Origin of the sequence: uncultured Senegalimassilia sp. (genome assembly GCF_934630535.1) — a bacterium.
Taxonomy (GTDB): Bacteria; Actinomycetota; Coriobacteriia; order Coriobacteriales; family Eggerthellaceae; genus Senegalimassilia.
On the sequence record NZ_CAKTVU010000005.1, the window covers coordinates 57,672 to 115,342 of the forward strand.

Annotated in this window: 47 protein-coding genes (2 of these 47 cut by a window edge); 33 read left to right on the forward strand and 14 right to left on the reverse strand. The window is 61.4% G+C overall.

Annotated elements, in window-relative coordinates:
* Nucleotides 1-227: the beginning of a cytochrome c3 family protein gene (locus Q0D52_RS04675; protein WP_294380498.1), read on the reverse strand. Its footprint begins 460 nt before the window's first position; 227 of the gene's 687 nt are visible here — the first part of the coding sequence; its start codon is at nt 225-227; its stop codon lies off the left edge, out of view.
* Between the two features lie 142 nt (nt 228-369).
* Entirely contained in the window at nt 370-2,022 is a 1,653-nt protein-coding gene (locus tag Q0D52_RS04680; protein ID WP_294380500.1) for an FAD-binding protein, read from the reverse strand.
* Between the two features lie 319 nt (nt 2,023-2,341).
* On the opposite strand from Q0D52_RS04680, the gene Q0D52_RS04685 reads away from it, so the two are divergent.
* Nucleotides 2,342-3,874, forward strand: coding sequence for a helix-turn-helix transcriptional regulator (locus tag Q0D52_RS04685; protein ID WP_294380501.1), 1,533 nt, complete (start codon nt 2,342-2,344; stop codon nt 3,872-3,874).
* Between the two features lie 11 nt (nt 3,875-3,885).
* Here the strand turns inward: Q0D52_RS04685 and Q0D52_RS04690 are convergent, their stop codons facing one another.
* From Q0D52_RS04690 to Q0D52_RS04700, 3 genes are read right to left on the reverse strand one after another with little or no spacing between them, the layout of a single operon-like run.
* Nucleotides 3,886-4,068, reverse strand: a complete 183-nt coding sequence (locus tag Q0D52_RS04690; RefSeq protein WP_294380503.1) for a hypothetical protein — start codon at nt 4,066-4,068, stop codon at nt 3,886-3,888.
* Complete coding sequence (locus tag Q0D52_RS04695; RefSeq protein WP_366930327.1) at nt 4,065-4,703, reverse strand: response regulator transcription factor; 639 nt, start codon at nt 4,701-4,703, stop codon at nt 4,065-4,067. The genes Q0D52_RS04690 and Q0D52_RS04695 overlap by 4 nt, the downstream gene beginning before the upstream one ends.
* Nucleotides 4,700-5,950 carry an ATP-binding protein gene (locus tag Q0D52_RS04700; RefSeq protein WP_294380505.1) on the reverse strand — a complete coding sequence of 417 codons (1,251 nt, stop codon included), beginning with the start codon at nt 5,948-5,950 and terminating at the stop codon, nt 4,700-4,702. The genes Q0D52_RS04695 and Q0D52_RS04700 overlap by 4 nt, the downstream gene beginning before the upstream one ends.
* Before the next feature lie 222 nt (nt 5,951-6,172).
* Here Q0D52_RS04700 and Q0D52_RS04705 point away from each other — a divergent pair, with 222 nt between their 5' ends.
* Together Q0D52_RS04705 and Q0D52_RS04710 are read left to right on the forward strand one after the other, a co-directional pair.
* Nucleotides 6,173-7,510 (forward strand): ammonia-forming cytochrome c nitrite reductase subunit c552, encoded by a 1,338-nt coding sequence (locus Q0D52_RS04705; protein ID WP_294380507.1) that lies wholly within the window; start codon nt 6,173-6,175, stop codon nt 7,508-7,510.
* A 106-nt stretch (nt 7,511-7,616) separates the two neighbouring features.
* Nucleotides 7,617-8,312, forward strand: a complete 696-nt coding sequence (locus tag Q0D52_RS04710) for a cytochrome c3 family protein (protein ID WP_294380509.1) — start codon at nt 7,617-7,619, stop codon at nt 8,310-8,312.
* A gap of 190 nt (nt 8,313-8,502) precedes the next feature.
* On the opposite strand, the gene Q0D52_RS04715 is transcribed toward Q0D52_RS04710, so the two are convergent.
* Entirely contained in the window at nt 8,503-9,453 is a 951-nt protein-coding gene (locus Q0D52_RS04715) for a MarR family transcriptional regulator (protein ID WP_294380511.1), read from the reverse strand.
* A gap of 213 nt (nt 9,454-9,666) precedes the next feature.
* Between Q0D52_RS04715 and Q0D52_RS04720 the strand changes: the two genes are divergently transcribed.
* The 8 genes from Q0D52_RS04720 (at nt 9,667) to panF (ending at nt 17,863) form a co-directional block, all read left to right on the forward strand.
* Nucleotides 9,667-10,710 carry a deoxyguanosinetriphosphate triphosphohydrolase gene (locus Q0D52_RS04720; RefSeq protein WP_294362060.1) on the forward strand — a complete coding sequence of 348 codons (1,044 nt, stop codon included), beginning with the start codon at nt 9,667-9,669 and terminating at the stop codon, nt 10,708-10,710.
* Between the two features lie 104 nt (nt 10,711-10,814).
* Nucleotides 10,815-11,567 (forward strand): AzlC family ABC transporter permease, encoded by a 753-nt coding sequence (locus Q0D52_RS04725; RefSeq protein ID WP_294380514.1) that lies wholly within the window; start codon nt 10,815-10,817, stop codon nt 11,565-11,567.
* Nucleotides 11,564-11,905: an AzlD domain-containing protein gene (locus tag Q0D52_RS04730; RefSeq protein ID WP_294362062.1), complete on the forward strand. Its 342-nt coding sequence runs from the start codon at nt 11,564-11,566 to the stop codon at nt 11,903-11,905. Before Q0D52_RS04725 ends, Q0D52_RS04730 begins: the two co-directional genes overlap by 4 nt.
* A 213-nt stretch (nt 11,906-12,118) precedes the next feature.
* Nucleotides 12,119-12,634: a zinc ribbon domain-containing protein gene (locus Q0D52_RS04735; protein WP_294362063.1), complete on the forward strand. Its 516-nt coding sequence runs from the start codon at nt 12,119-12,121 to the stop codon at nt 12,632-12,634.
* Between the two features lie 264 nt (nt 12,635-12,898).
* On the forward strand, nt 12,899-14,791 hold the full coding sequence (gene thrS / locus Q0D52_RS04740; RefSeq protein ID WP_294380515.1) for a threonine--tRNA ligase: 1,893 nt from the start codon (nt 12,899-12,901) through the stop codon (nt 14,789-14,791).
* Nucleotides 14,792-14,910: 119 nt separating this feature from the next.
* Nucleotides 14,911-15,933 (forward strand): methyltransferase domain-containing protein, encoded by a 1,023-nt coding sequence (locus tag Q0D52_RS04745; RefSeq protein WP_294380517.1) that lies wholly within the window; start codon nt 14,911-14,913, stop codon nt 15,931-15,933.
* Nucleotides 15,934-16,063: 130 nt separating this feature from the next.
* Nucleotides 16,064-16,372: a YhdT family protein gene (locus tag Q0D52_RS04750; protein ID WP_294380519.1), complete on the forward strand. Its 309-nt coding sequence runs from the start codon at nt 16,064-16,066 to the stop codon at nt 16,370-16,372.
* Nucleotides 16,373-16,375: 3 nt separating this feature from the next.
* Nucleotides 16,376-17,863, forward strand: coding sequence for a sodium/pantothenate symporter (panF, locus tag Q0D52_RS04755; RefSeq protein ID WP_294380520.1), 1,488 nt, complete (start codon nt 16,376-16,378; stop codon nt 17,861-17,863).
* Nucleotides 17,864-18,110: 247 nt separating this feature from the next.
* Here panF and Q0D52_RS04760 read toward each other — a convergent pair whose 3' ends face one another.
* Complete coding sequence (locus Q0D52_RS04760; protein WP_294380522.1) at nt 18,111-19,757, reverse strand: cation:proton antiporter; 1,647 nt, start codon at nt 19,755-19,757, stop codon at nt 18,111-18,113.
* A gap of 36 nt (nt 19,758-19,793) precedes the next feature.
* Nucleotides 19,794-20,798: a patatin family protein gene (locus tag Q0D52_RS04765; RefSeq protein WP_294380524.1), complete on the reverse strand. Its 1,005-nt coding sequence runs from the start codon at nt 20,796-20,798 to the stop codon at nt 19,794-19,796.
* Between the two features lie 244 nt (nt 20,799-21,042).
* On the opposite strand from Q0D52_RS04765, the gene trxA reads away from it, so the two are divergent.
* From trxA to Q0D52_RS04790, 5 genes are all read left to right on the forward strand, one after another.
* On the forward strand, nt 21,043-21,354 hold the full coding sequence (trxA, locus tag Q0D52_RS04770) for a thioredoxin (protein WP_294164367.1): 312 nt from the start codon (nt 21,043-21,045) through the stop codon (nt 21,352-21,354).
* Between the two features lie 328 nt (nt 21,355-21,682).
* Entirely contained in the window at nt 21,683-22,990 is a 1,308-nt protein-coding gene (locus Q0D52_RS04775; RefSeq protein ID WP_294380525.1) for an MATE family efflux transporter, read from the forward strand.
* Between the two features lie 396 nt (nt 22,991-23,386).
* Nucleotides 23,387-24,370, forward strand: a complete 984-nt coding sequence (gene trxB / locus Q0D52_RS04780; RefSeq protein ID WP_294380528.1) for a thioredoxin-disulfide reductase — start codon at nt 23,387-23,389, stop codon at nt 24,368-24,370.
* A gap of 126 nt (nt 24,371-24,496) precedes the next feature.
* Complete coding sequence (prfA, locus tag Q0D52_RS04785) at nt 24,497-25,555, forward strand: peptide chain release factor 1 (protein ID WP_294380603.1); 1,059 nt, start codon at nt 24,497-24,499, stop codon at nt 25,553-25,555.
* A gap of 171 nt (nt 25,556-25,726) precedes the next feature.
* The gene (locus Q0D52_RS04790) at nt 25,727-26,809 is read left to right on the forward strand and encodes a HemK/PrmC family methyltransferase (RefSeq protein ID WP_294380530.1); all 1,083 of its coding nucleotides are present in this window, start codon (nt 25,727-25,729) and stop codon (nt 26,807-26,809) included.
* Nucleotides 26,810-27,008: 199 nt separating this feature from the next.
* Here Q0D52_RS04790 and Q0D52_RS04795 read toward each other — a convergent pair whose 3' ends face one another.
* On the reverse strand, nt 27,009-27,560 hold the full coding sequence (locus Q0D52_RS04795; RefSeq protein ID WP_294362073.1) for a gamma carbonic anhydrase family protein: 552 nt from the start codon (nt 27,558-27,560) through the stop codon (nt 27,009-27,011).
* A 476-nt stretch (nt 27,561-28,036) separates the two neighbouring features.
* Here Q0D52_RS04795 and ilvD point away from each other — a divergent pair, with 476 nt between their 5' ends.
* The 6 genes from ilvD (at nt 28,037) to Q0D52_RS04825 (ending at nt 37,183) form a co-directional block, all read left to right on the forward strand.
* Nucleotides 28,037-29,713 (forward strand): dihydroxy-acid dehydratase, encoded by a 1,677-nt coding sequence (gene ilvD, locus Q0D52_RS04800; protein ID WP_294380532.1) that lies wholly within the window; start codon nt 28,037-28,039, stop codon nt 29,711-29,713.
* Entirely contained in the window at nt 29,710-31,674 is a 1,965-nt protein-coding gene (gene ilvB, locus Q0D52_RS04805) for a biosynthetic-type acetolactate synthase large subunit (RefSeq protein ID WP_366930328.1), read from the forward strand. Before ilvD ends, ilvB begins: the two co-directional genes overlap by 4 nt.
* The gene (ilvN, locus tag Q0D52_RS04810) at nt 31,671-32,156 is read left to right on the forward strand and encodes an acetolactate synthase small subunit (RefSeq protein ID WP_294164358.1); all 486 of its coding nucleotides are present in this window, start codon (nt 31,671-31,673) and stop codon (nt 32,154-32,156) included. Before ilvB ends, ilvN begins: the two co-directional genes overlap by 4 nt.
* Nucleotides 32,157-32,332: 176 nt before the next feature.
* A complete protein-coding gene (gene ilvC, locus Q0D52_RS04815) occupies nt 32,333-33,340 on the forward strand; it encodes a ketol-acid reductoisomerase (RefSeq protein WP_294362075.1) in 1,008 nt (335 codons plus the stop codon).
* Nucleotides 33,341-33,712: 372 nt separating this feature from the next.
* Nucleotides 33,713-35,296 (forward strand): phosphoglycerate dehydrogenase, encoded by a 1,584-nt coding sequence (serA, locus tag Q0D52_RS04820; RefSeq protein WP_294362076.1) that lies wholly within the window; start codon nt 33,713-33,715, stop codon nt 35,294-35,296.
* Between the two features lie 354 nt (nt 35,297-35,650).
* Complete coding sequence (locus Q0D52_RS04825; RefSeq protein ID WP_294380534.1) at nt 35,651-37,183, forward strand: 2-isopropylmalate synthase; 1,533 nt, start codon at nt 35,651-35,653, stop codon at nt 37,181-37,183.
* A 284-nt stretch (nt 37,184-37,467) separates the two neighbouring features.
* On the opposite strand, the gene Q0D52_RS04830 is transcribed toward Q0D52_RS04825, so the two are convergent.
* A complete protein-coding gene (locus tag Q0D52_RS04830) occupies nt 37,468-38,121 on the reverse strand; it encodes a TetR/AcrR family transcriptional regulator C-terminal domain-containing protein (protein WP_118349819.1) in 654 nt (217 codons plus the stop codon).
* Nucleotides 38,122-38,546: 425 nt separating this feature from the next.
* Between Q0D52_RS04830 and Q0D52_RS04835 the strand changes: the two genes are divergently transcribed.
* Nucleotides 38,547-40,628, forward strand: a complete 2,082-nt coding sequence (locus Q0D52_RS04835; RefSeq protein WP_294362078.1) for an FAD-dependent oxidoreductase — start codon at nt 38,547-38,549, stop codon at nt 40,626-40,628.
* Nucleotides 40,629-40,796: 168 nt separating this feature from the next.
* On the forward strand, nt 40,797-41,981 hold the full coding sequence (locus tag Q0D52_RS04840) for an acyl-CoA dehydrogenase family protein (RefSeq protein WP_294362079.1): 1,185 nt from the start codon (nt 40,797-40,799) through the stop codon (nt 41,979-41,981).
* A gap of 344 nt (nt 41,982-42,325) precedes the next feature.
* On the opposite strand, the gene Q0D52_RS04845 is transcribed toward Q0D52_RS04840, so the two are convergent.
* On the reverse strand, nt 42,326-43,108 hold the full coding sequence (locus tag Q0D52_RS04845; protein ID WP_294380536.1) for a hypothetical protein: 783 nt from the start codon (nt 43,106-43,108) through the stop codon (nt 42,326-42,328).
* Between the two features lie 276 nt (nt 43,109-43,384).
* On the opposite strand from Q0D52_RS04845, the gene coaD reads away from it, so the two are divergent.
* From coaD to Q0D52_RS04880, 7 genes are all read left to right on the forward strand, one after another.
* Nucleotides 43,385-43,870 (forward strand): pantetheine-phosphate adenylyltransferase, encoded by a 486-nt coding sequence (gene coaD, locus Q0D52_RS04850; protein WP_294380539.1) that lies wholly within the window; start codon nt 43,385-43,387, stop codon nt 43,868-43,870.
* A gap of 183 nt (nt 43,871-44,053) precedes the next feature.
* Complete coding sequence (locus Q0D52_RS04855) at nt 44,054-44,812, forward strand: electron transfer flavoprotein subunit beta/FixA family protein (protein ID WP_294380542.1); 759 nt, start codon at nt 44,054-44,056, stop codon at nt 44,810-44,812.
* Nucleotides 44,813-44,872: 60 nt separating this feature from the next.
* The gene (locus Q0D52_RS04860; RefSeq protein ID WP_294380545.1) at nt 44,873-45,853 is read left to right on the forward strand and encodes an electron transfer flavoprotein subunit alpha/FixB family protein; all 981 of its coding nucleotides are present in this window, start codon (nt 44,873-44,875) and stop codon (nt 45,851-45,853) included.
* Between the two features lie 54 nt (nt 45,854-45,907).
* Nucleotides 45,908-47,971, forward strand: coding sequence for a heterodisulfide reductase-related iron-sulfur binding cluster (locus Q0D52_RS04865; RefSeq protein ID WP_294380547.1), 2,064 nt, complete (start codon nt 45,908-45,910; stop codon nt 47,969-47,971).
* 2 nt (nt 47,972-47,973) lie between these two features.
* Nucleotides 47,974-48,867: a hypothetical protein gene (locus Q0D52_RS04870; protein WP_294380549.1), complete on the forward strand. Its 894-nt coding sequence runs from the start codon at nt 47,974-47,976 to the stop codon at nt 48,865-48,867.
* A complete protein-coding gene (locus Q0D52_RS04875; RefSeq protein WP_294380551.1) occupies nt 48,867-49,670 on the forward strand; it encodes an MBL fold metallo-hydrolase in 804 nt (267 codons plus the stop codon). The genes Q0D52_RS04870 and Q0D52_RS04875 overlap by 1 nt, the downstream gene beginning before the upstream one ends.
* A 112-nt stretch (nt 49,671-49,782) precedes the next feature.
* Nucleotides 49,783-50,931, forward strand: a complete 1,149-nt coding sequence (locus Q0D52_RS04880; RefSeq protein WP_294380553.1) for an acyl-CoA dehydrogenase family protein — start codon at nt 49,783-49,785, stop codon at nt 50,929-50,931.
* A 115-nt stretch (nt 50,932-51,046) separates the two neighbouring features.
* On the opposite strand, the gene fadK is transcribed toward Q0D52_RS04880, so the two are convergent.
* Together fadK and Q0D52_RS04890 are read right to left on the reverse strand one after the other, a co-directional pair.
* Nucleotides 51,047-52,684 (reverse strand): medium-chain fatty-acid--CoA ligase, encoded by a 1,638-nt coding sequence (gene fadK, locus Q0D52_RS04885; RefSeq protein WP_294380556.1) that lies wholly within the window; start codon nt 52,682-52,684, stop codon nt 51,047-51,049.
* 151 nt (nt 52,685-52,835) lie between these two features.
* Nucleotides 52,836-54,032 (reverse strand): acyl-CoA dehydrogenase family protein, encoded by a 1,197-nt coding sequence (locus Q0D52_RS04890; protein WP_294362089.1) that lies wholly within the window; start codon nt 54,030-54,032, stop codon nt 52,836-52,838.
* Nucleotides 54,033-54,388: 356 nt separating this feature from the next.
* On the opposite strand from Q0D52_RS04890, the gene Q0D52_RS04895 reads away from it, so the two are divergent.
* Entirely contained in the window at nt 54,389-55,267 is an 879-nt protein-coding gene (locus Q0D52_RS04895) for an enoyl-CoA hydratase/isomerase family protein (RefSeq protein ID WP_118349832.1), read from the forward strand.
* A 149-nt stretch (nt 55,268-55,416) separates the two neighbouring features.
* Nucleotides 55,417-56,031, forward strand: a complete 615-nt coding sequence (locus tag Q0D52_RS04900; protein WP_294362091.1) for a flavodoxin family protein — start codon at nt 55,417-55,419, stop codon at nt 56,029-56,031.
* 487 nt (nt 56,032-56,518) lie between these two features.
* On the opposite strand, the gene Q0D52_RS04905 is transcribed toward Q0D52_RS04900, so the two are convergent.
* Nucleotides 56,519-57,671 carry the 3' portion of a CoA transferase gene (locus Q0D52_RS04905; RefSeq protein WP_294362092.1) on the reverse strand. It continues 158 nt past the right edge of the window, so the window shows 1,153 of its 1,311 coding nt (coding positions 159-1,311); its start codon lies beyond the right edge, outside the window; the stop codon is at nt 56,519-56,521.

A 57,671-nucleotide genomic window follows, 5' to 3' on the forward strand; every position in this document is an offset into this window, starting at 1 on the left:
GTCACGTCGTTGCCCCATTTGTCCGTCGCTTGCGTGTTAGGCTGCGCTTCGTACGTCGCCACGTACGTGCTCATGGGCGTATGGCACACGCCGCAAAAACCTGGCGTGTTGTGCCATGTCCAAAAACCGATGCCCGCTAGCACCACAACTGCAACGACGATGCCTGCGATCAGCGGTTTTTGGTTCTTCTTGCTGCGCACGTCTGCGCTGTTCGTCGGTGTCTCCATGGAGTGCTCCTTTTGTCTCGGTTCAATCAAGACGCTGAGCGCCCGGAGGGAGATGGGGGCGCTCAGCTAAGGGGGATGATCCGTTCGGTGGCGTTTCGAGGACAGCGATAACTCCGAAGCGCGATCCGAAGGTCATGAGTTTTTACAGTTCGGCCACGTACTTGCCGATCACGTAGCCCTGCGTGTGGGCACGGCCAAGGGACAAGCCCGGCATCCACATGGTGTAGTCGACGCCGGCGAAGAAGTTACCGGCAACGTTGCCGATAGCGAACAGGCCGGGAATCGGCTCCTCGGTACCGTCCTTGAGCACCTGCATGTGCTTATCGACGTTCACGCCGGACACGATGGCCGATACGCGAACGTGGCGATGGATGCCATAGAACGGCGGGGTATCGATGGGCGTGAGCCACTTCGCTTGCTTGCCGAAGTCCTCGTCGCTGCCCTTCGCAACCAGCTCGTTGTAGCGCTCGACGGCCTTCTTGAACGCGGCGGCGTCGGTGATGCCCAGCTTCTTGGCAAGTTCATCAAGCGTATCTGCCTTAAACGTTGCGATTTGCCCCTCGTAAACGCCCTTTTTCTCGCCAGGCTCTTCGGGCATGTATGCCTTGATGGCCTCCTGATCGAACAGCTTGCCCGGCCAGCTTGCAGCCGTCTCGGTGTAGTTGTTGTCGAAGATCTGGCAGTAGTTGCCTTGATCGGCGTCGCTGCGCAGGAAGTTGTTCATAAGCGACATGCCGCAGGTTTCATCGCAGAAGCGCGTACCGTCCATCTTCACAGCCAAAAACGGCATATCGCACATGGAGCCCGGACCGCCGTCGAAGTCGTGCAGCATCTTGGTATGACCGAGGTCCTCCATCGCGCCGCCGGCCCAAATGGCCATCTTGTGTCCGTCGCCGGTCTTGTTCGTCTGCTTGCGGCCGAGGTGCTTCAGGTCCGGAAGGTAGTAGTTCACCATCTCATCGTCGTTTTGGTAATCGCCGGCAGCCAGGATAACGCCCTTTTTCGCGTTGAACTGGATGTTACCCTCGGCGCCCTTGGCGATAACGCCCGTGATGCCCGATGCGTCGCCCACCAGCTGTTTCGCCTCGGTGGAGTAGAAGAAGTCGACGCCCTGCTTTTCCGCGTACTCGGCCAACGTCTTCATGCCTTCGCCGGTGTTGTAGGGCTTCGGACCAAAGTCGATGGACAAGTAGTTCATCTCGTAGTCGTTGACCTTCGCAATGCTCGACGTCCACTTCTTCGTGGTGTCGGAGACCTGCGCGCCGCATTGCTGTGCCAGGTTGAACAGCCACGTGATGGCCTCGCCGGAGTTCTTCGCCCACAGCTCCACCTGTTCGCGCTTGGCGCGGTAATCATGCTCGGAGATCAGCTTCGACACCACGGCTTCGACGCCGGCGGGATCGGACTTGTCAAGCAGGATGCCCGTTGCGGTGTTGCCTTGCGAGATGGCGGTGCTTTCCTTCTGGATGACGGCGACGCTCGCGCCGGCTTCCTTGGCGGTGATGGCGGCGGGGATGCCTGCGGCGCCAGCGCCAACGATCACGACGTCGTAATCCTTCGTGGTTTTCACGTCCTTGATCGGCTCGGGTGCGCTCAGGAAGCTCGGAAGCCCTGCGCGCTCGTGGCCTGCCGCGGTGGTTGCGGCGGTCGAACCGCCGTTTGCCGCCTTGCCTGAATCGGATGCGCTCGATGCCGCTTTCGGTGCGCAGCCGCCCAGAAGCGATGCTCCCGCGACGCCTGCTGCCGCCAGCCCGCTCATCTTGAGCAGATCGCGACGCGACATTTCCTTGGACATGAGTAACTCCTTTCGGTATGCGAGCCCCGCATTTCGCTTGCATGCTCGACGGGGCAGAGCAACGATCCCTTCGCCCTCCAAAACTCGTTGCTGTGCCCTGCACAATATCTTCACAAACACGTCGATTCATCAGCCTCTTGGGAAATCAGGGGGACTATTTCCATAACCCCTTGAAATAACCCGCTCTTGAACAGGCAATACTCGCGCTATTGTTTCCGCCCGCGTTAGCGTTGCACCTAAGAGGTCGTATACAATTGAGGAAGGGAGAGGGGGTTACATGGATATATAACCCCATTGGATGAGGTGATGGGGGACGGTTGTGCATAGTTCGAATGTAGCGGCGCAGAATGTCGCGCAGGTGAAGCCATCGAGCGGCGATCAGGCGCAAGAGAAGAAGGCGCACCGTCCTTTGCGTGATGTGCTGGTGCCTATCCCGTTGGCATTTCTAGGGTTGGGCATCTACCGCGCCTGGATAGAGATTACCTTCGTGGGGTCGTTCGTCAGCTTCCCGGCTTTTTCCGTTTCCATGCGCGATTTGTTCGATTTCACCGCTATCGTCGAAATGCTGGCGTGCGTGGCGCTTGCGCGTAGAATCGGCCCGCTGTTCAGCAGAAGCCGGGTGTATATCCTTTGCGGCTGTTTCATGCTGTCGTCTACCGTGCTGCTGTTTGCGTCGTATTTCATGCCATCGCTCGCGTCGCAGCTTGGCGTTGCGAGTTCGGTTCTCGGCGGTTTGGGCCTGGGCTTGATCATCTTGATTTTCAGCGAGCTGTATGGGTGCTTGAATCCCATACGCGTGACGCTGTATTACGCGTCGTCTCTGGCGTTCGGTGCGCTGATCGTGTATGTGTTCATGGGCTTTAAGATGCCGTGGTTGTTTGTTATGACGACGTTGCTTCCCGTAGCGGCCCTGCTGTGCGCTCGACACGGTTTCGAGTTGCTGCCTGAAGGCGAACGGCCGCAGAAAACGTGGGTGAGCGTCTCCGTGCCGTGGAAGATCATGCTGCTCATGGGCTTCTTCGCGTTTTCATACGGCATTATCGAATCGAGTGCTTACCGTGGCGCGTTCGGGCCGCATTCGTCGCCGGGAACGTTCATTGTGGCCGTGCTCGTGGTCATCGGCGTGCTGGTGCAACGCGACAAATTCGATTTCAACGTGCTTTGCCGCATCGCATTGCCGCTGACGGTGGTTGCGTTATTCTCCATTTCCGTCTTTGGTTTTGCCGATGACATGTTCGGCGGGTATTGCGTGGCGGGTGGCTACACCGCGTTCACCATCCTGATTATGGTGTTGTGCTCGAACCTGTGCTATCGCTACGGCGTGTCGGCGATATGGCTGTTCGGAATAGAGCGCAGCCTTCGCCTCATATTCATGTTTCTGGGCCGGTGCGTGTATGAATACGGGTCGATGGTCGATGTCGGCGGTGTGCGCGGCACCACTATCGCCATCGGCATAGCTATCGTCGCCGTGATCATGGGAACGTTTGTGCTGCTGTCTCAAAAGGAGCTTTCCAACAAATGGGGAGCGTCATTTCTCGATGGCTCGCAGGCAGATGGGCGGGCGGTGCGCAAGCAGGAGATCGTCGATCGCTGCGAGCTTTTAGCGAAGCGATTCGGGTTGACGTCGCGTGAGACCGAGGTGCTTATGCTCCTGGCGCAACGTAAGACCGTCGGGCAGATCGAGCGCGAGCTGTTCATCGCTAACGGTACCGCGAAAGCGCATGTGCGCCATGTGTATCAGAAGTTCGATATCCATTCGCGCGAGGAGCTGTTCGATCTGATCGGCATCGATGGGCTGCAAAGCAACGCGGACGCTTCGGTCGAAGAGCTCGCTGCTGGCAAGCACGCCTGATCGGCGCTGGCTTAACGGTCGATGGGACGCAGCTGCGCGAGGGTGCTCAGGCGTTCCTGCTCTTCGCGTTGCTGCAGGTCGGCCATCACCACGTGGCCCGCCATGGCGATGTCGCGGCACTTATCGGGGGCAAGGTGCGAGGATGCGCTTTCCTCCGGCTTATTGCGGCAAAACCGCGTAGTGCGGTGCGTCACAGGTCGAGCAGCTTATGACGTAGCGCGTAATCGACGGCATCGGCGCGTGTTTTCAGATGAAGCTTCTTATATATCTTGCTACGATGCGCCTCAACGGTTTTCACGGACAGGAACATCATCTTGCTAATCTCCTTGTTGGTGTGCCCGCGGGCTATCAGCTGCAGGATTTCCAGTTCACGGCTGGACAGTTGTTGGATTGACGGGTCGCTTGAGCCGCTCGTCGAGTGTTTTGCCAACAGCTCGACCATGGTGGGGTGGATATAGCTGCCGCCGTTGGCAACGTCGTGCACGGCCTGGCGCAGTTGCTCAGGCGTGGAGTTCTTCAGCACGTATCCTGCTGCCCCGCCTCGCAGCGTGTACAGCAGGTATTCCGGCTCTGCGAACATGGTGAGGATAACCACTTTGGTATCTGGGAAATCCTTTGCCGTCTTTTCGCACGCGATAAGCCCGCTTTGCCCGGGCGGCATGGATATATCCAATAGCAGCACGTCGGGTTTGTAGCGGGCCACCAGGGAATACGCCTCCGTTCCCTCGGCGGCTTCGGCCACAACCTCGATATCGGGATCAGCGTCAAGCAGCATTTTTATGCCGGTTCGTACCACTACATGGTCATCGGCGAGCACTACGCTGATCATTGCGCATCACCTTCCTCCATCGAACGCATGGGCGTGACCAAGGTGACGCGCGTGCCGTGTTCGTTTGATTCGATGGAAAGCGTGGCGCCTACTTGGTTGGCGCGCTCTTGCATGCCGAGCAACCCGCAGCCGCTGCCCTTGATGGCGGGATGCGCCACGTCAAAGCCGCAGCCCTCATCGACTATGCTGATGTGAAGCCAGCTACCGGCAGCCTCAACGCTTACGGTCACTGCATCCGATCCGGAGTACTTGCAGGCGTTCGTCATGGCTTCCTGGCAAATGCGATAGGCTTGCGTTTCCAATGCGCGATCGAAGCGGGGAAGGGAGAGTTGGCCTTCGAAGCGGATGGCGGAGCCATAGGTTTTCTCTAGCAGCAAGGCTTGGCTGCGCAGAGCGGGCACGAACCCCAAATGATCAAGCGAACTGGGGCGCAGCATCACGGAAATGTTGTGTAACTCATCGAGCACGCCGTTGATGCCGCTGCGCGCCTCTTCAAGGATATCGGCGCCTACTGCGTCGACGTGGTCCGTAAGGCGTTGCAACGTGAAGGTGACGGTCAGAAGCTCTTGCGCCACGCCATCGTGCAGCTCGCGTGAAATGCGCCGTCGCTCTTCTTCTTGCGCGCCTATGGCGCGAGCCAGGTCGCCGCGCAACAGCTTCGGCGCGCCCGTCTCGTCGGTGTCGCGCACGCCGGCGAAAGAGGTATCGCCCGAGATGTCGATAAGCGTGGCTTCACTTCGGTCGCCGGCTTCTCCAAGTCCCATGAACCCTTCGGAAACCACCTCGAGCCCGCAAAACGTCCCACGCAGCTCATCGGTTATAAGCGTACGAAACGTTTCCGTATGCGATGGATCGACGTTGCGAAAAGCGCATAGCAGCACGGCTACCACATGGTCTGCGCGTTTGAGCGGCAAAGCGCAAAAGCTGTGCAGGTCCTCGGCAAACACGATGGGATAGGACGAGTATTCGCGAGGGTCCATTTCCGAATCGATGTCGGTGAACAGCATGGGTTTGCCGGTTTTCAGCACGATGCCGCCGATGCCGTGCCCGGGCGCTAGCGAGATGCGACGATGGCGATTGCTGGTCTCGCCTGCGCTGTAGATCCATTTTAGCGGAGCCCCTGGAAACGCGGTGATGCCCATGGATGCGAAGTCGAAGCGGAAGCGCTCGCGCAGCACGTCGACCGCTTGCTGGAACGCGGCGTTCTTCCCCGAAATCGTTGCCTGGTCGAAGTTCGATGCCCCCATGATGTCCCCTTCCATGACCAAAAGCATCTTAAACGCTTCTGCGTGTTCCGCGCAGAGACAACCTAATAACAATAGCAGGTCGTAAGCGGCACTGAAGAAATCATAGGGTTTTCCCCGTCTGTTTGCGGGAGGGTTCGCTACTGCGCGCGCATCAAGCGCATGGGCATGCGCGATGCGTGTACCGTTGGATGCGGAGAGAAGCGCCTGCAAGAAGGGAGGAAGATGGAGATGATGAAGGCAAAAGGGAGCAAGGCGATCGTTTGGACTACCGCTTTGTGCGCATTCGGCCTGGTAGTGGGCCTTTCGGCTTGTGCGCCGAACGCCGACAAGGCTGGACGTGCCGATCAGAAGGCAACCGACAAGCCGGTCGCGCAGCAAGTCGAGCAGACGCCCGATGCCGATGAGTATGGCGTGGTGCATGCCGATCAATGGGCCGGCGATTACCCATATCAGTATCAAACCTATAAGCAAAACGACGCAAACGGCACCGAGGGCAAGCATGATTACCTGCAGCTGTACCCTGCGCTGAACACCATGTACAAGGGATATGCCTTTGCGCTTGGCTATGATGAGGCGCACGGTCATACGCACGCGCTCGATACGGTGAAGGAGACTCCGCGTACGCAGAAAAAGGAGCAGCTCGCCAACTGCATTTCGTGCAAGACCCCGCAATATACCGCGTTGGTGAATGCGGAGGGCGATACGGCTTATCAAGGAAAATTCAAAGACATGATCGATCAGTTCGACGAGCCTATCAGCTGCTATAACTGCCATGAGAACGACCCCACCCAATTGGTCGTGGGCAACAAGTTCTTCGTGAGGGCGCTCGGCGACGACGTGGACAACGAGAAGAAGGCGCCGCTGGCCAGCCAGACGTGCGGTCAGTGTCACAACGAGTATTATTTCGATCCGACCACGAAGGCGACGACGAACCCCTACACCGGCACCGATCAGATGACGCCCGATGCCATCCTCGCCTATTACGATGATATGAACTTCTCCGACTGGAACCATGCCGACACCATGGCGCCTATGATCAAGGTGCAGCATCCGGAGTTCGAAACCATCTACGGCGGGGAATCCACCACCATGGCGCGCATCGGATACACCTGCTCCGACTGCCATATGGGTACCGAAGTCGCCGAGGACGGCACCGCATACACGTCTCATAATTGGATCAGCCCGCTTGAGAACGAGGATATGCTGGCAAACGACTGCAACAACTGCCATGCCGACCTGAAGAGCGAAGTTGCGGCTACGCAGGCTAAGGAAGAGCAGCGCGTCACCTCGATCAGCGAGAAGATCGAGGATATGACGAACAAGATCGCCGACAAGTATGCTGACGAGATCGCCGCGATCAAAGCCGCCAAGGACGCCGGCAGCAAGCAGGCTCCTTCCGATGAGCTTGCCGCTCTGTGGAAATTGCAGCGCAACGCGCAATTCTACTGGGATTTCGTGATGGTCGAGAACAGCGAGGGCGCTCACAACCCCGATTTGACGTTCGAAACCCTGGACAAGGCCGAAGCGGCTGCCGACCAGGCATTGTCCATGCTTGGATAAAGCGTAGGCGGCATTCTCTCCGAAGCTTTCGAGCAAAAGCGCGCTGCGCGCTCGGGGGCAACCGCTAGCATATTCCGATTCTTTTCCGGAAAGGGGGTTCAAACATATGAGCGAGCAAAACGGGACCGGCAATCCTCGCGGGAAAAGCTGCAAATGGCCGATCACCGTGGCTGTGGTGGCGGTGGTTGCGGCAGTTGCCGGCGGTGGCTTTTGGGTTTGGCATGAGCAGCCCAGCTTTTGCAACGCCATTTGCCATACGCCCATGGATCCTTACCTTGCCGCGTTCGAGCAGGAGCCGGGCGTGCAGGGCGTTGACAAGTGGGGGAATACGGTGGAGAACACCGATTCCATGTTGGCCGTGGTGCATGCGATGCCGAAAGAGGAAGGCGGTGCTGATGCGAACTGTCTGAGCTGCCATAAACCCACCATGTCGCAGCAGCTGACCGAGGTAAGCGAGTGGGCCACCGGCAATATGCCGCTGTACGCCAACGAAACCTATGGGTTGGTGCTTGGGGAACGCGATACCGAACAGCTCGGCGAGTGGCTGAGCCAGGATGGCGATGCATTCTGCTTGAACTCGGCGTGCCATAACATCACGCGCCAGGACTTGGTGAAGGCGACGGCGCAGTACGGCGAGCGCAACCCGCATATGGCCATGCATGGGCAGCAGCTCGACTGCGGAGATTGCCATAAGGCGCATCGTGCTTCGGTGAACGCGTGCAGCCGATGCCATGATGATGCGCCCATCCCTGATGGGTGGTTGACGTACGATCAGGCTCAAGAAGTGGCGAATCGCGCATAATCGCGCATTCGTAAAAAAGGGGCGTTGGCTCAAGTCAACGCCCCTTTTCGTTTTGGTGCCAGCCGTTTCGTTTTCGACGGAGCGGGAGCGCGCGTGGGATTCGAGGCGGGTTTTCGCTTAGATATGTCGTCGAGGCCCGTGCGGCGAATCTGATCGCGAACGATATTGCCACGGCGGGGAAGCCCGCGCATCACTGCTTCAAGGGACGCAGCTGCGCGAGGGTGCTCAGGCGTTCCTGCTCTTCGCGTTGCTGCAGGTCGGCCATCACCACGTGGCCCGCCATGGCGATGTCGCGGCACTTATCGGGGGCAAGGCGGCTCCACAGGTATTGCGTGGCGATGCGGTCCACTCCCGCGAGCACGATGTCCTGCATGCGGAGCCCTTCGTCGGTGCATGCCACATATACGGCTTTGCGGTCGTCGGGCGCGCTCATGCGCTCCACCCAACCGCGCTCCGCCAGGCGGTCGGTAGCCCGTACGGCGGTGGCGCTTGTGAGCTTCAGCTGACGAGCCAGGTCCACGATGCGCATGGGGTGCCCCACTTCCCCTAAGCGCTGCAGTACGCGGCATTCGCTGAACGTCGCCCCATCGCAGGACTCCTCCAAGGCCTTTTCTATGCGCTTTCGCAGCACCTCGAAGGAAGCCAGGGCGCGGGAGGCGAAGAATTTGCGCGACATCTCGCGGGACAGCGGCGGCTCGATGGTGGCGCCGGCCATGACGGCGGCCTCGCAGATCGAGCGGAACGGCGCGGTTTGGGTGGGGAAGATGCGGTAGAGCTGGGCGATGATGGCGGGGTTGGCCTGTTCGATGTGGCGGATGCCCGCCTCGAGCACGCGCACGCGGCTTCCCCGTTTTCCGGGCGTGTGGATGCGCTCGACGAAGCCGGCGTCTTCCAGCTTGTTCACGGCATGCGTGATCACGTTGGGCCTCAAATCCAGCATGATGCCCAGGTCCTTCTGCCCGATGGGCTCGGGTTCGGCTGCGGCAAGCTTGATGAGCGCGCGATATTGCGTGCAGTTCAGGCAGCTTGCTTCGCGAAGGCCTTCCTTCAAGCCCTCATGGGCAAGTTCGAACGCCACGAAAAACGTTGAATCAAGAAGATACTTCTCAGGTTTGCGGTGTTCGGTCGAGGTGTCGCTCATGAGGGCCTTTCGTGTCATCAAATCGTTGCATTAGTGAACCATGATACTTCTTTCTCCTCGTCTGTGGCTTATTCGTTTCGTGTCCGCGTCAACCTTTCCATAACTTCACGCCGATCGCGCCCGTGCGCCGTTCGGGCCGCGTCGCGCAGCGGGGCGCGCATTTGCGCGGTATACTGCTGATGAGCCTGAAATCTAAGGTCAGGAGGGGTTGCTATGAACATCGTCCATCGCGAGGACCAGCAGCTGCGCGAGCACGCGCTGCTAAGCCCGGATGCGGCAAAATCCGACGAATCCGAGGGCCGCGCGCGTTCGGCGGAGCCGGATTTCCTGCGTACCGAATTCCAGCGCGACCGCGATAAGATCCTGCACTGCAAAAGCTTCCGTCGCCTGTCGCACAAAACGCAGGTGTTCCTAGCTGCCGAAGGCGATCACTTCCGCACGCGGCTCACCCATACCTTGGAAGTGGCGCAGATAGCGCGCACCATCGCCCGCGCTCTTGGGCTCAACGAGGACTTGGCCGAGGCCATCTCGCTTGGCCACGACCTGGGGCACACGCCGTTCGGCCATACCGGCGAGGCGGCCTTAGCGGGCTGCCTGGCGCGCCGTCGCGGTATCGACGTTGCATCTGCCCAGGTGGCCGCCCAGTATCGCCATAACGAGCAAAGCCTTCGCGTGGTCGAGCGCATCGAGAACGACGGACGGGGCCTCAACCTCACCGCCGAGGTGCGCGACGGTATCCTGCACCATACCGGCGCCATCCGCGCTGAAACGCTCGAGGGCCGCATCGTGGCCACCGCCGACCGCATCGCCTACGTCAACCACGACATCGATGATGCCATCCGCGCCGGACTGCTCACCGAGGATGCGCTGCCTGCGAGCACGCACGAGGTGCTCGGCCTCGATCACTCCAGCCGCATCGAGCTTTTGGTGCGCGACATGGTGCAAACCTCCGCCGCGCTCGACGATATCGCGTTGTCGCAGCCGGTATGGGATGCCATGAACGAGCTGCGCAGCTTCCTGTTCGCCAACGTCTACACCGCGCCCCAGGTGCTGCTGGAAGTGAACAAGGCGAAGCACTTGGTCTCGCAGCTGTTCGACTATTACGTCGACAACATCGAGGAAGTGCCCGAGGAATATCGCGTCATCGCCGAGGGCGATAGCCTGCAGGCCGTCACCGACTACATCGCCGGCATGACCGACCGTTACGCCACCGCAACGTTCAAGCGCCTGTTCGTGCCGCGCGACTTCATGCGGTAGGGTGGTGTGCGCGGCGCCGTCCGCCGGGCTGTGCTGCCATCCCTCTTTCGCGCGAAAAGCAACCCCTGTTTTCCCGATTCCCTTCGGGCTATAATCGTGCGGTTATGATACAGAGAAGCGACATACAACCGGCGGTGCAGGCCGCCATCCCCATCATGCTCGGCTATGTGGCCATCGGCATTCCCTGCGGCATTTTGGAAGACTCCATCGGCATGAACGCCGTGCAGGTGTTCTTCCTTTCGTGCATGTTCTATTCCGGTGCGGGTCAGTTCATGATTCCCAACATGTGGCTTGCGGGAAGCCCCCTGGCCTCCATCATCGCCAGCGTGTCGCTCGTGAACACGCGCCAGATGCTGTATTCGGCGTCTTTTGCGCCTATGTGCGCCAAGGAGCCCAAGCGCCTGTCGTTTTTGTTCTCCGCCACGGTCACCGACGAAAGCTTCGGCGTGAACATGGCGAACTTCGCCACGGGCACCTGGAACGTGCCGCGTGCCACCATCGTCAACATCTGCTCGTGCGCATCTTGGACCCTGTCCAACGTGGCAGGCGTGCTCATCGGAGGCGCGCTCGGCATCCCGCTGGCCATCGCCAGTTTCGCTATGACCAGCATCTTCATCTGCCTGCTGGTCACGCAGAAGATCACGTTCGAGAACGTGGTCGCCGCTGTGGTGGCCATCGTGGGCGTGTTCACGTGCAAGGCCGTGGGGCTTGCCGGTCCCGCCATCCTGGTCGGCGCCATCTTAGGCGTGGTCGCCGCCATGCTCGTCTCGCAGGTGCGCCGCCAGCGCAGAGCCGAGGACGCCGCGTTCGAGGAAAAGATCGCGCAGGCCGCCGGGGAAGGGGGCGATGTGCGATGAGCATGACCGACTTCTTCATCGTCTTCGGCACGTGCCTGGTCACCATGCTGCTGTGCCGCTGCCTGCCGCTGTTCGTGCTGAAGGGCCGCCAGCTCCCCGAGGGCCTGGCGCGTGCGCTCGGGTTCATCCCGCCCGCGGCGTTCGCCGCGCTCGTTGCCAACGACTTGCTTTCGCCGGGCATGTTCGACGCGGGCGTGTGGCCTGCCGCCATGCCGCTTGCGGCCGCCGCGGTGGTGGTCGTGGTCGCGCGCAAGACCAAGTCGCTTCTGTGGTGCGCCCTCGCCGGTTGCGCAAGCTATGCGCTGCTTGCGTTCTGCTTCGCCCCGGGCGCGGTGTAGGACGTTCCGGCTGGTCGCGCAGGCGGCTTTTCCGCCCGCTGTCGGCCTCTGTTCGCACGCTGCCTGACCCTGGTTGCGGAAATTAGTTGGCAAAACGCCCTTGTTTTGCCTGGTTTGATATAATCCCGCATCGTATATGTGCTAATGGGGACCGTAAGCGTTCGCACTGGCGTAGCGGCCGAAGCGCCGATCAAAGGAAAGAATGGGGACACTATGAGCGAACTGCTTTCGCAGCTGATCACGCCTGAGATCCAAGCGGCGTTTTCCGTCGTGGTCGTGCTGCTTGCCATCTTATACATCCTGTCAATCGTGTGGGTTGCGCGCGATGCGTATCTGCGCGGCAGCTATTGGTATGTGTGGGGCATCGTCGCCCTCGTCCCGCTGGTGGGCGTTATCGCGTACTGCCTGCTGCGTCCGCCGCTGCTGCAGATCGATCGCGACGAGCAGGAGCTCGAGGTGGCGCTCAAACAGCGTCAGCTCATGCACTACGGCGAGTGCGCCAACTGCGGCTACCCCGTGGAGTCCGATTACGTCCTGTGTCCGAACTGCCATCAGCGCCTGAAGAACCTGTGCGGCCATTGCGGCCATGCCCTTGAGCCGGCATGGACGGTGTGCCCGTACTGCGCAAGCCCGGTCGGCGGCCAGCGTCAGGCGGCTCGCCGCGCTCCGCAGCCTCAGGCCGCTGCGCGCCAGCCGCGTTCGCAGCGCCCGGCGCGTCCCGAGGAATAGGCTTCGTTTCCTTGTCATGAGCACGAGCCGTCCGCTTGGACGGCTCGTTTTGCTTTTCGGGCGCATAGTCGGGGCTTTTGCGGTCTTGTCGTAAATGCCGCGCAGGCGGGCGGGCGTGAAGCTCCTATGCATGCGCGGGCCCTTATTTGGGATTCGCCGGTCTATGCGCTAGCATGGTGTGCGTCTGCATGCTATCTTTTTATAATCCCGTAAAACCGATGCGCAGGCGGTATGCACCTGCCCGGCTGAAGAAAGGAACGTATCATGGAAATCGTTTTGCCCGACGGCTCGAAGAAAACGCTGGACGCCGGGGCAACCGTCGCCGACGTGGCGGCTTCCATCGGCGCGGGCCTTGCGAAGGCCGCGCTTGCCGGTAAGATCGACGGCAAGCTCGTCGACCTGACCACCCCCGCCCACGATGGCGCCGCCGTCGAGATCATCACGGCGAAAAGCCCCGAGGCGCTGCATATCTTGCGCCATTCCTGCGCCCATATCATGGCCGAGGCCGTGCAGGACCTGTTCCCCGGCACGCAGATCGCCTTCGGCCCTGCCACCGATGACGGCTACTTCTACGACTTCCTGCTGCCCGAGAACATCTCCTCCGACGACTTCGGCGCCATCGAGAAGAAGATGCAGCAGATCATCAAGGCCAACGAGCCCTTTGTACGCGAGGTGGTCACCGTCGACCAGGCGAAGGAGATCTTCGCCGACCAGCGCTTCAAGCTCGAGCACATCGACGACCTCACCGACGAGCAGATCACCATCTATCGCCACGGTTCCTTCGTCGACCTGTGCTCCGGTCCGCACATCCCGTCCGCCGGCAAGATCGGCGCCATCAAGCTCATGAAGCTCGCGGGCGCCTACTGGCGCGCCGACGCCAGCCGCGAGCAGCTGCAGCGCCTCTACGGCACGGCGTTCTTCAAGAAGGCCGAGCTTGACGAGTACCTGCACAACCTCGAAGAGGCCGAGAAGCGCGACCACCGCAAGATCGGCCGCGAGATGGACCTGTTCATGATGCGCGAGGAGGCTCCGGGCTTCCCGTTCTTCCTGCCTAACGGCATGGTGCTCAAGAACACGCTGCTCGACTACTGGCGCGAGATCCATCGCAAGGCCGGCTACGTCGAGATCTCCACGCCCATGATCATGAACAAGCAGCTGTGGATGACCTCGGGCCACTGGGACCACTACAAGGACAACATGTACTCCACCGTCATCGACGATGAAGAGTATTGCATCAAGCCGATGAACTGCCCTGGCGGCGTGCTCGTGTACGCCTCTCAACCGCGCAGCTATCGCGACCTGCCCATCCGCGCCGGCGAGATCGGCACGGTGCACCGCCACGAGATGCGCGGCGCCCTGCACGGCCTGTTCCGCGTGCGCTGCTTCAACCAGGACGATGCGCACCTGTTCGTGCGCCCCGACCAGCTCACCGATGAGATCGTGGGCGTCGTTCGCCTTATCGATTCGGTGTACCAGCAGTTCGGTTTCAAGTACCATGTGGAGCTTTCCACCCGCCCCGATGACTCCATGGGCTCCGACGAGGACTGGGAGGCCGCGGAGAACGGCCTGAAGACGGCTTTGGCCGAGCTTGGCATGGACTACGAGCTCAACGAGGGCGACGGCGCGTTCTACGGTCCGAAGATCGACTTCCATCTGGAGGATTCGCTCGGCCGTACGTGGCAGTGCGGCACCGTGCAGCTTGACTTCCAGATGCCGCTGAACTTCGGCTTGGAGTTCGTGGACCACGACGGCTCGAAGAAGCGCCCCATCATGCTGCATCGCGTGTGCTTCGGTTCCGTCGAGCGCTTCATCGGCATCCTTATCGAGCACTATGCGGGCAAGTTCCCCGTGTGGCTGGCTCCCACGCAGGTCAAGGTCCTGTGCGTGTCCGAGAAGTCTCGCGATTACGCGCATCAGGTTGCCGCGCAGCTTGAGGATGCGGGCATCCGCGTTGCCGTTGACGATCGCGACGCGAAGATCGGCTACAAGATCCGTGAGGCCCGCAGCATCGACCGCGTGCCCTACATGATCGTCGTCGGCGAGAAGGAGGCCGAGGAGGGCAACATCGCCGTGCGCGACCGCTCCAACGAGACGCATCCGTTCGAGACGGCCGACTTCATCGCGAAGGTGTGCGAGGAGATCCGCACCCGCGCGTAATGCGGCATAACGGCGGCTTAGCCTGCCTGATGTGTTAGATCGCAGCCCCGCAAGGTTTGCTTTGCGGGGCTGTTCAGGTATATGGCGCGGAAACCGTCCCGCCAACGAAAGGGGAAGGCATGCGCTCGGCTGCTTCCAGATTGCACAAAGGATTCTCGTTTGCGAAGCGCTTCCGGGAGTGCAGCGATCAGATCTGCTGCGACGGCGCTAGTTGGGCCGGCCGTTGGGCCACGTGGGCTCCCGGCGGGGCCGTGCGTGGGCGGGCGTTCTCGCGTGTCGTGCTGGATTTGGGTTGCGGAAAGGGCGAGTACACCGTTGCTTGCGCCAAGATGCGCCCCGACGTGCTATTCGTCGGCTTCGACGTGGATGCGGTCTGCACGCTTCGCGCTGCCGAGGCGGCTGCCGCGGCTGGCGTGGACAACGCGGTCTTCCTGATGGATGGCGTGCCCGCATTCGACGATGAGGCCGAAGCGGGGGCTCCTGCTGCCAGCGCCGTTGCCGATGGTATCGCTCGCGGTGATGTGCCGGGCGGTTCGTCAGCGTTCGCCAAGCATCCCGAGCAAGCGCATGCTTCCCGCGCATCCGCCGGCAAAGGGGCGCGTTCGGGCGCTCCCGCCGAGATCGACCTGTCGGCCGTGTTCGCTGACGGCGAGCTTTCGGCGCTGCTCATGAACTTCCCCACGCCGTTCCCGAAAAAGAAGAAGGCGCATCTGCGTCTGACGTATCTTGATCGGCTGATGACGTACCGTCCGCTGCTCGGGCAAGGCGCGGGCATCCGTTTGCGCACCGATAGCCAGCCGCTGCGCGATTTCACCCTCACGCAACTCGAGTTGGCGGGGTACAAGGTCACCTGGCGAAGCGATGACGTTCGCGCCGAGTTCCCCAGCGAGCCTTGGAGCGCCTATGAGCGCAAGCTCACCGAACAGGGTGCGTGCGCGTTCGGCATCTTCGCGTGTCCGGGGCCCGCGCCTGAGCGCGTGGAGCAGACGGCGCCGTTGTCGCTGGTCAGCTATCTGCCCGACAACCTCGATCAGCTCGATTACGTCCCGCACGGCATGCAGGGCTGCGTGGAGAACCTGCGCAACCGCAACGCCCGCGAGCGCGCCCGCGGCAAGAAGGAGTTCCGCCCGCCGGTGATTTAGCGGGCGGTCACCTAACCCGCCGTCTTCCGGGTTCGTGCATTCGCGGATTGGAATCGGCTTTCAAAACGAAGCAGCGTGGTCGGAGTGGTAGCATTTCCCCGTAAAGCAACCTTACGGGAAGGGGAGGGCAGTGTCCCAAAGCGATATCCGCACGTATGCCCAGGCTATGCGGCAGGCGAACAAGGAAGCGCGCGCCACGGCGGTGGCTCTTGCGTGCATCATCGTCGTATGGCTTGTGGGCGGTTTCGGCTTGGCGGGAACCGACATCTGGGTGTTCCACACGCCGTTATGGGTCATCGGCGGCTGCGTTGCGCCGTGGATCGCCGCCATCGTGGCCGCTGTGGTGCTCAGCCGCCGCGTGTTCGCCGACTTCGATCTTGATGAGGTGGCGGGCAGCGGCTCCGCCGGCAAGGCCGATGCGTCTGAGGACGGTGAGTAGCGCATGGAAAACCTTGTAGCGCTTATCCCGCTTGTCCTGTTTTTGGCAGTGGCGCTCGGTATCAGCTTCGTCGCGCGGCGTCGCAGCGCTGGCGAAGGGGGCTTCGTCAAGGAATACTTCATCGGCAACCGCACGCTCGGCGGCTTCGTGCTGGCCATGACCACCATCGCCACGTACGGCTCCGTCAGCAGCTTCGTCGGCGGCCCGGGGCAGGCGTGGCTGATCGGCTGGGGTTGGGTGTACATGGCGGTCGTGCAGGTTACGGCGCTCGTGTTGCTCTACGGCATCATGGGCAAGAAGTTGGCGCTCGTGGCGCGCAAGCTTGACGCGGTCACCGTCATCGACGTCGTACGCGCCCGCTACAACTCCAATGCCCTTGCCAACATCAGCGCCGTCATCGTGGTGCTGTTCTTCGCCGCCACCATGGTCGCCCAGTTCGTGGGCGGTGCGAAGCTGTTCGAGGCGGTCACCGGTTACTCGTACATGGTCGGCCTCGTGCTGTTCGGCGCGGCGGTCATCCTGTTCACCACCATCGGCGGCTTCCGCGGCGTGGCGTTCACCGATGCGCTCTGCGGCATCATCATGCTCGTGGGCATCGGCGTGCTGGCCGCCGGCATCCTGACCGCAGGCGGCGGGTACGAGAACATCATGGATACCATCAAGGCGAACCATCCCGCCATGCTCGAGCCCTTCAGCGGCGGCGGCATGCCGGCCACGCTGTACTTCACGCAGTGGCTGCTCGTGGGCGTGTTCACGTTCGTGTTGCCGCAATCCATGGTGCGCTGCATGGGCTTCAAGGATACGAAGGCCCTGCACGGCGCCATGATCACCGGCACCGTGATCATCGGCCTTATGATGATCGGCGTCACGGCGCTCGGCGTGCTGTCGGCCGGCGTGTTGACGGGCAGCCTTGCCGATTACGGTTCGAGCGTGGACAACATCATCCCGCGCGCCATCGCGCAGACGCTGCCGTCTTGGGCGGCGGGCGTGGCCATCATCGGGCCTATCGCGGCGTCCATTTCCACGGTGTCGTCGCTGTTGATCGCTTCGTCTTCGGCCATCATCAAGGACGTGTACCTGCATAGCTGCGAGGCTCGCGGCACGCAGCCTTCCGAGCGCGGCATCTCCCGCGGCTCGCAGATGGTCACGTTGTGCGTGGGCGTTATCGTGTTCGCCTTGGCCGTGGTGCCGCCCGACGTTATCTGGAAGATCAACATGTTCGCCTTCGGCGGCCTGGAGACGGCGTTTTTCTGGGTGATGGTGTGCGGCCTGTTCTGGAAGCGCGCTAGCAAGCTGGGAGCCCTGCTGTCCATGGTCGGCGGCACGGGTGCGTATTGCGCGTGCATGGCGGCAGGGTTGAAGGTGATGGGCCTGCATCAGATCGTCATCGGCATCACCGTGGCGGGCGTGCTCATGGTGGTGGGCAGCCTCATCGAGAAACGCTCGCAGGCCGAGCAGCAGCGCATCGACCAGGTGTTCTTCCCGGAATAGTTTGAGGAACGTATAGCAGCGCGTAGAGCGCTGGAATCATGAATGCCTCCTGCTTCCCCGGCATTGCGATCGCCTGGGAAGCAGGAGGCGTTTTGCTGGTAGGTTGAGGCCGGTTTGGTCGGCTTGCGGCCGAACCGGCCTGCGAGAGCGCGCGACGACGCGTTTTCGGCGGTTGTTCTGCGCCGGCAGGCAGCCCTCGCTGCAGGGCCTGAGCGGTTGCGTTGGAGCATCGCCTTGCGGTAGCTGCCTACCTTCCGTCGTCTTGATGGTGCTTGTCGAGGTGCTTGCCCAGCTCGTGCATGTGGCGGCGGTACTCGCGCACGGCGCGCTCGGCGATGCGGCGTTCTTCCTCCCAGTTTCCGTCCTTGAGGTGCTGCGCGAACGCCTTGGCGGCTTTCGCGGTGCGTTCGGCGGCGGCCTCGCGCGTTATGCCCGCTTTCTCGCCCAGTTCCTGTAGGTCGTCCTCGTGTGCGGCGTATTCGCGTCGGGCGAAATCGAGCATCTCGTCCATGGCGCGCTTACGTTGGCTTTGGCGCTGCAGGGCGAACGCCACGTCTTCCCAAGCCGCCTCTTCGCCCGCGTCTCGGCGCGCCTTCGCGGCCATGCGCGCGGCTATCTCCTGGCGTGCCATCATGCGCTCGAGTTCCAAGTGCTCGTGCAAAATGGAACGGATATCCTGGGGATTCTCCACAATCTCCTGTACGGCCTCGATGGGCTTCGCGTCAACCACGCGGTAGGTCAGCGATGCCAGAAGCGGCATGAGGAACACGGTGATCGCGCCCGCCGCCACCAAAACGCCGGCGGTATCCTGGGCCATGGCGCCGGATTTCACGGCAAGGCTTGTTACTGCGACGATGATGGGCAGCGCCGTGGTGCAGTACAGCGCCACGGTGATACGGTTGTGCATGGACAGCGCCTTCCCGTCCCGGCCCAGGGACAGCGCGACCACGATGGGCACGGCGCGGATGAGCAGCAACGCGCAGATGAACGTGATCAAAAGCCCCGGCTGCGCGCCAACGCCCGCCAGATCGATCTTCGCGCCGGATACCACGAAGAACACGGGCGTGAGGAACCCGTATCCGATGGCATCGAGCTTCGACTCCAGCTCGTGGTCGCCTTCGGGGATGATGTAGCGCAGCACGAAGCCGGCGGCGAACGCGCCGAGCACGATATCCAGGTCGAACACCGCCGAGACGGTGACCAGCCCGATGAGCAGCACCACCGTCACGCGGACGAAGGTCTGCGACGTCGAGTTGCGCCTGCGGTGCAAGAAGCCGTACACGCCATGGCCTGCTTTGCGCGCCTTCGAAGGCACTACGGCCATGATCACGCACAGCGCGCCGAATAGCGCCAAGATCAACAGCGTCTGCCAGGTTTTGCGGGCGGAAAGCAGCAACGCCATGGCAAGCACGGGGCACAGCTCGCCCCAGGTGCCGAACGTCAGGATGCTGTTGCCCACCTGCGTGCCCTCAAGCTTTCGCTCCTTCAGGATGGGCATCAGGGTTCCGAGCGCCGTGGTGGTCAGCGCGATGGCGACGGCAAGCCCGTCGAAGTGGCTGAGCGAGAAGTTGGGGGAGAAATACACCGCCGTGCATGCAAGCACCATGGAAACGGCCCAGGTCGCAAGGCCTTTCTTGCCCTGCGAACCCGATAGGCTCTTGGGGTCGATCTCGTAGCCCGCCAACAGGAACAGAAACGCCAGGCCCAGCTCCGAGATCATGTTCATAGAGTCGGTCAGCTCGATCAGGCCCGCCATGTGCGGCCCGAGCAGGGCTCCTGCCAAAAGCAGGATGACGGTTTCCGGGACAAGCCCGCGCGGGATGATGCGCGCGATGATGGGCGCGCATGCAGCGATCAGGCACGCGGTGAATAGCGATATGAAATCGGTCGGCATATTGCTTCCTTTGGAGGGTGGTGAAGCGCCAGGCGGTTATTTCGCCAGGTATTCCTGCAGGTCGTTCCAGGTGCGCGCCGCCTCGGCGTAGCCTTGCGCGTACAGGTCGAGCAGCTTGTCCTGATCGTGCTCCATGCTGCGCACCTCCACGGGGCGCTGGGGGCGTATGGCGAACAGCTCGCCCGCCTCGTGCATGCGCGCCACCTGGCGGTACGTGCGGTTGTACTCGACATGGCGGTAGCGCAGGCGATCAAGGTAGTACGGGAAGTCGCCATACAATTGGGTAAGCACGGGCATCAGCTTGTTGGGCCCCTTCTCGTAGGTTGCGTCCTGCGTGAGCACCACGATGTGCTTTTTGCGCTCGGTCAGCAGGCTGTGCACGATCGGGACGCTGTCGCAGGTGCCGCCATCGAGCAGCTTCTTGCCGTCAACCTCGACGATCTGGCTGACCAGGGGCATCGACGACGATGCGATCAGGTAGGGCAGGTCGGCGTCGCGGCCCAAGTCGCGCACGGCGTGGTAGTCCGCTTCGCCAAGCTCAAGGTCGCTTGACACGGCGGTCAGCGTGATGGGGCTGTTCGTGAACGCCTGGAAATCGAACGGGTCGAGCTTTTCTGGCACTTCATGGAAGGCGAACTCCCTGCCGCAGGCGTTGCCGGTATGGACGAAGCTTTTCATGGAAAGGTAGCGCGGGTCGTTGCAGTACTTCATATTAAGGAAGCACGTGCGCCCCACTTCGCCCGAAACATAGCAGTAGCCGTTCAGCGCGCCCGCCGACACGCCGATCACCTGGTCGCAGAACAGGTCATGTTCCAAGAAGTAATCCAGTACGCCCGCGGTGAACTGGCCGCGCATGGCGCCGCCTTCGAGCACCAGGTTCACGGGCGTGGTGGGCTTTCCCTTCCATGCGGGCTCGGGGCTGGCGTGGGGAGGGGTTGGATTCGCCTGCTCGGCATCTTTCGCCGCGTCTGCGTGCTCGGGCTGTGCCGAGACGACGCGTTCGCGGGTGTCGTGCTGTTCGGCGGGAAACGTTTCGTTCATGGGCGTGGCCTTTCTCGTGTTCTGCTTCCAGTATAGCCCGAGCGCCTGTCCGCCCTTTCATACTTTCATAGCGTAAACGTTTCGTAACGCCTGCTTTCGGAATGGTACTAAAACAGTAACAAATATGTGACGAACACGTAGAGGCCCTTCCATCGAAGGGCTTGATGGCTACAATGAGGGCATAAAACAGATGGGCGGCCGGGTGCAAGGCCCGACCTGCCCGGAGCGACCAAGGAGGTCTCCCATGTCCCAGATCATCTCTTCTTCCCAGTTCGCCTCCGAGGTGGAGGCGGCCGACGTTCCCGTGCTCGTCGATTTCTTCGCCACGTGGTGCGGCCCGTGCAAGATGCTCGCCCCCACGCTCGATCAGGTGGCGGCAGAGGTTGCCGGCCGTGCAAAGGTGGTCAAGGTCGACATCGACGCCAGCCCCGATCTGGCGCAGCGCTTCGGCGTCATGAGCGTGCCCACGCTTGCGGTGTTCAAGGGCGGCAAGCTGGTGAACCAGGCCGTGGGCGTGCAGCCCAAGCCGGCCATCATGGGCCTGCTCGGCATGTAACGTTCCTGCCCGGGTCCGGGTCGCATGCGGCCGTGAGGCAATAGGGCAAAGAAGCGTTTTCCCCAACTTGACCTGGCGCACCGTTGCCTAAGGCTAACAGGTGCCACACCAAACGGTCTCCATAACCGTGTGTTAACATCACGCGCGGAAATCAAGCGAAAGGCGCTGCCCCGTAAGGGACGGCGCCTTCGTTTACGATAGCGGCAAGTAGCCCGGGCACGTGCATTCGCCGTCCTGCGGGGGAAGGCGCGGGCTGTTGGGTTCGGCGCCAGGTACCCCAGCCCCCTCCCGATTCGTCGGTTCAAGGTCCCAAGATTGGAGGAAACGCGTGATCACGCGCTCGATGATCCCGGAATACCTGAAGTACATCCTGCCCACCACGCTCACGTTCACGTTGGCAGGGGTCTATGGCATCATCGACGGCATCTTCGTCGGCCATGCCGTCGGCGACGCCGGCCTTGCGGGCATCAACGTGGCCTATCCGCTGGTTTGCTTCATATTGGCGGTGGGAACGGGCCTTGGCATGGGCGGCGGCGTCATCAGCTCCATCGCCCGCGGCAGGGGCGATGCGCAACGTTCGAAGCGCGTCATCGGCGTCACCCTGTTCATGCTCGTGGTGGCCTCGATTCCTATTCTGGCGGTGTACTCGCTGTTCGCCGAACAGCTGTGCCGGGCGCTGGGAGGCCAGGGCGAAACCCTTTCGCAGGCCGTTTATTATCTGAAGGTCGTCGCCTTCGGCGCGCCGTTCCAGGTGCTGGTCACCGGTTGCACGCCGCTTATCCGTAACAAAGGCATGGTCGCTTTCGCCATGTGCGTGCAGGTTTTCGCGGGTTTGGTGAACGTGGTGCTCGACTACCTGTTCGTGGTGGTATGGCAGCGCGGCACGGCGGGCGCCGCCGAGGCCACGGTGGTGGCTCAGATCGTCGCCTTCCTGTTCGTGCTCGGTTTTTTCCTGCACCGTGATAACCGCGTGCCGCTGCGCGACTTCATTCCCGACGGCGCTATTTGCGCGCACATCGTCAAGCTTGGGGCGGCGCCGTTCGGCTTGACGCTGCTTCCCGAGGTATCGACGGTCGTCAACAACGTCTCGTTGTCGTATTACGGCGGTGAGACCGCGCTGGCAGCATATGCCGCTATCGCTTACGTCGCCTATTTCGTTCAGATCGTGATCCAAAGCGTCGGCGATGGCAGCCAGCCGCTTATCAGCGTCTACCGCGGGGCAGGCGATCTGCGTGCGGTGCGAAGGCTGCGCAACACCAACTACGTGGTGGCGATCGCGCTCGGCTTCGTGGGCCTTGGGATCGTGTACATGGTTCGTCACGCCATCCCGGTGCTGTTCGGCGCCTCCGATATCGCGGCGCCGGTTATCGCGTACGCGCTTCCGGTGTTTTCCATCTGCTACATCTTCTACGGGTTCACGCATACCACCACGTCGTTTTTCTACGCCGTCGACGACTCGCGTTCCTCCAACATGCTCGTCGTCGCCGAGGCGGTCACCGTATGCGTCGTGGTGTTCGTGATGGGCCGGCTGTTCCAGGTGGACGGCATCTGGTTCTCGCCGACGGTGCTGCAGATGCTGCTGTCCATCCTCGCTGGTGCCTTGCTGTATCGCCGCCATAAGGCGCGCAAGGAGTAGGGAAGGGAAGGAGCCGGCGGGCTGGGCGCGCCTGCGACCAGTGGCTGCTGCTGTCGCGTGCGGACCATCTTCTGGGCGGTTTTGCAGGAAGAATCGCTGTTATCGCTAAGCATGACCTGGGCTTTTGGCAGCTGGATGCTGAAAAACGCCCGAATAACCGCCCAGATGTCCGGCGCAGGCGTCAAAATCAGGCCTTGTTTTCTGCAAAACCGTCCAGAAGATGGCTTACGTGGTTGCGGCTTTCATTACGGCACGCAAGCATCATGCGGCCTCGCGTCCGATCTGTAGAAATGGCACCGATATGGTAACAATAACGCGTAAGACCGCCTGAGCCCCTATACTGATTGCGAAACATACAGCGAACGCGGCTTCGGGCCGCGGAAACGGGGGATACCTATGAACAGCCTATCGAATAACACGCAAGGTGAATCCAGCGTGCCGGTCGCGCCCGAGGCGCCCAGCGGGGAAACCTTCGACGTCGCCGTTATCGGCGCGGGCCCGGCGGGCTTGACCGCAGGGTTGTACGCCGCGCGCGCAGGGTTGCGCGCCGCCGTGTTCGAGCGGCTCTCGCCCGGCGGGCAGCTGGCGCAAACCGAGCATATCGAGAACTACCCGGGGTTTGCGGAGGGCGCCGGCGGCTTCGAACTTGCATGGTCCATGAAAGAGCAGGCCGAGCGCTTCGGCGTGCAGATCGTCAACGAGGAGGTGTCTTCGCTCGACCTCTCATCGCCGGTGAAGCAGCTGGTCACGCCATATGGCGCCTACGGCGCGCGCAGCGTGATCGTGGCCACGGGCGCGCGCCCGCGCAAGCTCGGCGTGCCCGGCGAGGCCGAGCTCACGGGCCGTGGCGTATCCTATTGCGCCACCTGCGACGGCAACTTCTTCCGCGGGAAAACCGTCATGGTTGTCGGCGGCGGCAACACCGCTGTGGCCGACGCCATCTACCTCTCGCGCCTGGCCGAGCGCGTCATCCTCGTGCATCGCCGCGACAAGCTTCGCGCAACGCGCGTGTACCACGATCAGCTGGCGAAGCTGGAAAACGTTTCCTTCATGTGGAACACCGAGGTGCGCGCCCTGCATGGGGAAGGCGGTAAGCTTGTTTCGGCCCAGGTGGAACATGTTGGCGACGGCGCGCTGGAAACCGTGCCCGTCGACGGCGTGTTCGTTGCGGTGGGCACGCAGCCCAACACCGAGTTCCTTGCGGGCGCCTTACCCCTTGATGTGGGCGGCTACATCGCGGCCTCTGAGACCGGCGAAACCTCCATCCCCGGCGTGTTCGCGGCGGGCGATGTGCGCGCGAAAGCGCTCCGACAGGTGGTCACGGCGGTATCCGATGGTGCAGTCTGTGCGGAGCAGGCTGCAAACTATGTTGCAATCTGATAAGATTTTACGGTTCGACAACGGCCCTGCTCGCGCCTAGCGCGCACGCAGGGCCCATGCCGCGGGTCCGTCCGCGGCCACCGGCAACATATGACAAAGGATGCACCGACCATGCAAGATAGCGAAATGCGCGACAAGCTGGAGAAGATCATCAAGGCCTACGAGGAGCTGCAGGCCAAGATGAGCGACCCCGCCGTGCTTGCCGATCAGAAGGAATACAACAAGCTGGCCAAGGAATACTCCGACCAGGGCGAGCTGGTGGCGAAGTCCCGCGAGTACCTGCAGGCCTGCGCCGATATCGACGAGGCCAAGGAGATGCTCGGCGACCCCGACATGAAGGAGTTCGCCCAGGAGACCATCTCGGCCGCCGAGGCGCAGCTTCCCAGCCTGGAAGAGGACATCAAGTTCCTGCTCATTCCCTCCGACCCGGCCGATGAGAAGGACATCATCGTGGAGATCCGCGCCGCGGCCGGCGGCGACGAGGCCGCCATCTTCGCGGGCGACCTGTTCAAGATGTACGAGCGCTTCTGCTCCTCGCGCAAGTGGAAGATCGAGCTCATGGACGTCAGCCCCTCCGACGCCGGCGGCTACAAGGAGGTCCAGTTCAAGGTCAAGGGCGACAAGGTGTACTCGGTCATGAAGTTCGAGTCCGGCGTCCATCGCGTGCAGCGCGTCCCCAAGACCGAGTCCCAGGGCCGCATCCACACCTCCACCGCAACGGTGGCGGTGCTGCCCGAGGCCGACGAGGTCGAGGTCGACATCAACGAGAACGATCTGCGCATCGACGTGTACCGCGCCGGCGGCCCGGGCGGCCAGTGCGTCAACACCACCGACTCCGCAGTGCGCATCACGCACCTGCCGTCGGGTTTGGTCGTGCAGTCCCAGGACCAGAAGTCCCAGCTGCAGAACAAGATCGCGGCAATGGCCGTTCTGCGCGCCCGCCTGTACGAGAAGATGCTTGCCGAGCAGCAGGCCGCCGAGGGCGCCAAGCGCCTGGCCCAGATCGGCTCGGGCGACCGCTCGGAGAAGATCCGCACCTACAACGGCCCGCAGGACCGCGTGACCGATCATCGCATCGGCTTCAACTCCACCTACACCAGCGTGCTGCAGGGCGACGGCCTTGGCGACGTCATCGCCGCGCTTCAGGCCGCCGATCGCGCGCAGAAGCTCGAAGAGGCCGTTTAGGATCCGCTTAATCGCAAACGTTAAAGGCGAGCATCCCGCTCGCCTTTTTCATGTGGGGGAGGCCGCGCCGCCGCATATGCCCGTCAAGGAGGTCTTGTGAGCCGGTGGGTTCCGTGCGCCGCGGGGCCTTGCACGGAGCCGCAGCGTTTCGCATACAGGAAGGTTTCAAGCATGACCGACATCTGGACCGTTAAGGCCGCGCTCGATTGGACCGTCGGCTATTTGGAGGGCAAAGGCGACGAGAATCCGCGCCTGTCCGCCGAATGGCTGTTGTCGGAAGCGTGCGGGCTGTCGCGCATCGAGCTGTACGTGAACTTCGATCGCCCGCTTTCCATGGACGAACGCGACAAGCTGCGCGGGTTCGTCACGCGCCGCGGCAGGGGGGAGCCGCTGCAGTACATCACCGGCGAGGCGGCGTTTCGCCATATCACGGTGAAGGTGCGTCCCGGCGTGCTCATCCCGCGCCCCGAGACCGAGGTGCTCGTGAGCGAGGCGCTTGCCTTGCTGCCGCCGGCGAAGAAGCGCGTTGCGCTCGATAGCACCATCGACGCATGGGAGGGCGACGTGATCATCGCCGCCGAGGCTGCTGCCGCCGAGGCGGCGCAGGCCGAGGAATCCGAAGACCCCGAGGCGCTTCGGCGATCAAAGCAGGCTATCGACGATTACCTTAACGGCCAAGGCGGTGAAGGCGGATCGAACGGCTCTTCGCCGACCGCTTGCGCAAAGCAGCGGCCGCTGCTTGTCGCGGATATCTGCACGGGCTCGGGCTGCATCGCGTGCTCCATCGCCTACGAACGCCCCGATGCCCGCCTCATCGCCACGGACATCTCGCCCAAAGCCGTGTCGCTTGCCAAGGAAAACGCCCATGACTTAGGGCTTTCCGATCGCGTGCGCGTCGAGCAATGCGATTTGGGCGCAGGCGTGCCGGCAGCTGCGCTCGGGCGCTTGGACCTTGTGGTGTCCAATCCGCCCTACGTCCCAATGGCGGTGCTCGCCGAGATACCCAGGGAAGTGGCCGATTTCGAGCCTGCGCTCGCCTTGGACGGCGGCGCGGACGGCAACGACATCCTTCGCCGCCTGCTCCCGTGGACCATGACGGCGCTTCGTCCCGGCGGGGGCTTCGCGTTCGAGCTGCACGAAACGCGTCTGGCCCAAGCCGCCGACCTTGCGAGGCAAGCAGGGTTCGCGCACGTGCGCATCGTGGATGACCTGGCGGGACGTCCAAGGGTGCTTACCGCGCGAAAGCCGGTGTAAACCGGTAACCGCAAAAGCGGGGCGCGCTCGAGGGGGCGGGCCGGGCATCCGGTCCTCCACCGCGAACGCACCTCCGTCCCTTGTTTGCGCGAACAGGGGACGGAGGTGCGTTCGCGCATGCTGCGGGGCAAGGCGTATCGCCGCCAGCCCATGAAAAAAGCCCGGGAACGTTCCCGGGCTTTTCGCTATCAAGTAGGATTTACAGGGCGATCGTCATGGAATCGCTCGGCAGCGCATCGCCGGGGTGCATGAGCCCCTGCGCCACCAGGTCCTTGCCGATCTCCACGTACTCCTGCGCATCCACGCGGTTCGCGGCGATCTCCTGGTCGGTCAGCGTGCGCTTGACCTTCGCCGGGCTGCCGATAACGAGCGAGCCGGCCGGGATCTGCGTGCCGCCCGTCACCAGCGCGCCGGCGCCGATGATGCAGTTGTCGCCCACCTGCGCGTTATCCATCACGATCGACCCCATGCCCACCAGCACGTTGTCGCCGATGGTGCAGCCGTGCACGATGGCGCCATGGCCGACCGTGCAGCCCCGCCCGATAACGGCCGGGGTCGTCGCGCCCACGTGCACGCAAACGCCTTCCTGGATGTTCGAGCCTTCGCCCACCTCGATGCGCGAACCGTAGTCGCCGCGCAAGCTGGCGCCGGCGAACACGGTGACGTCCTTTGCAAGCGAAACCTTGCCGATGATGGTAGCGTTCGGCGCGATGCGCGCCTCGGGGCTGATGGTAAGCTGACGGTAATCCATGCCTTTCCTCCATTTCGGGCCGGAAGCGAACGATCTGTCCGCTTCGCGATGGTGGGCGTTATCGCTCAAGGGGAATGTTCTCACGCGCCAAGCGGCCGCCGCTACGGCTAATTCGAACATTTCGTGAGAAAACAGTTGCCAACCTTTCATTGAAGAGTATACTTACGCCCACAAGTTCATAAGCGAAATGCTTTGACGAGGATAGTAGAGACGAACCCATCTCCAAGAAAGCCGGCGGTTACTGCAAGCCGGTGGTGGGCGGGCTCGAAAACCCCTCCGAGCAGTTCCGACGAACGCGCGGTTCTTAAGCGAGTAACATTCGCCTAAGGCCGATGCAAGTAATCTGAACCGGTGACTCCGTTATGCGTCGCATATGCCTATGCGTGTATGCCTTCTCTTTTGAGGTCCTGGTGCAGGTTGCTTGCAGCAGGATTTTTTTATGCCCCAAAAGGGCAGAAGAAGGAAGAAGGATTGGCATGCAACTTCGCAGCGACGCCGTCAGATGCGGCATTCCGCGCGCCCCTCACCGCAGCCTGCTCAAGGCCGACGGCCTGACCGACGAGGAGCTGAAGCGCCCGCTTGTCGCGGTGTTCAACTCCCGCAACGACATCATCCCCGGTCATAACAACCTCGATAAGATCTGCGAAGCCGTGAAGGCCGGCATCTACATGGCCGGCGGCGTCCCGTTCGAGATCTCCACCATCGGCGTGTGCGACGGCATCGCCATGAACCACGACGGCATGCACTATTCGCTCGTGTCGCGCGAGGCCATCGCCGACAGCTTCGAGTGCGCCGTGCAGGGCCACGCCTTCGACGCGGCCGTGTGCATCCCGAACTGCGATAAGATCGTTCCCGGCATGCTGCTTGGCGCGCTTCGCGTGAACATCCCCACGGTGTTCGTCTCCGGCGGCCCTATGCTTCCCGGCCATCAGCCCGGTTGCTCGCAGGGCACCACTACCGACCTGAACACGCTCTTCGACGGCGCCGGCCAGGTTGCCGCGGGCACTATGACCGAAGAGGAGCTCAAGTACTTCGAGGACACCGCGTGCCCCACGTGCGGTTCCTGCTCCGGCATGTTCACCGCCAACTCCATGAACTGCCTGTGCGAGGCATTGGGCATCGCGCTTCCCGGCAACGGCACCATCCCCGCCGTGTACTCCGAGCGCCTGCGCCTGGCCAAGCATGCCGGCATGAAGGTCATGGAGCTTCTTGAGAAGGGCATCTGCATCAAGGACATCATCACCGAGGCCGCCATCCATAACGCCATGGAATGCGACATGGCCTTCGGCGGTTCCACGAACACGGTGCTGCACCTTACCGCCATTGCGCAGGAGGCGGGCCACCCCATCACCATGGACGATTGGGATGCCGCAAGCGCCCGCACCCCGCACCTGGTGAAGCTGCAGCCCTCCGGTCCGCGTCCGCTCATCGACCTGTACGCCGTCGGCGGCGTGCCGGTGGTCATGCACGAGCTCGGCGAGGCGGGCCTGCTCGACCGCAGCGCGCTCACGGTCATGGGCACCATGGACGAGTATCTGGCCAACTGCACCAAGCCCGCCGACGGCGAGGTGTGCCGCACGCACGACAACCCCTTCTCCAAGGTGGGCGCCCTGCGTGTGCTCCATGGCAACGTGGCGCCCAACGGCGGCATCGTGAAGAAGTCGGCGGTCGACCCGTCCATGCTCACGCACACCGGCCCGGCCCGTTGCTTCGACTCCGAGGAGCAGGCCTGCGAGGCCATCTTCGCCGGTAAGATCAACCCCGGCGACGTGGTGGTCATCCGCTACGAAGGCCCCGCCGGCGGCCCGGGTATGCGCGAGATGCTCACTCCCACCAGCGCCATCGTGGGCATGGGCCTTTCCAAGTCGGTGGCGCTGCTCACCGACGGCCGCTTCTCCGGCGCCTCCAAGGGCCCGTGCGTCGGCCACATCAGCCCCGAGGCCGCGGCCGGCGGCCCGATCGCGCTGATTCAGGACGGCGATCAGATCACCGTCGACATCGAGGGCGGCGCCATCACGCTGCACGTCGACGATGACGAGCTGGCGGCCCGCCGCGCGGCATTCGTCGCGCCGGCGCCCAAGCACAACCATGGCGTGCTGGCAAAGTACGCCAAGCTGGTTTCCTCCGCAGACAAGGGAGCGTATGTGTCATGAGCGAACGCAAGCAAGATAAGCACGCGTCCACCGCAGGACAGCCCCGCGGTCTGGGCAGCAAGAACCCCAAACAGGGCGAAGAGATGATCGGCGCGCAGGCCGTGGTGGCCTCGCTCGAGGCCGAGGGCGTCGACCTGGTGTTCGGTTATCCGGGCGGCCAGGCCATCAAGATCTACGACGCGCTCTACGACAGCAAGCAGCTGCATCACGTGCTCGCCCGTCACGAGCAGGGCGCGGTCCACGAGGCCGACGGCTATGCGCGCGCCACGGGCAACGTCGGCGTGGTCATCGTGACCTCCGGCCCCGGCGCCACCAACACGGTCACCGGCATCGCCACCGCCTATATGGACAGCGTGCCGCTCGTGGTCATCACCGGCCAGGTGCCGCGCGGCGTCATCGGCACCGACAGCTTCCAGGAGTCCGACATCGTCGGCATCACCATGCCCGTGGTCAAGCACTCCTTCCTGCTGCAGTCCACCGATGAGCTGACGACCACCTTCCGCGAGGCGTTCCATATCGCCGCATCCGGCCGCCCCGGCCCGGTGCTCATCGACATCCCCTCCGACATCCTGTCCGAAAAGATGGTCTTCGACTATCCCGACAAGGTCAACCTGCCCTCGTATCGCCCCACCTACCGCGGCAACGCCAAGCAGATCCGCGCGGCGGTCCAGCGCATGCAGCGCGCCGAGCGCCCCGTGCTCTACGTCGGTGGCGGCGTGGTCAGCTCCGGTGCGGCCGATGAGCTGGTGGAACTGGCCGATGCGCTGCAGCTGCCCGTGGTCACCACCCTTATGGGCAAGGGCGCGTTCCCCGCTTCCAACCCGCTCAACATCGGCCCCGTGGGCATGCACGGCTCGAAGTACGCCAACCTTGCCATGACCGAATCGGACCTGATCATCGCCTGCGGCGCGCGCTTCTCCGACCGCGTGACGGGCAAGCTCTCCGAGTTCGCCCCGCATGCCGACGTCATCCATATCGATATCGACCCGGCCGAGATCGGCAAGATCCGCAAGGTGCAGATCCCCATCGTCGGCGACCTTCGCGGCGTGCTCGCCGGCATCAACGAGGCGGTTGCGAAGGCGGGCGCCAAGCCCATCACCGCACCGTGGCTCGCTCAGATCGCCGAGTGGCGCCGTCGCTACCCGTTCTACCACTCCGACCTGGTGGAGGACCCCGACCGCATCGTTCCGGAAACGGTCATGCAGAAGCTTTCGCGCAAGCTCGATCCCAACCGCTCCATCGTTGTGACCGAGGTCGGCCAGCATCAGATGTGGGCGGCGCAGTTCATCGATCGCGAGAAGCCGCGCACGTTCATCTCCTCCGGCGGCCTGGGCACCATGGGGTTCGGTTTCCCCGCAGCCATCGGCGCCGCCTTCGGCTGCCCGGGCGACCAGGTGGTCTGCGTCGCCGGCGACGGCTCGTTCCAGATGAACTCCCAGGAGATGGCCACGGCCGCCATCAACGGCGTGCCGGTGAAGGTGCTCATCCTGGACAACCGCGCGCTGGGCATGGTGCATCAGTGGCAGAAGCTGTTCTACAACGAGCGCTACAGCTTCACCGAGCTGTCGGCCAATCCCGATTTCTGCAAGCTCGCAGATGCCTACAGCTGGAAGTCCCGCCGCATCACCGCCCCCGAGGACGTCGACGCCGCGCTTGACGAGATGCTGGCCTGCGATGGGCCCTTCCTGCTCGATGTGGCCATCCCCGACGACCAGAACGTGTTCCCGATGGTCGCCCCCGGCGCTGCCATGTCCGACGTGCTCGGCGCCATCGACGTGGCGGTCGGCGCCGTGCGCACCGATGTGCCCGGCCAGCCGGCGCCCGCGCCCGAGCCGGAGAAAAGCCCTTGCGCCAAGATCGACGCGCAGTTCGGCGGCCGCTGGGAAAGCGATCCCGAAGACAAAGGACCGCGCGAGGGCGAGAAGCTCGACGGCGCGGATGTGGAAGGGGAGTCCCGATGAAGCATATCCTGTCCGTTTTGGTTGAGAACAAGCCCGGCGTGCTCTCGCGCGTCACGGGCATGGTCTCGCGCCGCGGTTTCAACATCGACTCGCTGTCGGTAGGTCCCACCGAAGACCCCACCATGTCGCGCATCACCATCATCGTGAAGGCCGACGAGCTGGCATACGAGCAGCTCACCAAGCAGCTCAACAAGCTGGTGAGCGTGTTCAAGATCACCGACCTCACCGACACGTCGGCCATCGAGCGCGAGCTGGCGCTGTTCAAGGTCAACGCCGCGCCCGACCGCCGCAACGAGATCATCGAGATCGCCAACGTGTTCCGCGCCAAGATCGTCGACGTCGGCCGCTCGAGCCTCACCATCGAGGCCACGGGCGACGAGTCGAAGCTCAAGGGCATGGAGGACCTGTTCCGCGCATACGGCATCAAGGAGATCACGCGCACCGGCAAGATCGCCATGTCGCGCGCCTCGAAGGAGTCGTAGGGCCCCATGGCATCACGCAACACGCTTTGGCAGCGCAGGCTGCGCATGTGGGCGATGCCGTGATCGGCATGAGCGCGGCATGCGGCTAGGGCGCACCCTTCGCCGCCATATGCCGATGCTCTTTCGCACACGCTATCCATCCAGGTACATCAGCCAAGAAGAAAGGAAATACCACCATGGCTGTTACGATCTACTACGAAAACGACGTCGATCCGAAGATCATCCAGGGCAAGAAGGTCGCCATCATCGGTTACGGCTCCCAGGGCCATGCCCATGCCTTGAACCTCATGGACTCCGGCGTCGACGTGCGCGTCGGCCTGCGCGAGGGCTCCAAGAGCTGGGCTAAGGCCGAAGAGGCCGGCCTGAAGGTCACCACCATGGACCAGGCCGCCGAGGAAGCCGACGTCGTCATGATCCTCGTTCCCGACGAGCTGCAGCCCGAGGTCTACGAGCAGCACATCGCTTCTCATCTGAAGGCCGGCGACACCCTGGCCTTCGCCCACGGCTTCAACATCCACTACGGCTACATCAAGGCCCCCGAGGACGTCAACGTCGTCATGTGCGCCCCGAAGGGCCCGGGCCACATCGTGCGCCGTCAGTATACCGAGGGTTCCGGCGTGCCGGATCTGGCTTGCGTGTACCAGGATGCCACCGGTGACGCTTGGGATATCATCATGTCCTACTGCTGGGGCGTCGGCGGTGCCCGTTCCGGCATCATCAAGGCCACGTTCGCCCAGGAGACCGAGGAGGACCTCTTCGGCGAGCAGGCAGTTCTCTGCGGCGGCCTGGTGGAGCTGGTCAAGGCCGGTTTCGAGACCCTGACCGAGGCCGGTTACCCGCCCGAGCTGGCTTACTTCGAGTGCTACCATGAGATGAAGATGATCGTCGACCTCATGTACGAGTCCGGCATCCACTTCATGAACTACTCCATCTCCAACACCGCCGAGTACGGCGAGTACTACGCCGGCCCGAAGGTCATCAACGAGCAGTCCCGCGAGGCCATGAAGGAGATCCTGCATCGCATCCAGAACGGCGACTTCGCCCGCGAGTTCGTCGCCGACTGCAAGAACGGCCACAAGTGGCTCTTCGAGCAGCGCGAGGCCATCAACAACCACGAGATCGAGCAGACCGGTGCCAAGATCCGCGGCATGTTCTCCTGGGTCAAGTCCGACGAGGCCGAATAGCGCGAACGCTTTGGGTCTGGCAGCGTAGCCGCACATGGCTGCCGGCAGTATCTCGAATCGGTTTCCCTCAAGGGGCCGGGCATAACGCCCGGCCCCTTCGCTATTCATGGGAGTGCTGAGGGACTTGGGGGATTGGGCAACGACGGTTTCTGCGTCCATGCGGCAGGGTGCGGGCTCGATGCGCCTTCCGTACGCTGCGCCTCGCCGTGTCCAAACGCCGTTCACGCGCCCCGCCAACGCGCCACGATTTCGCGCATTCGTTTGCGACTATCGGCCTTTCTCCGGATATTTGCATCCCGGATACGCCGCGAAGATGCGCGTTGTGTAGTATGGAAGCGTATGCGAACACAACACGAAGGGTGGTTTTTGCGCATGACGAAGAAGGTCCTGGTTACCGAGAAGCTGGCGCAGGCCGGTTTGGACCGCCTTGCGGAAAAGGGCTTGCAGGTAGATGTCAAGCTGAAGATGTCCACGGATGAGCTCATCGAGGCCATCCCCGAATACGATGCGCTCGTGGTGCGCTCCGCCACGCACGTCACGCGCGAGGTCATCGCCGCGGCTTCGAAGCTGCGCATCATCGGCCGCGCGGGCGTGGGCGTGGACAACGTCGACGTCGAGGCCGCCACCGAGGCCGGCATCATCGTGTGCAACGCTCCCACCTCCAACATCGTCTCCGCCGCCGAGCAGACCATGTGCTTGATGCTGGCATGCGCGCGCAACACCGCCCAGGCCAACGCCAGCATGCACGCGGGCGAGTGGTCCCGCGGCAAGTTCTGCGGCAGCGAGCTGTATGAGAAGACGCTGGCCATCTTCGGCCTGGGCCGCATCGGCGGCTTGGTGGCCGAGCGCGCCCGCGCCTTCGGCATGCACCTGGTCGGCTACGACCCGTACTGCAGCCCCGAGCGCGCCGAGCAGCTCGGTGTGGCGCTCTACGACAGCATGGAGGAGCTCCTTCCCCTGGCCGACTTCATCACGGTTCATCTGCCGAAGACCGATGAGACCATCGGCATGTTCGGCCCCGAGCAGTATGCCGCTATGAAAGACGGCGTCATCCTGGTCAACGTGGCGCGCGGCGGCATCTACAACGTCGACTCGCTGGCCGATTTCCTTGCCGCCGGCAAGATCGGCGCCGCGGGTATCGACGTGTTCGAGGACGAGCCCTGCACGCAAAGCCCGCTGCACGAGTTCCCCAACGCCATCCTCACGCCCCATCTGGGCGCCTACACCTACGAGGCGCAAAGGCGCGCGGGCGTGCAGATCGCCGATTACATCGCCGCCGGCCTTGAGGGCAGCGTCGTTCCCACCGCGCTCAACATGGCGCCCGTGCCGCCCGAGGTCATGGACGCCGTGGGCCCGTACGTGCCCGCCTGCCAGATGATGGGCAGCATGCTCGCCCAGCTCGGCGGGGAAGTGCCCAAGCGCTTGTCGCTCACCGCATCCGGCAAGGCCGCTCCGGCCGATGCCACCATCCTGGTGGCCGGCACGCTGCAGGGCCTGCTTTCCTACAAGAACCTGGCAACGGTGGTCACACCCGTCAACGCCGAGGCCGTCGCCCGCCGTCACGGCATCCGCGTCGATACCGGCGCGCACGCCTCTGCAGGCGCGTACTCCTCTTCGGTGACGGTGGTCGCCGATGGCCGTGAGATCGGCTGCACGCTTTCCGGTGAGGACCAGCACGTGCGCCTCATCTCGCTTTTGGGCTACAAGGTCGACATCGCTCCCGGTCCGCAGGCGCTCATCTTCCAGTACGAGGACCGTCCCGGCCGCGTGGGCACCATCGGCTCCATCCTCGGCGACGCCGGCATCAACATCACCACCATGCAGATCGTCAACGACCCCGAAGCCGGTCAGGCCATCGTCTACATGAACATCGAAGGCGAGCTTGACGACAGCGTGCTGGCCAAGCTGCGCGAGAACCTTGAGGACCTGAAGAACCTCTGGTACGTGAAGCTGTAAGGTTCGCGCCGCTCGAAGCCCCGTTTGAGCGTCATCGCAAGGGTGCTGGGCTGCCGGCAAACTTTGGCTTGGATAGCGGGAAGGTGCAGCGTTTCGAAGCGGCCGCCCCAAACGCTGGCCATCGCATATCACATCGACGCCCGTCGCGTGCAATCGCGGCGGGCGTTTTTCGGTTACAGGAGGGCAATTCATCGGTCACCGATCGCGATCCGTGTGCGAAGAAGGCTTGAGAAGCACCTAATCGGGACAATATTTAACATGTGGGTAACTTGTTGATGTGAGTTTTAACTCGACCGTAGCGCTAGGTGTATTAGAATGATTTCACATTTGCAAACATCGCTGAAAGGAACGGAAATGACGCGCAAGATCGCAATTTTCGACACAACGCTGCGCGACGGCGAGCAATCGCCGGGCGCTTCCATGAACACCGAGGAAAAGCTTGTTGTGGCGCGTCAGCTTCTACGTCTGAACGTCGACGTCATCGAAGCGGGCTTTCCGATCTCCAGTCCCGGCGACTTCGAGAGCGTTCGCCGAATCGCCGAGCTGGCAGGCGATGGCGCCACGGTCGTGGGCTTGACCCGTGCGGTGGAAAAGGACATCGACCGCGCAGCCGAGGCTTTGAAGTACGCTAAGCGCCCCCGTATCCATACGGGTATCGGCGTCAGCCCCAGCCATATCCACGACAAGCTCCGCATCACCGAGGACCAGTGCATCGAGCGCGCCGTCGCGGCCGTGTCCTATGCGAAGAAGTACGTCGAGGACGTGCAGTTCTACGCCGAAGACGCCGGCCGTGCCGATTACGCGTTTCTGGCAAAGGTGATCCAGGCGGTCGTCGATGCCGGCGCAACCGTTGTGAACATCCCCGACACCACGGGCTACAGCCTGCCCGGCGAGTTCGGCGAGCGCATCAAGTACCTCATGGAAAACGTGCGCGGCATCGAGAACATCACCGTTTCCGTCCATTGCCACAACGACCTGGGCATGGCAACGGCACTGTCGCTGGCGGGCGTGCAAAACGGCGCCACGCAGGTCGAGTGCACCATCAACGGCCTCGGCGAGCGCGCTGGCAACACGGCCATGGAAGAGGTGGTGATGGGCATCAGGATGCACGGTGGGGAGCTTGACGCCCATACCGACATCAACACCCGCGAGTTCATCAAGGCCTCCCGCCTGGTATCCTCGATCACCGGCATCAACGTCCAGGTGAACAAGGCCATCGTCGGCGCAAACGCCTTCGCCCATTCCTCCGGCATCCACCAGGATGGCGTGCTGAAGAAGCGCGATACCTACGAGATCATCGACCCGGAAGAGGTCGGTGCAGGCCAGTCCCAGATCGTGCTCACCGCGCGCAGCGGCCATGCGGCGCTGAAGCATCGTCTTGAGGAGCTCGGCTACGAGCTTGACCCCGAGCAGCTTGACAAGATGTACAACGCCTTCCTCGACCTTGCCGATAAGAAGAAGGAAGTCTACGACGAGGACCTCGAGTCGCTCATGCATGAGAGCCATCGCAACGAGGCGGCTCTGTACACGCTCGAATCCGTGCAGATCTCCTGCGGCTTCCCGCTCACTCCCACGGCTACCGTCACGCTTCGCAACGCCGCCGATCAGGTGGTCACCGCGTGCGATTACGGCACCGGTCCCGTCGACGCCGTGTACAAGGCCGTGAACAAGATCGTGCAGGTTGACAACGACCTCACGGAGTTCTCGGTGCAGTCCGTCACGCGCGGCATCGACGCTCTTGGCGAGGTCACCATCCGCGTTACCGCTCCCGATGGGGAGATCTACACGGGCCGCGGCGCCGATGGCGATATCATCGTCTCGTCCACGAAGGCCTACCTCAACGCTTTGAACCGTCTGCTCAACGATAAGGCAGAGCATCGTAAGTAACCGACGAACTGGTAAAACGTTCGTTCACAGGGTGTTCGCGCAAAGCGGGCGCCCTGTTTCGTTTCCCGCGGTTGGGAGGGGGGTCGGTCCGTCGGCGTGCTTGAGCCGGGGAGGGCCGGTAACGGCATCGTCCGGCAACGGGTCTTCCGGAGCGGGTGGTAGCTCCCGCCCTGCGAGTCTCAAGCAGCGCTGGGCGGTTCAAGCCGATGCTCGGTGCAGCTCAGGGCAAAAGAAAAGGCGTTGCCGTACTGGCAACGCCTTTTCGCGTTGATAGGTGAACCGCTTTACAGGTTCCTGCGCAGCTGCGCCTCTTTGATCTCCATCTCAAGCGAGTTGTGGATGATGTTGGCGAACGGGCCGGCGTTGGCGGCAAGGTGCTCGACGTTGGTCTGGTCGCATCGACGGATGAAGTAGTACAGGAATGCGCAGGTGTAGAACTCGGCCAGAAAATCGATGTTGTCCTGCGGCAGATAACGATTCGACAAGATGATATCGATATCCCGCTTGATGGCGTTCACGTACAGGTTGTACAGGTAATTGCGCAGCGAGTAGGGGCCGTTGTCGATAAGCGCCTCGCGATAAAAATGGCGACGCGCCTCTAAAACCTCGGCGAAGCAAGAGAAGAACTCGGCGTGATCGAGCGAGCGCACACCGGATTTCTGCGTGATGTAATAAGGGAAATGGGAAATGGAATCATCGCTGGGTTTCTCGTAAAGCAGCACGGATTCCGAGAAATGCTTCTTGAGCACCTGGCCCATGTCGTAGCGGAAAATCCAGATGATCAGGCGATCCTTGTTCTCGAAATGATAGTAGAACGTCTTGCGGTTCTTTCCTGTTCTTTGGACTATGTCGCTGATCGATACCTTGCGAAGCGGCATCTCGTCGCACAGCGACACGAATGCATCCGCAATCAACAGCATAGTAGAAAGCGCGTTCATCGGGGCGACTCCTTCCGTTGTTTGTCCGACCACGCATCCTATACCGCCATTGTAGGGGCGTTGGTGCGCGAAATCTAGGACATATTTGAAATAATGAGTAATCGTCTGTGCTGAGTATACGTACGGGATTACGCGTATGGTCAAGACTATTGGTCAAACTTGTCACCAAAACCTATGACTATGTGAGAGTTACCTATACTAAAACACACAACATCGTGAATCTGTCCATCGCACTCGCAAATTTCACTTCGTAGAATAGCAGCAGAAGGTAACGAGAAGGCCTTTGGAAGAACCCCGATGGCCGAAACTTGTTGAAATGGGTAACAACGTTATCGCCAAACAATCAAGTTTGAGATAACGCCTTTCTCAGACGAGAGCATCCCGCCTTCAACGCTCACAAGCATCATTCGGAAAGGAGCTGTGCTGTGGCAAAGTACCAGAAACTTCTGGAGCCCCTCAAGATCGGCAATGTGGAGCTGAAGAATCGCTTCGTTATGCTGCCGATGACCATCGAGAAGGTGGACAACTACCATGTCACCGACGACTTGGTGGACTTCTACGAGAAGCGCGCTGAGGGCGGTGTCGGCCTTGTTGAAATCGGTTCTGCCTATGTGTGCGACTGCTTCAACACCACGCCGAAGTATCACACCACCACCGGTGCTTGCGGCATCTGGGACGATGAGTTCATCCCGGGCTTCAAGCGCGTTGCCGATGTGTGCCATGCACATGGCTCCAAGGTTGCCGCTCAGTTGCAGCTCTGCTACGAGTGGCGCGCCACCGGCGACGATCCGCTGCTGTCCTATGCTCCTTCCAAGGACGTCATGAGCGGCCCGTTCGTCGGCATGCCCGAGCGTGAGTACACCAAGGAAGAGATCGCGATCGTGGTCGACCAGTACGGCGCAGCAGCCAAGCGCTGCAAGGATGCCGGCATCGACATCATCGAGATCCACGCAGGCATCGGCTACATGGTCATGCGCTTCCTGTCCAAGTACTCCAACCATCGTACCGACGAGTACGGCGGATCTGCCGAGAATCGCGCTCGCTTCCTGACCGAGATCATCGACAAGATCCATGAGACCTGCGGCGCTGACATGCCGATCCTCATCCGCATCTCCGCCAACGACCTCATGCCCGGCGGCAACCGCATCGAGGATACCCTCGAGCTCGTGCCGATCATCGAGAAGCACGGCGTCGATGCATGGTCCGTCCAGGCCGGCTTCCATGAGGCTCCGCGCCCGGTTGCAAACCAGATCGTGCCCGAGGGCGAGTTCATCGATCTGGCCAAGCAGGTCAAGACGGTCACCAACAAGCCCGTCTTCCCCGGCACCCGTATCAACACGCTCGACATGTGCGACAAGATCGTGAACGAGGGCTACGGCGACGCTGTCGGCATGGGCCGTCAGTTCATCGCCGACCCGGACACCGCCAAGAAGGTTGCCGCCGGTCATCCCGAGCAGGTTCGTCCTTGCATCGTGTGCTCTCGCTGCCTGGACAACATCTTCATCGGTAAGCCGTGCCAGTGCTCCGTCAACGCCCATGTGTGGGAGGGCGTCAAGGTCGGCACTCCCGAGCAGCACCCGGCCGAGAAGCAGAAGCACGTCGTCGTCATCGGCGCCGGCCCTGGCGGTTGCGAGGCTGCCCGCGTCGCAGCTATCCGCGGCCACAAGGTCACGCTGATCGACAAGTCCGATCGCGTCGGCGGTCTGCTGAACATGGCTCAGGTCCTCAACGCCAAGATCGAGCCTTTGGTGAAGTACTGGAACGAGGAGATCAAGCTTCATCCCAACATCGAGCTCAAGCTCAACACGCAGGTCGATGCTGCGGCTGTGAAGGCCCTCAATCCTGATGAGGTCATCGTTTCCCCTGGTGGCGGAATCATCGCTCTGGATGTGCCCGGCATCAACGGCAAGAACGTCGTCAAGTCCGAGGACATCAAGGCCATGTGCGCCGGCAAGGTTCCCGAGGGCAAGGGCATGCTGTGGAAGGCAGCCGTTGCAGCCATCAAGGCTCAGGGCGGCACCGTCGAGTTCATGCGCTTCGGTCTGAACATGGCGTCCGGTCCCACCGCTATCGTGGGCAAGCGCGTCGTGGTCGTCGGCGGCGGCTTCGCCGGCCTGGAGGTTGCCGAGGCCATGTGCGAGAACCGTGAGATCACGGTCATCGAGGAAGCCAAGAAGCTCGGCAACGGCATCGGCATCATCGACAAGAACCCGACCATCAACCTGGTCAAGTCCAAGGGCGTCAAGCTCATGCCGCTGACCAAGCTGGTCGAGGTTACCAAGAAGGGTGCTAAGGTCCAGAACGTCGAGACCGGCGAGACCCAGCTGCTCGAGTGCGACACCGTTCTGACCTCCCTGGGCGTCGAGGGCAACACTGATCTGTACGATCAGATCAAGGCCGTCATCCCCAACACGCATCTCATCGGCGACGCAACCACGCCTGCTGGCAAGGTTTACCGTACGCTCGAGGCTGTCAAGGGCGGCTACGAAGTGGCAATGTCCATCTAAAGCTTTTCCCGAGATGCGCGCAATCGCAACCGTCTCGAATCGCAATAACGGGGCGTCCCGTGCAACCGCTTCGGCGGCGCCCCACTTCATCACTTTTGGTTCAGACACGCAAGTGTTTTGAATAAAGGTAGGTAAGTAGTTCCCAGTTAGTTTCCTTAAGGAGGAAAAATGGATTACAGCTACACCCCGGAACAACTTGAGATCAAGCGCGGCATTCGTGAGTGGGGCAAGAAGCACCTCACCGAGGAGGCAATCGCTGCCGGTTACAAGAACCGTGGTATCGCCCCCGAGATCGCTAAGTCCTGGGTTGACGAGGGCTGGGGTCTGTATGGCCTGCCCGAGGAGTACGGTGGAAAGCCGGTCGATCATCAGACGATGGCGATGATCATCGAGGAGCTGAACCACTGCGGCGGCAACATCCCCATGGCTCCCAACCTGCTGATCATGTTCGACATGTGCGAGTTCGGCAACCCCGAGCAGGTCAAGTACGCTATCGACTACTACAAGGAGAACGGCTACCCGCCGTACTGCCTGGCCATCTCCGAGCCCGGCGCCGGCTCTGACAACCAGGGCATGACCACCACCGCCACCAAGGGCGAGGATGGCAAGATTCACATCAACGGCACCAAGACCTGGGTTACCTCTGGTGAGACCGCTGGCGGCTTCATCGTCGTGTGCAAGGACGAGGATCCGGCTCGCGAGAACAAGAACATGTCCATGTATCTGGTTCCCTCCGATGCCAAGGGCGTCACCATCGAGCCGCTGAACAAGATCGGCATGCAGATCATGCCCTTCTCCATGATCCACTTTGACGACGTCGTCGTTGACGAGGACCAGCTGCTCGGCATCAAGGGCAAGGGCTTCTATCAGCTGATGAAGAACTTCGAGTGGGAGCGCTGCGTGCTTCTGGCAGAGCTGCTCGGCGAGGCTCAGGCTGCTATGGAGGATGCTTGCGCTTGGGTTAACGATCGTCAGCAGTTCGGCAAGGGCATCAAGACCTTCCAGCTGGTGCAGGAGCACATCGTTGAGATGCAGATCGAGCTCACCAACACCCGTAACTTCCTGTATCGTACCTGCTGGAAGCTGGACAACGGCATTCCGGTCAACAACGACGCCGCTATGCTGAAGCGCTACGGTGCTCCGGGCCTGACCGACTGCTGCTCCCGCGCTCTGCAGCTCATGGGCGGCCTCGGCTTCACCGATGAGACCCGCGTGTCCCGCCTCATGCTCGACTGCCGTGGCTTCCAGATCGGTGGCGGCACCGTCGAGATCATGGTGCACATCTCCGGCCGTGGCATCCTCAAGGAGTACGCTAAGGGCGTCGAGGATCCCGAGCATCTGTGGACCCTGTAAAGCCGCGTAAGCCTTGTTGCTTATCGGCTGCGTAAGCTGAACAGCTTGCCAACCTATAAAGACCCTGGTGCGAATGCACCGGGGTCTTTTTGCCGTTATGGATCTTGCTATACGGTTTTGCTGCGGAACCCGACCTCGTCGTTGGGCATGCGACCGCCTGCTACCCGCGCGATCTTCAAGGTGTATTCGGCAGGCTGTCGAACCTCGTAAGCCTTTTGCCCTCGCAAACCGCTTCCAGCTTTGCGCCGCGATGATGATGGCGGGGGATACCTGTTTCGGCATGCGAAAAAACCCCCGGCGTGACACGCCGGGGGCTTGATGATCTGCGCAAACGAGCGTTCTTCTTACGCCGTTTTCTTCTCCTCGGTCTCGGATTTCTTGAACTTGCCGCGACGGCCGTGGCAGTTCATGCCGATAGCGCGGATGCTGCAGAAATCACGGTTGCGGCAGCGCGCGCAGGCGCGTTTTCGGCCGCGCTGCGAGGCATCGTACATTCCGATGACGCCGAGCGTGGCATTCTCAGAGTTCAGGGAGCCGTCATCCTCGCATGCGAATCCCAGGCGCCGTTCGGCTTGCGTGTAGAACAAAAGCTGCGTGTTGGAATCAAGCGGGAAGTCGCTTTCGCCGGCCTGCAGCAGGTTGTCGATATGCAGTCCCAGGGAATGGGCTTCTTCGTTGATGGCGTCGGTGATGATCTCCTCCGCGCGTCCGCCCATCGCCTGCAGGCATGCCTCGAACGCCGCGAAATCGTCCGTGTCGTGAACCAGAAGCACGCGCAGCGCCTGGATGTTCTCGGTGGTGTCGACGCTTACCGCCACCATAACGCAGTGGTTCGCGCGACGCATGCGCTCGTATACCGCTTCGCCATGCAGCACGGCCATGGTGCCCACCAGTTTGATGCCGGGCTCGGTATAGTCGGGCGGAAGGGTGCAGATGGCCGGGTTGAACACCTTGTACACTCCGCGCGGATGCAGGGATTCGCAGCAGCGTGCTGCAATGGGGGCGATGCGGGACAGCACATCAGGGTTATCTTTTACCGAGTCGTCGAGAAACGCGGCGACCGTTTGGTCGTCTAACGTATCGATCTTGCAATCGATTTCCTGGATCTGGTGAGCTTGGACAGCCATTACTGCCTCTTTCAGTAGAAATGGTAATACGCTATATGGTCTATGGTAACAAGATTGCCCGAATGATATCTCAACGATTGCAAAATATTGGGTATATCTATCGCTTATCTCAACAATATATGGGACAGATGTCAATATATGTGCATGTTTCGACCGACTGCCAGAACGTATAATATTCATAGGATTTTAGGGGATCCGACACAGGTTGCGTCGGATATCGATTCGCAACCTCTCTTCTTTACTTTCGTTTGAAATAGCCAGAGCGGAGGGATCACGATGGTGAAACGAGCGCTTACGCCCGGTACGTTCGATCCGATCACCAGCGGTCATATGGACGTCATCACGCGTGCGTCGCGCATCATGGACGAGGTCATCGTCGCGGTTGCCGCATCGGATAAAAAGCACCCGCTGTTCGACCTTGATGAGCGCGTTTCCCTTGTGAAGCAGGCCGTTTCCCATATCCCCAACGTTCGCGTGGAGCCGTTCGATGAGCTGCTCGTCGATTTCGCGCGCCGCATGGATGCGGAAGTGGTGATCAAGGGGCTTCGGGCCATAACCGATTTCGAATACGAATTCCAGATGACCGCGATGAATTATCAGCTTGATCAGGAGCTTGAAACCACGTTCATCATGTCGCCTCCTCAATATATGTACCTGTCCTCGTCCATCGTGCGCGAAATCGCCTCGATGGGAGGGTCGCTTGATGGGCTTGTTCCGGATTGCGTCAAAGTCGCGCTGCGAAACAAATTCTGCAAGGAATAGCGGTCCACCTGCAGATATGGATGATATTCATAGATATGTCCGATAGGAACATGAGGATTTTCCTAAGCTAACTACACAAGCTGCAATATGTATCCGTTTTACTCGGTCAATACCTTGGATATGATGGTTTTGAATTGTACGCGCCATTTGTGCTAGCCACATAAGCCATGCAAGGAGGGTGTAATGAACATCGTAGTTTGCGTCAAACAGGTCATGGACACGGAGGCTCTCATCGAGCTCGGTGACGACGGTAACGTGCTGACCGAAGGCCGTACCCAGATCATCGATCCCTATGGCGAGTTCGCCGTCGAGAAGGCCGTTCAGCTCAAAGAGCAGCTCGGCGGGGAAGTGACCGTCCTGTGCTATGGCGACGATGGCTGCACGTCCGCCATCCGCCATGCGCTTGCCATGGGCGCCGATAAAGCCGTTCTGGTGGAAGACGATTCCTGGCGCGCCGTCGACGCCGCGCAGTGCGCCGAGGTGCTTGCCGCATCTTTGAAGGATATGGGAGCCGACGTGATCATGGGCGGCTGGACGTCCGGTGACACCGCAAGCGCGCAGGTCATGGGTCGAATCTCGGCAATCCTGGGCATTCCCTTCGCCAACATGGTCACAAGCCTTGAGGCAACCGATTCCGGCGTGAAGGCTTCTTGCGAGGTCGACGACGGCTTCGAGGTGTGCGAGTACCAGCTCCCCGTCATCATCGGGGCGCAGCAGGGCTTGGCCGAGCCCCGTTATCCCTCTGTTCGCGACGTCATGCAGGCACGTCGCAAGCCCATCGAGCGCAAAGCCGCCGAGGTTTCCACGCCGGCTGCGATCGAGGTCGTGGGTCGCGAGCTCAAGGGCGCGCGTAGCGGCGGGCGCATCGTCGAGGGCGAGACCGTCGCCGATGCGGTTGCGGAAACGGCTCGCCTGCTTCGCAGCGAGGCCAAGGTTCTCTAGAGTAGCTCTTTTCATCGATTTTCGTTCGTATCAGCGATCAACGAGAGGAAGGTCGTCCTCATGTCCGGTATTTGGGTTTGCATAGAGGCAGGCAGCGGTGAGCTTCGCGGTGTCGCCTATGAGATGATCACCGCCGCACGCACGCTTGCCGATGCTGCTGGCCAGCAGGTCAGCGCGCTTGTGTGGGGCGAAGGCGCGAAGGACAACGCCGACAAGCTCGGCGCCTGCGGTGCCGATAGCGTCGTCGTCATCGAAACGGCTGGCGATGAAGCGGGCCGTCCCGCCGAGGTGAGCGGCGCCGTCGCGCAACTGGCGCAGGAGCAGTCTCCGAGCGTGGTCTTGTTCGCCGATGGCGCGTTTGCGCGCTCCGTTGCGCCTGCGTTGGCCCAGAAGCTCAACGCTGCGTATGTCGGCGATGTCGTCGACGTCGCCTTCGATGGCGCCCCCGTCTTCACGCGCCTTCCGTATTCCGGCAAGGTCATCGAGCAGGTCCGTCCCGCAAGCGCCGCCGCTACCGCCATCGCCACCATCCGACCGAAGGCATTCGAGGCCGCCGAGCCGCTAGAGGGCCGCACCGCCGGCATCAGCACGTTCGCCGCAACCCCTCAAGCGGCTGCCCGCGTGCTCTGCGACGTTATCCGCTCCGTCTCCGAGCGCGTCGATCTGTCCGAAGCCGACATCGTGGTTTCCGGCGGTCGCGGCGTGAAGGGCGCCGAGGGCTTCAAGGTGCTCGAGGAGCTTGCCGACGTCCTGGGCGCTGCCGTCGGCGCGTCCCGTCCGGCGATCGACGAGGGCTGGATCGATGCGCAGTATCAGGTGGGCCAGACCGGCAAGACCGTTGCCCCCTCGCTCTACATCGCGTGCGGCATCTCCGGCTCCATCCAGCATATGGCGGGAATCTCCGCATCGAAGTACATCGTCGCCATCAACAAAGATCCCGAGGCCGAGATCTTCGCCCAGGCAGACTACGGCATCGTGGCCGACCTGTTCGAGGCCGTGCCGCTGCTGACGCAGCAGCTTCGCGACATGCTGCAAGCATAGGCGAGCGCGCAAGAACCCGCTTGTGATTCATCGACCGCAACCAAGGAAGGCATTATGGAAGACACAGCAACACGTGAGGTCATGTGGAACATCGATCATTCCCTTACCTGGGTAATGTATCTGCTCTTCCTGGTTGCGCTCGGTTTCTGCATCTACTTCCTGGTGAAGCGTTGGCGCCTTATGTCGATCGGCGCCCCGGTTGATCGAACGAGCGATTGGAAGGTCCGCGCGAAGGGCATGATCGCCGACGCGCTTTTGCAGCTTCGCGTCCTGAAGAAACCCGGTGCGGGCGTTATGCACCTTGGAATGTATGTCGGCATGATCATCATGCTCATCGCCACGGTTGTCACGGCGGCGCAGTTCGACCTGGGCTTTCAGCTTATCTACGGTGATTTCTACCTGTACTTCATGGCGCTTGCCGTCGATCTTGCCGGTTTGGCGTTCTGCATCGCCATGGTCGCCTGCATCATAAGGCGCATCGTGAACAAGAAGCTCGATACGAAGCCCGGCGACATCATCGTGCTCGTGCTGCTGCTCGTCATCGGCTTGAGCGGTTTTGCGGTCGAGGGCCTTCGCATCGTCGGCACGGACGACCCGTGGCGCGCATGGTCGCCTATCGGCAACATGGTTGCCATGCTCTTCGCCAACTTCACCCCCGAGCAGATCTCGCTTACCCATCAGATCATCTGGTGGAGCCATATGGGCATGGCTTTCGCGCTCATCGCGTATTGGATGTATTCGAAGCTCGTTCACGTGCTGCTCATGCCGGCAGATGTCTGGTGCCGCTCGCTCGAGCCGAAGGGCACGCTTCCCTATATCAACGTCGAAGATGAGAACCTCACCACTATGGGCGTGGGTCAACTTGAGGACTTCACCTGGAAGGATCTGCTCGATGCCGAGGCGTGCATCCGTTGCGGACGTTGCGAGGACGTGTGCCCCGCATTCAATACCGGCAAGGACCTTTCCCCGAAGAACATGGTGCAATCCTTGCGCAGCGAGCTGGAGATCCGCGGGCCCATCGTGTGGAAAGCGCAGCATGAAGGTGCGAAGCGCGATGAGATGGGCGTGTACATCGCCAGCAGCGGCGAGCCCTATGCGTTCGATGAGCAGCAGCAATCCACCATGGATCGCACGCTTGTCGGCGATGCGGTGAATACCCAGTCGATATGGGATTGCACGACCTGCGGTGCATGCATGGCGGCATGTCCCACCTTGGTCGAGCATGCCCCGAAGATCGTCAAGATGCGCACCTATCAGGTGTCCATGGAAAGCGCATTCCCTTCCGAGGCCCAGGCCACGTTCCGCAACCTTGAGAACAACGGCAATCCTTGGGGCCTGGGGTGGCAGACGCGCTCGAAGTGGGCGGAAGGCTTGGACATCCCCACGCTAGCCGAGCATCCCGATGCCGAGTATCTGTACTGGCCGGGCTGCTCCGGCGCCTTTGACGCCCGCAGCCGCAAGGTTTCCATCGCGCTCGTGGGCCTGTTGAAGAAGGCCGGCGTCGATTTCGCCATCCTCGGAAACGAGGAGAAGTGCTGCGGCGACTCGGCTCGCCGTCTGGGCAACGAGTTCGTGTATTACATGCTTGCGCAGGAGAACATCGCCACGTTGCAGGCGTATGGCGTGAAGAAGATCATCGTGCAGTGCCCGCACTGCATGCAGGCCCTGTCGCGCGATTACCCTCAGCTTGGCGGGCATTTCGAGGTCATCCATCACTCCCAGCTTCTCGCCGAGCTCGTACGGGAGGGAAAGCTGCAATGTTCGGCTCCCGACGGCACGAAGATCGCAGTGCACGATTCCTGCTACCTTGGCCGTTATCAGGACGAATACGAGGCTCCTCGTGCGGTTGTCAGCGCAGCGGGCGGTCATGTCGTCGAGTTCGAGCGCTCGCATGAGAAGAGCTTCTGCTGCGGTGCGGGCGGTGGCCGTATGTGGCTTGAGGATGCCTCCGGCAAGCGCATGGGGGATGAGCGTGCCAAGCAGGCGCTTGACACCGCATGCGACCAGGTTGCCACGTCGTGCCCGTTCTGCCTGACCATGCTCAGCGATGGTATGGCCGCATGCGACAGCGAGACGAAGGTTTACGATATCGCGGAACTGTTAGCGCAGGTGCAGTGATCATGGATGAGCCTCGCATTCTCGGAATCACCGACATCCTCTCCTCGGGCGCTTGCCTTGAGTATGCCGTTCCACCCAAATTGCGCGATGGCGTCGCCGCATATCTCGAACGGCGCGATGCCGGCGAGGATGATGCGGCGAAGCCGCGTCTCTCCTCGACCGTCATGTTGCTTCGCGATAAGACGACGGCCTCGCAGGGCTTTCAGGTGTTCATGCAGCAGCGTGCCTCCACGATGGCCTTCGTTCCCGATGCGGTCGTGTTCCCGGGCGGCAGCTTCGACCCGGTCGACGATGCGCACGATATCCCCTGGGAGGGCCCAAGCGTTTCCGAATGGGCTTCGTTGATGGGATGCGATGATCAAACGGCTCGAAGGGCCTTGGTCACCGCGGCGCGCGAGGTATTCGAGGAGACGGGAGTGCTGCTCGCCCGAAGGGCGGATGGCGCCGATTTCGACGACCCCATGAAAAGCCCGGAGCTTCGACAGGCCAGGGCGCAGCTCTCCGAGCATGCGCTTTCGTTTGGGCAGATGCTCGAGGATATCGGCGCCGTGCTCTGGACGGATCTGCTCCATGCGTGCGCGCATTGGGTGACGCCGCCAAGCGAACGACGTCGTTACAGCACGTTCTTCTTTAGGGCGCGCATGCCGCAAGGCCAAGTCGCAGACGGACGTACCACCGAAGCGGTGAAGACGGGCTGGGCGGAACCTTCGTGGCTTTTGGACCAGCAGAGAAACGGGAAGCTGTTGATCATGCCGCCAACGGTCTCGAACTTATGCGATTTGGCGGCTTCGGAGAACGTGGCGCAAGCATGCGAGCGGAACAGCACCATCCATGTGCACCCTTCGCCGGCTCGCAGGGCTGACGGCTCGTTAGTGTTTAGGAGCGTGATTGGCTGATGACTGCAACGAACCCATGGCGCGGCGGACAGGTCGGGGAGTATGCGTTCTGCATTCTCGCGAACAACCCCTCGCCGCTTACCTATATCGGCACGAACACATGGATCGTCGGGGCTGCGGATGCACCGGCGTGCGTGGTCGTCGATCCGGGTCCCGATGATGCGGATCACCTTCAAGATGTGCTCGATTATGTAGCCAAAGCGGGGAAGAAGATCGCCGCTATTATCGCAACGCACGGTCACGCGGACCATTCCGGCGGTGCGCGCAGCCTGTCGCTTTTGAGCGGCGCGCCGGTATTGAAGCAGGCCGACGGCTTGCTTCCGCCTGGTCGTCTGAACGTCAACGGCATCGGCGTCGATCTTGAGGTCGTTCCGTTGCCGGGGCATTCCAGCGATTCGGTGGGAATTTACGTTGCGCAGGGCAAGTTCGTTTTGACAGGTGACATGATCTTCCGTCAAAGCTCGACGATGATTTGCTGGCCGGATGGCATTTTGGCCGCATACATGAACAGCCTCGATTCACTTGCCCGTTTCGTCGAGGAACACGATGTCGAGCTGTTCCTAACCGGGCATGGCCCGTATATCGAGGACCCCGCAGACCGCATCACCCGTGCGCGTGCGCATCGCATGATGCGCCTGAACCAGGTTGTGTCCGCGGTTCGTTCCGGCATTCCCGCTCGCGCCGACGTGCTGGTGGAAACCCTGTACAACGACGTCGATTCCAGCCTTATGCAAGGTGCTCGACGCAGCGTCAACGCGCAGTTGAGGTTTGCCTACGACACAGGGTTGCTCGAGGAACACTAGAAGAATGACAAAGGGCTCGTGCTCGTTTGCCTGCAGACGGCACGAGCCCTTTTTCATCATGCGATAAGCGCACATTCATCCCGATTGCACGCGTTACGAAAGGAGAAGGCACATGGCACTACTGTACACGGAGGAGCAGAAAGAGCTCATCAAAGCTGTTCGCGATGTGGCTGAAAACCAGATCAAGCCGCACGTCGCCGCAGCGGATGAGGCGGGCAAAACCCCTGACGAGCTTTGGAAGTACGGCTTCGACCTTGGCCTGCACTTGGTCGAGATCCCCGAGGAGTTCGGTGGCCTCGGCCTTGATTACGAAACCTGTGCCATGATGTTCGAGGAGCTTGCAAAGGTCGATGCCGCATACGCCGACACCTTCGTGACGAACTTCGTCGCATTCCGCAACATCCATCTGAAGGGCACGCCTGAACAGGCTCAGCACTTTGTCGATAAGACTATCGACAACGGTTTCGCCGCCTTCTGCCTCACCGAGGCCAATGCCGGGTCCGACGTTGCCGGCATGAAGTCCACCGCCGTGCTCGATGGCGATGAGTACGTGCTCAACGGCACCAAGACCTTCATCACCAACGGCTCCATCGCCTCCATCTACGTGATCTTCGCCAAGACCGACCCCGAGGCGCGCGGTCATGGCATCACGGCATTCCTGGTCGATCGCGACACGCCCGGCTTGTCCGCCGGCGCCCATGAGAACAAGATGGGATTCAGGCTCTCGGACACCACCGAGGTCATCATGGACAACGTCCGCGTTCCGAAAAGCGCCGTCATCGGCCAGCCTGGGGAAGGCATGAGCATCGCGCTGAACGCCCTGAACCTCTCCCGTGCCTTCATCTCCACCTTAGGCGTCGGCATCATGCAGCGCGCGCTCGATGAGGCCGTGGCTTACGCTCAGCAGCGCAAGCAGTTTGGCAAGCGCCTCATCGACTTCCAGATGGTGCAGTCCCTGCTCGCCGATATGGCCATCAAAACCGAGGCGTCCCGCGTCATGGTGAACAACTGCATGCGCTTGATGGACAAGGGCGACCTGGTCCGCGGCGAGGGCGCCATCGTGAAGACGTTCGTCACCGATTCCATGCAGGAAGTCACCTCCAACGCCGTACAGGTCTTCGGCGGCTACGGTTTCAGCAAGGATTACCCTGTTGAGAAGCTCATGCGCGACTCGAAGGTGTTCCAGATCTTCGAGGGCACCAACCAGATCCAGCGCATGACCATCGCGAAGAACCTCGACGCCGAATACCGTCAGGGTTAATCGCTCGATACCAGATCGCAGCTTAGGCGCCGGTTGTCCGGCGCCTTTTTCGTCTTGCAGCATAAAAGAAGGACCGCATCTGCGGTCCTTCTTTAGGTGATCTGCTGATCAGGTGTTATTTCGGATCGTTGGCCATACGCTCCTTGAGGATCTCGGCAAGCTCGAAACGCTTCACCTTGCCCATGGGCGTCTTGGGGATCTCGGGGATGTACTCGATACGCTCGGGCCACAGGCGCTTCTGAACGTGCTGGGACTCCAGGTAATCGGTGATCTCCTTCAGCGTGGGCTCGTGCTCGTCGCGTGCGACGGCGAACGTGCAGATGCGCTCACCGAGGCGCTCGTCGGGCATGCCGATGGTGGCCGTCTCAAGAAGGCCCGGGCACTCCACCAGGTCGTCATCGATCTCGCGTGCGCTCAGGTTCTCGCCGCCGCGGATGATGATCTCCTTCTTGCGGCCGTTGATGCGCAGGCGGCCCTCCTCGTCGATGTAGCCAAGGTCGCCGCTGTGGAACCAGCCGTCATCGTCGAGCGCGCGGTCGGTGCGCTCGGGCTCGTTCAGGTAGCCTACGAACAGGTGCGGACCGGTGGACAGCTCTTCGCCCTGCACGCCAGCAGGCACTTCGTTGCCGTTGTCGTCGATGCACTTGATCTCGATGCCGGGGTAGGGGATGCCGGACCAGTCGCCCTTCCATTCCACGCACTTGTCGATCGGAACGAAGACATGCGGGCAGCTTTCCGTGGAGCCGTATACCTCGCACAGGTCCACGCCATGTCGCTTCGCGCATTTCACCAGGCGTGCCGGCACCGGGGCGCCGCCGCACAGCCACAGGTTGAGCGTTTCGAGCTGCGGGCCGTTGTCGAATTCGATGCACTTCAGGATATCGTAGATAAACGGCGTGGAGGCCATGGTCCAGGTGCAGCCCTCGCGGTTCATAAGCTCGATGGCCTCGCGCGGGGAGAACTGCTGCATCAAAACGCTGCGCCCGCCCGTCAGCATCGGCGCGATAAGGCCATGCCAGAAGCCCACGGCATGGTTGAGCGGCGAGCAGTCGAACATGACATCGTCCGGACCGCGATGCGCTTCCTGAGAGAAGATGCGCTCGGAATACAGCATGTTGTTATGGGTCAGCAGCGCGGCCTTAGGCTTGCCCGTGGTGCCCGAGGTGGACAGGATGACAACGACGTCGTCCGAGGAAACCTCCGGCTTTTCCTGAAGCGGTTCGTGGGTTGCGCAGATCGTCGACAGGGAGATGGTGCCGTAACGCGCGGGTTCGAACTTGTCGCACACGGCGATAGCCTTGACGCTTGCGCATTCCTTCATGGCGTCGATGGCTTGCTGCTCGTAATCCGTGTGATGGAAATACGTCGGGCAGATGAATGCCTTGGAGCTGACCAGATTCATGATGTAGATCAGGTCGGCGTCATTGTAATTCTTAGGTACAGGATGGATAACGGCGCCCACTTTGAGAATAGCCACATAGGCGACGGTGAACTCTGCCCAGTTCGGGAACTGGATGGTAACGACATCGCCCACCTCGATGCCGATTTCCTTGAGCCACGAAGCCAGGCGCGACGCTTTGTCATTTACTTCAGCATACGTGTAACGACGCCCCTGATCGTCTGCCACATATTCGCGCTCGCCGTAGTTCTTAACCGCATTGTTCCATGCGTCAAGAGCGGTATCCTTCCCCCAATACCCCTTCTCATAATACATTTGCTTGCGTTGCTCGTTGATTTTCAGGCCTGTGATCATGCTGCTCAATCCTTCCTCGTTGTATCGAAAAAAGTGCATGAACTACCTAGCCGCGACCCCTCCGCGGCCTTTACAAACAAAATGAAATTGAAATGTGGCAAGGCATCGCCGTTTTAGCACCCATGCAACGGCGATGCCTTGCAGAAGCGCTTTAGTCCAAATACCCCAGCTGCGCCTTCAGACGCTGGCATTCGCGCGCGATGGTGATGCGCTGCACGGTCGGGGCGCCTTCCTCAAGCCACAGTGCGCGGCAGTCGCGATACAAGCGCTCGGTCGGTCCATACGGGGATTTCTCGAAGTACCCGTCGCCGCCGAAGATCTCGAGCATCTCATCCGAGCAGGTCTTCACTGCCTGAATGGAGTTCAGCTTGCAGATAGCCGCCTTCTCGTCGACGTACTCGTTGTGAGGATCGACATCGAAGTCGCGGGCGAAGTCGTACACCAGGCAACGCAGCGCATGCGTGGCCGCCGCCATATCGGCGATCTTCATCTTGATGGCCTGGCGCGTGGCGATCGGCTTGCCGAACGTGATGCGGTCGTTGGCACGTGCGATGCTCATTTCGAGCATGCGCTGGCACATGCCCAGATTCGACGCCGCGATGTGGACGCGGGAGATGGACAGGGAGTGGATGGCCACCTCCATGCCCTGGCCCTCATGGCCGAGCAGGTATTTCGGGTCAAGTCGTACGTCGGTGAACTTCAGCCCGGCATGCCCGGCGCCGCGGCAGCCCATCATGTGCGGCATCTCGACCAGCTCGAATCCCGGTGCATCCATGGGAACCAGGAATGCCGAAAGGCGGGAATCCTTGTCATCGGTCGGATCGGTCACCGCGATCACGTATGCGTACTGAGAGCAATCGGTGTGGGAGATGAGCCACTTTTCGCCGTTGAGGATGTACGAGCCGTCTTCTTGGCGAATGGCGGTGGAGTGGACGTCGGCGCCGGTGCCGCCCGTCTTCTCCGTCAAGGCGAAGCAGGTGAAGACGCTCTTGTCCTGGAACTTGTTCATAAGCTCGGCTTTGACCTCGGGCGTTCCATACTCGTTGAGGATGCGCCAGTTCAAGTCCGCTGCATAATGAAGGTGCATGCGCATGCCGCCGGGACCGCGGCTGAACTCCTCTTGCACCTTCAGGATCTCCAATTCGCTCAAATCCCATCCGCCGTACTCGGAGGGAAGCGCGAAACGATACAGATCGTTCTCGCGAGCCAGATCGAAGAAACGCTGCGGGAAGACGTTGGTCTGCTCGACTTCCTCCTGCATTTCCTCGAACGGACCCTCCGCAAGCGCTCGGACCTTGGTCAGGAACTCAGCAAACTGCTCATCGCTGATCTTTGCATTTGGGTTCATACGCATGCCCCTATCGATGTATATGTTTCGAACGCAACATGTGGATTAAGGGTAATTTCACCTAGCACATGTTTTGCGTTCCCCTTGCTGACATACATGATAGCGAGCGAAATCGACCTTGTGCGGCTTGAATCCATTGACGTTTTCTGGGGCAATCTGCTCTTCGATAGGTTGCGTCTATCGAATTCCGGAATCCGTTCACCAGAATGAAAGAAGTGTGAGGGGAAGGATACAAAAACGAAATATTGTCCGTAGAAATCCCTTTCGAAAGTCGGCATTCTGTATTTAGTCACACAGACGGTAACAAAGTCTGGGACAAACTTTCAAAGCTTGAGTAATTCAAGAAAGGGGTCGCCATGAGCGTCTATCAGGAAAGCTATCATCTGCCCGAGTTTACCTACGAGTATGAGAAGCTGAAGATCGACAAGCGTGGTCCGGTTTACGTTTGCGCATTCGACGATGCACAGAACCTCAACGCCATGTCCTACCAGCAGATGGCTGAGTTCAACGACTTTTTGATCAAGGTCCGCATGGACAAGGATTGCCGCGTCATCGTTCTGACCGGCGAGGGCCGCTCCTTCTGCGCTGGCTTCAACCTGAACGACCTGGCTCTCGAGCCGCCTGAGGATATGGGCCGCATCCAGCGTGACTTCTACATCATGCAGCGTATGTGCTCCGATCAGATCGTGAACATGCGTCGCTGCGAGCAGCCGATCATCGGCGCTCTGAAGGGCTACGCCGTTGGTGGCGGTCTGTCCATCTCCTGCGCTTGCGACCTGCGCGTTCTGGGCGAGTCCTACAAGATGAACGCCGGCTACCTGTCCATCGGTTACACCGGCACCGACATGGGCGGCGCCTTCTTCCTGCCCAAGATCGTCGGCTACGCTCGCGCCGCCGAGATCCTGATGAACCCTGCCCGTCATGACGCTCAGCAGCTGCTCGACTGGGGCTTCGCGAACCGCGTTGTCGCCGACGACGATGTGCTCGAGACCGCTGTTGCCATGGCTGAGGACATGTGCAAGCAGACCGCTCCGTTCGGCCTGCGCCTGACCAAGGAGTGCCTGCAGACCTCCCTCGACGGCACCAGCTTCGAGAATGTCATCAAGATGGAGAACCGCAACCAGGTTCTGGCCTCCAACACCAACGACGGCATCATGGGCACCCTCAAGATGAACCCGCACAACAAGCAGGACGTCAAGGACAATCCGGACAAGTACGCTTTCCACAACATGTAAGTCGCATCTCTTGTGACTTGGTGCCCTCGATCGATTGCGGTCGAGGGCACTTTTTGCTACAGGGGTACTGGGGCGTGGTCGCACGTATCCGGCTCTGGTCGGATGCAAGGATGCGGCTACAGGGTCACGTAAGCGATTAGGAGACGAGAATGAACATTCTGGCCATCAACGGTAGCCATCGTGCCGGCAAAGGCACTGCAGCGCTTTTGAGCGCCGTTCTGGAGACTGCCGGTCATCAAGGCGCTACGTGCGAGCTCATCGAGCTGTCGCATCTTGATATCCGCTTCTGCTGCGGTTGCAACAAATGCTTGGGTTCCAATCGCTGCACCATCCATGACGACATGGATATGCTCTACGACAAGATGATGCATGCCGACGGCATCGTTTTGGGCTCGCCGGTGTATTTCGGTACCGTATCCGCGCGCATGAAGAACTTCATGGACCGTACGCGTCCTTTGCATATGGTCGACAATGCCCTTGCCGGCAAAGTCGGCGGCATGGTCACCTGCTCGGGCTTGCCGGATTGCGGCTGCCAAGGTGCCCTTGCGGCCATGGATCATTTCTTCGCCACTCATGAGATGCTCGTGGTGCATCCTCGTCCGCTCGGCCCGGTCATCGGCGATGGCGTCGCCGCGACGCAGCTTGCCCGTTTCAACGAGGCGGGCGATCCGGAGTGGCGTAGCATCAAGGACGACCAGAACGCCTTCAAGTGCGCTCGTCGCCTCGGCCACGACATGTTCAACCTCATCGCCCGTTTGTCTTAAGCCGATTTCCCATATCGCGTGCCATGGCGATCGCCTTCCCGGCGATCGCCATTTTTTTGTGCCTGGATAGTTTGGTTGTATGTATACCTTTGAATCAGATGCTTATCCGGACTGTATGCCCGAGCTGTCGCTCACGTTTCGATATCGTCGGCGTGGCTGCTGTGCAGAAGCATTATGAGGACGGTTGGGAGGCGGAGCGCATTGCCGTGAATGCTGCTGCGCACTGATGGTCGGCATCCTGATGGACTATGTGGATCATAGTCGGTGGGGAAGGGCGGCGTTTGCAACGGCTAGGTTAGTCCATGGGTTGCGTGGTAATCGTTATCGGCATCGTGTGGCCTGGCATATCCGGATCGAGCTATCTCGTATTCACTACATGGAAAGGGGCTGCCAAAAATGCCGTTACTATATATAGAGCTATATATAAAGAAAACCCGCAACATAGGTTGCGGGTTTTCCCAACGAACGATTGAAAGGAGTTTGGCGATTACCAGTTGCAGGGAGCTTCGCCCTTGACCTGGCGCTCGGACTTGAAGATGGTGTCCGGGACTTCCTTGCCATGCCAGCACTTGATGGCGCCGTCCTCTTCAGCCTTGGCGATCTGCTCGTCGGTGTAGCCGAGCTTCTCCATGATCTCGGTGGTGTGATAACCGATGGGCTTGGACAGGATGACCGGCGGATCGCCGTACTCGCGGAAGCGCAGGGGGCTCATCGGCAGGGCCTTCTTGCCATAGCCTTCGTACTCGACCCAACGCAGGGAGTCGTTGTCGTAGGCCTCCTGGTCCTTGACCACGTCGGTGTAACGGAAGCACTTCTGATGGGGAACCTCATGCTCGCGCAGGATCTCGTCCCACTCGTCGAAGGTCTTGGTCGAGAAACCGGCCTCGAGCCAGCTGATGACCTCGGGCTGCTTCTCGGAAGCCTTCAGTGCGGGCAGGTTGCAGGTGTCGGCCTGGTCGACATGCTCGGCATTGCCGGTGATTTCCATCATCATGTTGTAGTACTTGTCGTACTGAGGCATGCAGATGAGCATCCACTTGCCGTCCTTGGTGCGGTACGTGTTGTTGAACGGGTTGGGCACGTGCTTACGAGACTTCGGATACGGAGCGCCGAACTGCGTAGCCATGATGCCGATGTTGCCGCCCCAGATAGCAGCGCCGTACAGGTTGCAGGTAACCTTGTCGCCCTTGCCGGTGCGAGTGCGGTTGAACAGCGCAGCCAGGATGCCGCCTGCCATGATGGATGCGGCGTTGTAGTCGCCGAAAGCCTGCGGCGGGATCGCCGGAGACTCGCCATCCTCGCGGAAGCAGTTGGCAACGCCGCCACGAGCAGCCCAGCACACAGCGTCGAAGCCGGGGGTGTTGGCCTCTTCGCCGAACTCGCCGTAGCCACGCAGCTGAGCCCAGATCAGGGACGGGTACTTGGCGGCCAGGGCGTCGTAGTCCAGGCCCAGCTTAACGAGCGCCTTGTCGCGCAGGTTGCAGACGAAGACGTCGGCCTCGGAGAGCAGCTTGTCCATGACCGCGAAGCCCTCTTCGCTCTTCAGGTTCAGGGCGATCCAGTTCTTGTTGGTGTTGTTCAAGTCGATCGTGGGGTCTTCGGTATCGTTCTGCTCGCAGCCGAAGCCCGGGCCCTGAGTA

Coding starts and splice junctions, on each gene's coding strand:
- Q0D52_RS04680 (WP_294380500.1), bottom strand. CDS start 2,022: ATGTCCAAGGAAATGTCGCGTCGCGATCTGCTCAAGATGAGCGGGCTG.
- Q0D52_RS04695 (WP_366930327.1), bottom strand. CDS start 4,703: ATGATCAGCGTAGTGCTCGCCGATGACCATGTAGTGGTACGAACCGGC.
- Q0D52_RS04700 (WP_294380505.1), bottom strand. CDS start 5,950: ATGGGGGCATCGAACTTCGACCAGGCAACGATTTCGGGGAAGAACGCC.
- Q0D52_RS04705 (WP_294380507.1), top strand. CDS start 6,173: ATGGAGATGATGAAGGCAAAAGGGAGCAAGGCGATCGTTTGGACTACC.
- Q0D52_RS04710 (WP_294380509.1), top strand. CDS start 7,617: ATGAGCGAGCAAAACGGGACCGGCAATCCTCGCGGGAAAAGCTGCAAA.
- Q0D52_RS04715 (WP_294380511.1), bottom strand. CDS start 9,453: ATGAGCGACACCTCGACCGAACACCGCAAACCTGAGAAGTATCTTCTT.
- Q0D52_RS04720 (WP_294362060.1), top strand. CDS start 9,667: ATGAACATCGTCCATCGCGAGGACCAGCAGCTGCGCGAGCACGCGCTG.
- Q0D52_RS04725 (WP_294380514.1), top strand. CDS start 10,815: ATGATACAGAGAAGCGACATACAACCGGCGGTGCAGGCCGCCATCCCC.
- Q0D52_RS04730 (WP_294362062.1), top strand. CDS start 11,564: ATGAGCATGACCGACTTCTTCATCGTCTTCGGCACGTGCCTGGTCACC.
- Q0D52_RS04735 (WP_294362063.1), top strand. CDS start 12,119: ATGAGCGAACTGCTTTCGCAGCTGATCACGCCTGAGATCCAAGCGGCG.
- thrS (WP_294380515.1), top strand. CDS start 12,899: ATGGAAATCGTTTTGCCCGACGGCTCGAAGAAAACGCTGGACGCCGGG.
- Q0D52_RS04745 (WP_294380517.1), top strand. CDS start 14,911: ATGCGCTCGGCTGCTTCCAGATTGCACAAAGGATTCTCGTTTGCGAAG.
- panF (WP_294380520.1), top strand. CDS start 16,376: ATGGAAAACCTTGTAGCGCTTATCCCGCTTGTCCTGTTTTTGGCAGTG.
- Q0D52_RS04760 (WP_294380522.1), bottom strand. CDS start 19,757: ATGCCGACCGATTTCATATCGCTATTCACCGCGTGCCTGATCGCTGCA.
- Q0D52_RS04765 (WP_294380524.1), bottom strand. CDS start 20,798: ATGAACGAAACGTTTCCCGCCGAACAGCACGACACCCGCGAACGCGTC.
- trxA (WP_294164367.1), top strand. CDS start 21,043: ATGTCCCAGATCATCTCTTCTTCCCAGTTCGCCTCCGAGGTGGAGGCG.
- trxB (WP_294380528.1), top strand. CDS start 23,387: ATGAACAGCCTATCGAATAACACGCAAGGTGAATCCAGCGTGCCGGTC.
- prfA (WP_294380603.1), top strand. CDS start 24,497: ATGCGCGACAAGCTGGAGAAGATCATCAAGGCCTACGAGGAGCTGCAG.
- Q0D52_RS04790 (WP_294380530.1), top strand. CDS start 25,727: ATGACCGACATCTGGACCGTTAAGGCCGCGCTCGATTGGACCGTCGGC.
- Q0D52_RS04795 (WP_294362073.1), bottom strand. CDS start 27,560: ATGGATTACCGTCAGCTTACCATCAGCCCCGAGGCGCGCATCGCGCCG.
- ilvD (WP_294380532.1), top strand. CDS start 28,037: ATGCAACTTCGCAGCGACGCCGTCAGATGCGGCATTCCGCGCGCCCCT.
- ilvB (WP_366930328.1), top strand. CDS start 29,710: ATGAGCGAACGCAAGCAAGATAAGCACGCGTCCACCGCAGGACAGCCC.
- ilvN (WP_294164358.1), top strand. CDS start 31,671: ATGAAGCATATCCTGTCCGTTTTGGTTGAGAACAAGCCCGGCGTGCTC.
- ilvC (WP_294362075.1), top strand. CDS start 32,333: ATGGCTGTTACGATCTACTACGAAAACGACGTCGATCCGAAGATCATC.
- serA (WP_294362076.1), top strand. CDS start 33,713: ATGACGAAGAAGGTCCTGGTTACCGAGAAGCTGGCGCAGGCCGGTTTG.
- Q0D52_RS04825 (WP_294380534.1), top strand. CDS start 35,651: ATGACGCGCAAGATCGCAATTTTCGACACAACGCTGCGCGACGGCGAG.
- Q0D52_RS04830 (WP_118349819.1), bottom strand. CDS start 38,121: ATGAACGCGCTTTCTACTATGCTGTTGATTGCGGATGCATTCGTGTCG.
- Q0D52_RS04840 (WP_294362079.1), top strand. CDS start 40,797: ATGGATTACAGCTACACCCCGGAACAACTTGAGATCAAGCGCGGCATT.
- Q0D52_RS04845 (WP_294380536.1), bottom strand. CDS start 43,108: ATGGCTGTCCAAGCTCACCAGATCCAGGAAATCGATTGCAAGATCGAT.
- coaD (WP_294380539.1), top strand. CDS start 43,385: ATGGTGAAACGAGCGCTTACGCCCGGTACGTTCGATCCGATCACCAGC.
- Q0D52_RS04855 (WP_294380542.1), top strand. CDS start 44,054: ATGAACATCGTAGTTTGCGTCAAACAGGTCATGGACACGGAGGCTCTC.
- Q0D52_RS04860 (WP_294380545.1), top strand. CDS start 44,873: ATGTCCGGTATTTGGGTTTGCATAGAGGCAGGCAGCGGTGAGCTTCGC.
- Q0D52_RS04865 (WP_294380547.1), top strand. CDS start 45,908: ATGGAAGACACAGCAACACGTGAGGTCATGTGGAACATCGATCATTCC.
- Q0D52_RS04870 (WP_294380549.1), top strand. CDS start 47,974: ATGGATGAGCCTCGCATTCTCGGAATCACCGACATCCTCTCCTCGGGC.
- Q0D52_RS04875 (WP_294380551.1), top strand. CDS start 48,867: ATGACTGCAACGAACCCATGGCGCGGCGGACAGGTCGGGGAGTATGCG.
- Q0D52_RS04880 (WP_294380553.1), top strand. CDS start 49,783: ATGGCACTACTGTACACGGAGGAGCAGAAAGAGCTCATCAAAGCTGTT.
- fadK (WP_294380556.1), bottom strand. CDS start 52,684: ATGATCACAGGCCTGAAAATCAACGAGCAACGCAAGCAAATGTATTAT.
- Q0D52_RS04890 (WP_294362089.1), bottom strand. CDS start 54,032: ATGAACCCAAATGCAAAGATCAGCGATGAGCAGTTTGCTGAGTTCCTG.
- Q0D52_RS04895 (WP_118349832.1), top strand. CDS start 54,389: ATGAGCGTCTATCAGGAAAGCTATCATCTGCCCGAGTTTACCTACGAG.
- Q0D52_RS04900 (WP_294362091.1), top strand. CDS start 55,417: ATGAACATTCTGGCCATCAACGGTAGCCATCGTGCCGGCAAAGGCACT.